General features: G+C 68.6%; 46 protein-coding genes (1 of these 46 only partly in view). 20 read left to right on the forward strand and 26 right to left on the reverse strand.

Annotated elements, in window-relative coordinates; genetic code table 11:
* On the forward strand, positions 1 to 592 hold the 3' portion of the coding sequence (locus ISP17_RS15570; protein ID WP_404634822.1) for a DUF3014 domain-containing protein. Its footprint begins 263 nt before the window's first position; 592 of the gene's 855 nt are visible here — the last part of the coding sequence; the start codon falls outside the window, past its left edge; the stop codon is at positions 590 to 592.
* Between the two features lie 26 nt (positions 593 to 618).
* Here the strand turns inward: ISP17_RS15570 and ISP17_RS15575 are convergent, their stop codons facing one another.
* The 4 genes from ISP17_RS15575 to ISP17_RS15590 all read right to left on the reverse strand — a co-directional run bounded on the left by ISP17_RS15575 (position 619) and on the right by ISP17_RS15590 (position 2956).
* Entirely contained in the window at positions 619 to 1413 is a 795-nt protein-coding gene (locus ISP17_RS15575; protein WP_404634824.1) for an SDR family NAD(P)-dependent oxidoreductase, read from the reverse strand.
* A 61-nt stretch (positions 1414 to 1474) separates the two neighbouring features.
* The gene (locus ISP17_RS15580; protein ID WP_404634826.1) at positions 1475 to 1993 is read right to left on the reverse strand and encodes a DUF427 domain-containing protein; all 519 of its coding nucleotides are present in this window, start codon (positions 1991 to 1993) and stop codon (positions 1475 to 1477) included.
* 19 nt (positions 1994 to 2012) lie between these two features.
* Positions 2013 to 2543: a lipocalin family protein gene (locus ISP17_RS15585; RefSeq protein ID WP_404634828.1), complete on the reverse strand. Its 531-nt coding sequence runs from the start codon at positions 2541 to 2543 to the stop codon at positions 2013 to 2015.
* Positions 2544 to 2572: 29 nt separating this feature from the next.
* Positions 2573 to 2956 carry a YidH family protein gene (locus ISP17_RS15590; protein ID WP_404634830.1) on the reverse strand — a complete coding sequence of 128 codons (384 nt, stop codon included), beginning with the start codon at positions 2954 to 2956 and terminating at the stop codon, positions 2573 to 2575.
* A gap of 150 nt (positions 2957 to 3106) precedes the next feature.
* Here ISP17_RS15590 and ISP17_RS15595 point away from each other — a divergent pair, with 150 nt between their 5' ends.
* Both ISP17_RS15595 and ISP17_RS15600 read left to right on the forward strand, forming a co-directional pair.
* A complete protein-coding gene (locus ISP17_RS15595; RefSeq protein WP_404634832.1) occupies positions 3107 to 3784 on the forward strand; it encodes a cupin domain-containing protein in 678 nt (225 codons plus the stop codon).
* Positions 3781 to 4359: a TetR/AcrR family transcriptional regulator gene (locus ISP17_RS15600; protein WP_404634834.1), complete on the forward strand. Its 579-nt coding sequence runs from the start codon at positions 3781 to 3783 to the stop codon at positions 4357 to 4359. The genes ISP17_RS15595 and ISP17_RS15600 overlap by 4 nt, the downstream gene beginning before the upstream one ends.
* Positions 4360 to 4535: 176 nt before the next feature.
* Here the strand turns inward: ISP17_RS15600 and ISP17_RS15605 are convergent, their stop codons facing one another.
* From ISP17_RS15605 to ISP17_RS15625, 5 genes are all read right to left on the reverse strand, one after another.
* Complete coding sequence (locus tag ISP17_RS15605; RefSeq protein WP_404634836.1) at positions 4536 to 5417, reverse strand: SPFH domain-containing protein; 882 nt, start codon at positions 5415 to 5417, stop codon at positions 4536 to 4538.
* An 11-nt stretch (positions 5418 to 5428) separates the two neighbouring features.
* Positions 5429 to 5617 carry a hypothetical protein gene (locus ISP17_RS15610; protein WP_404634838.1) on the reverse strand — a complete coding sequence of 63 codons (189 nt, stop codon included), beginning with the start codon at positions 5615 to 5617 and terminating at the stop codon, positions 5429 to 5431.
* A 786-nt stretch (positions 5618 to 6403) separates the two neighbouring features.
* On the reverse strand, positions 6404 to 7378 hold the full coding sequence (locus ISP17_RS15615; RefSeq protein ID WP_404634840.1) for an aldo/keto reductase: 975 nt from the start codon (positions 7376 to 7378) through the stop codon (positions 6404 to 6406).
* A gap of 34 nt (positions 7379 to 7412) precedes the next feature.
* Positions 7413 to 8108: a class I SAM-dependent methyltransferase gene (locus ISP17_RS15620; RefSeq protein ID WP_404634842.1), complete on the reverse strand. Its 696-nt coding sequence runs from the start codon at positions 8106 to 8108 to the stop codon at positions 7413 to 7415.
* A 971-nt stretch (positions 8109 to 9079) separates the two neighbouring features.
* The gene (locus ISP17_RS15625) at positions 9080 to 9214 is read right to left on the reverse strand and encodes a hypothetical protein (RefSeq protein ID WP_404634844.1); all 135 of its coding nucleotides are present in this window, start codon (positions 9212 to 9214) and stop codon (positions 9080 to 9082) included.
* A gap of 716 nt (positions 9215 to 9930) precedes the next feature.
* On the opposite strand from ISP17_RS15625, the gene ISP17_RS15630 reads away from it, so the two are divergent.
* Positions 9931 to 10281: a hypothetical protein gene (locus ISP17_RS15630; protein WP_404634846.1), complete on the forward strand. Its 351-nt coding sequence runs from the start codon at positions 9931 to 9933 to the stop codon at positions 10279 to 10281.
* Positions 10282 to 10346: 65 nt separating this feature from the next.
* Here ISP17_RS15630 and ISP17_RS15635 read toward each other — a convergent pair whose 3' ends face one another.
* The 6 genes from ISP17_RS15635 to ISP17_RS15660 all read right to left on the reverse strand — a co-directional run bounded on the left by ISP17_RS15635 (position 10347) and on the right by ISP17_RS15660 (position 16495).
* Positions 10347 to 11354, reverse strand: coding sequence for an NADP-dependent oxidoreductase (locus tag ISP17_RS15635; RefSeq protein ID WP_404634848.1), 1008 nt, complete (start codon positions 11352 to 11354; stop codon positions 10347 to 10349).
* A gap of 210 nt (positions 11355 to 11564) precedes the next feature.
* Positions 11565 to 12353, reverse strand: a complete 789-nt coding sequence (locus ISP17_RS15640; RefSeq protein WP_404634850.1) for an SDR family oxidoreductase — start codon at positions 12351 to 12353, stop codon at positions 11565 to 11567.
* A gap of 364 nt (positions 12354 to 12717) precedes the next feature.
* The gene (locus ISP17_RS15645; RefSeq protein ID WP_404634852.1) at positions 12718 to 13485 is read right to left on the reverse strand and encodes an SDR family oxidoreductase; all 768 of its coding nucleotides are present in this window, start codon (positions 13483 to 13485) and stop codon (positions 12718 to 12720) included.
* Positions 13486 to 13506: 21 nt separating this feature from the next.
* Complete coding sequence (locus ISP17_RS15650; RefSeq protein WP_404634854.1) at positions 13507 to 14199, reverse strand: histidine phosphatase family protein; 693 nt, start codon at positions 14197 to 14199, stop codon at positions 13507 to 13509.
* A 2-nt stretch (positions 14200 to 14201) separates the two neighbouring features.
* Positions 14202 to 15272 carry a phosphotransferase family protein gene (locus ISP17_RS15655; RefSeq protein ID WP_404634856.1) on the reverse strand — a complete coding sequence of 357 codons (1071 nt, stop codon included), beginning with the start codon at positions 15270 to 15272 and terminating at the stop codon, positions 14202 to 14204.
* The gene (locus ISP17_RS15660) at positions 15269 to 16495 is read right to left on the reverse strand and encodes an acyl-CoA dehydrogenase family protein (RefSeq protein WP_404634858.1); all 1227 of its coding nucleotides are present in this window, start codon (positions 16493 to 16495) and stop codon (positions 15269 to 15271) included. The genes ISP17_RS15655 and ISP17_RS15660 overlap by 4 nt, the downstream gene beginning before the upstream one ends.
* 124 nt (positions 16496 to 16619) lie before the next feature.
* On the opposite strand from ISP17_RS15660, the gene ISP17_RS15665 reads away from it, so the two are divergent.
* Positions 16620 to 17585, forward strand: a complete 966-nt coding sequence (locus ISP17_RS15665) for a LysR family transcriptional regulator (protein ID WP_404634860.1) — start codon at positions 16620 to 16622, stop codon at positions 17583 to 17585.
* Between the two features lie 7 nt (positions 17586 to 17592).
* On the opposite strand, the gene ISP17_RS15670 is transcribed toward ISP17_RS15665, so the two are convergent.
* A complete protein-coding gene (locus ISP17_RS15670) occupies positions 17593 to 17760 on the reverse strand; it encodes a hypothetical protein (protein WP_404634862.1) in 168 nt (55 codons plus the stop codon).
* A gap of 382 nt (positions 17761 to 18142) precedes the next feature.
* Here ISP17_RS15670 and ISP17_RS15675 point away from each other — a divergent pair, with 382 nt between their 5' ends.
* From ISP17_RS15675 to thpR, 3 genes are all read left to right on the forward strand, one after another.
* A complete protein-coding gene (locus ISP17_RS15675; RefSeq protein ID WP_404634864.1) occupies positions 18143 to 18379 on the forward strand; it encodes a hypothetical protein in 237 nt (78 codons plus the stop codon).
* Complete coding sequence (locus ISP17_RS15680) at positions 18372 to 18722, forward strand: YkgJ family cysteine cluster protein (protein WP_404634866.1); 351 nt, start codon at positions 18372 to 18374, stop codon at positions 18720 to 18722. The genes ISP17_RS15675 and ISP17_RS15680 overlap by 8 nt, the downstream gene beginning before the upstream one ends.
* Positions 18723 to 18819: 97 nt before the next feature.
* A complete protein-coding gene (gene thpR, locus ISP17_RS15685; protein ID WP_404634868.1) occupies positions 18820 to 19413 on the forward strand; it encodes an RNA 2',3'-cyclic phosphodiesterase in 594 nt (197 codons plus the stop codon).
* Position 19414: 1 nt separating this feature from the next.
* Here the strand turns inward: thpR and ISP17_RS15690 are convergent, their stop codons facing one another.
* Complete coding sequence (locus ISP17_RS15690; RefSeq protein ID WP_404634870.1) at positions 19415 to 20878, reverse strand: GGDEF domain-containing protein; 1464 nt, start codon at positions 20876 to 20878, stop codon at positions 19415 to 19417.
* Positions 20879 to 21050: 172 nt separating this feature from the next.
* On the opposite strand from ISP17_RS15690, the gene ISP17_RS15695 reads away from it, so the two are divergent.
* Complete coding sequence (locus ISP17_RS15695) at positions 21051 to 21824, forward strand: class I SAM-dependent methyltransferase (protein WP_404634872.1); 774 nt, start codon at positions 21051 to 21053, stop codon at positions 21822 to 21824.
* Positions 21825 to 21836: 12 nt separating this feature from the next.
* The gene (locus tag ISP17_RS15700) at positions 21837 to 22001 is read left to right on the forward strand and encodes an oxidoreductase-like domain-containing protein (RefSeq protein ID WP_404634874.1); all 165 of its coding nucleotides are present in this window, start codon (positions 21837 to 21839) and stop codon (positions 21999 to 22001) included.
* A 20-nt stretch (positions 22002 to 22021) separates the two neighbouring features.
* On the opposite strand, the gene ISP17_RS15705 is transcribed toward ISP17_RS15700, so the two are convergent.
* Genes ISP17_RS15705 through ISP17_RS15720 form a run of 4 tightly spaced genes read right to left on the reverse strand, consistent with a single transcriptional unit; the run spans position 22022 to position 26367 of the window.
* Positions 22022 to 22444, reverse strand: a complete 423-nt coding sequence (locus ISP17_RS15705; RefSeq protein WP_404634876.1) for a group I truncated hemoglobin — start codon at positions 22442 to 22444, stop codon at positions 22022 to 22024.
* Positions 22444 to 23304 (reverse strand): DUF3034 family protein, encoded by an 861-nt coding sequence (locus tag ISP17_RS15710; RefSeq protein ID WP_404634878.1) that lies wholly within the window; start codon positions 23302 to 23304, stop codon positions 22444 to 22446. Before ISP17_RS15710 ends, ISP17_RS15705 begins: the two co-directional genes overlap by 1 nt.
* The gene (locus ISP17_RS15715; protein ID WP_404634880.1) at positions 23301 to 25685 is read right to left on the reverse strand and encodes a putative bifunctional diguanylate cyclase/phosphodiesterase; all 2385 of its coding nucleotides are present in this window, start codon (positions 25683 to 25685) and stop codon (positions 23301 to 23303) included. The genes ISP17_RS15710 and ISP17_RS15715 overlap by 4 nt, the downstream gene beginning before the upstream one ends.
* Entirely contained in the window at positions 25675 to 26367 is a 693-nt protein-coding gene (locus tag ISP17_RS15720; protein WP_404634882.1) for a methylamine utilization protein, read from the reverse strand. Before ISP17_RS15720 ends, ISP17_RS15715 begins: the two co-directional genes overlap by 11 nt.
* A gap of 378 nt (positions 26368 to 26745) precedes the next feature.
* Between ISP17_RS15720 and ISP17_RS15725 the strand changes: the two genes are divergently transcribed.
* On the forward strand, positions 26746 to 27273 hold the full coding sequence (locus ISP17_RS15725) for a hypothetical protein (RefSeq protein ID WP_404634884.1): 528 nt from the start codon (positions 26746 to 26748) through the stop codon (positions 27271 to 27273).
* 61 nt (positions 27274 to 27334) lie between these two features.
* Here the strand turns inward: ISP17_RS15725 and ISP17_RS15730 are convergent, their stop codons facing one another.
* Entirely contained in the window at positions 27335 to 28393 is a 1059-nt protein-coding gene (locus ISP17_RS15730; RefSeq protein WP_404634886.1) for an HDOD domain-containing protein, read from the reverse strand.
* Between the two features lie 137 nt (positions 28394 to 28530).
* On the opposite strand from ISP17_RS15730, the gene ISP17_RS15735 reads away from it, so the two are divergent.
* Together ISP17_RS15735 and ISP17_RS15740 are read left to right on the forward strand one after the other, a co-directional pair.
* A complete protein-coding gene (locus ISP17_RS15735; RefSeq protein WP_404634888.1) occupies positions 28531 to 29544 on the forward strand; it encodes an LLM class flavin-dependent oxidoreductase in 1014 nt (337 codons plus the stop codon).
* Positions 29545 to 29605: 61 nt separating this feature from the next.
* On the forward strand, positions 29606 to 30460 hold the full coding sequence (locus tag ISP17_RS15740) for a PA4780 family RIO1-like protein kinase (protein WP_404634890.1): 855 nt from the start codon (positions 29606 to 29608) through the stop codon (positions 30458 to 30460).
* A gap of 415 nt (positions 30461 to 30875) precedes the next feature.
* Here ISP17_RS15740 and ISP17_RS15745 read toward each other — a convergent pair whose 3' ends face one another.
* Complete coding sequence (locus tag ISP17_RS15745; protein WP_404634924.1) at positions 30876 to 32822, reverse strand: CocE/NonD family hydrolase; 1947 nt, start codon at positions 32820 to 32822, stop codon at positions 30876 to 30878.
* 113 nt (positions 32823 to 32935) lie between these two features.
* Positions 32936 to 35422, reverse strand: coding sequence for a sensor domain-containing protein (locus ISP17_RS15750; RefSeq protein ID WP_404634892.1), 2487 nt, complete (start codon positions 35420 to 35422; stop codon positions 32936 to 32938).
* Between the two features lie 334 nt (positions 35423 to 35756).
* Here ISP17_RS15750 and ISP17_RS15755 point away from each other — a divergent pair, with 334 nt between their 5' ends.
* Complete coding sequence (locus ISP17_RS15755; RefSeq protein ID WP_404634894.1) at positions 35757 to 37109, forward strand: sensor histidine kinase; 1353 nt, start codon at positions 35757 to 35759, stop codon at positions 37107 to 37109.
* A gap of 185 nt (positions 37110 to 37294) precedes the next feature.
* Here ISP17_RS15755 and ISP17_RS15760 read toward each other — a convergent pair whose 3' ends face one another.
* A complete protein-coding gene (locus tag ISP17_RS15760) occupies positions 37295 to 37843 on the reverse strand; it encodes a YaeQ family protein (protein WP_404634896.1) in 549 nt (182 codons plus the stop codon).
* A 77-nt stretch (positions 37844 to 37920) separates the two neighbouring features.
* On the opposite strand from ISP17_RS15760, the gene ISP17_RS15765 reads away from it, so the two are divergent.
* The 6 genes from ISP17_RS15765 (at position 37921) to ISP17_RS15790 (ending at position 44500) form a co-directional block, all read left to right on the forward strand.
* Entirely contained in the window at positions 37921 to 38802 is an 882-nt protein-coding gene (locus tag ISP17_RS15765; RefSeq protein ID WP_404634898.1) for a pseudouridine synthase, read from the forward strand.
* 68 nt (positions 38803 to 38870) lie between these two features.
* The gene (locus ISP17_RS15770) at positions 38871 to 39857 is read left to right on the forward strand and encodes an alpha/beta hydrolase (RefSeq protein ID WP_404634900.1); all 987 of its coding nucleotides are present in this window, start codon (positions 38871 to 38873) and stop codon (positions 39855 to 39857) included.
* Positions 39858 to 39945: 88 nt separating this feature from the next.
* Positions 39946 to 41952 (forward strand): OPT family oligopeptide transporter, encoded by a 2007-nt coding sequence (locus ISP17_RS15775; protein WP_404634902.1) that lies wholly within the window; start codon positions 39946 to 39948, stop codon positions 41950 to 41952.
* A 144-nt stretch (positions 41953 to 42096) separates the two neighbouring features.
* Entirely contained in the window at positions 42097 to 42462 is a 366-nt protein-coding gene (locus ISP17_RS15780; protein WP_404634904.1) for a YajD family HNH nuclease, read from the forward strand.
* A gap of 278 nt (positions 42463 to 42740) precedes the next feature.
* Complete coding sequence (locus tag ISP17_RS15785) at positions 42741 to 43805, forward strand: class I SAM-dependent methyltransferase (RefSeq protein ID WP_404634906.1); 1065 nt, start codon at positions 42741 to 42743, stop codon at positions 43803 to 43805.
* Positions 43802 to 44500, forward strand: a complete 699-nt coding sequence (locus ISP17_RS15790; RefSeq protein ID WP_404634908.1) for a pseudouridine synthase — start codon at positions 43802 to 43804, stop codon at positions 44498 to 44500. The genes ISP17_RS15785 and ISP17_RS15790 overlap by 4 nt, the downstream gene beginning before the upstream one ends.
* Before the next feature lie 316 nt (positions 44501 to 44816).
* On the opposite strand, the gene ISP17_RS15795 is transcribed toward ISP17_RS15790, so the two are convergent.
* Positions 44817 to 45641: an IS3 family transposase gene (locus ISP17_RS15795; protein WP_404634926.1), complete on the reverse strand. Its 825-nt coding sequence runs from the start codon at positions 45639 to 45641 to the stop codon at positions 44817 to 44819.
* Positions 45642 to 45680 lie beyond the last annotated feature (39 nt).

A 45680-nucleotide genomic window follows, 5' to 3' on the forward strand; every position in this document is an offset into this window, starting at 1 on the left:
CGACAGCCTGATCGCGCTGGCCAAGGGCGGCGACATCGGGGCATGGCTGGTGCGCCAGTCGATCATCCCGCGCATCGTGGCCACCGTGGATGCGTTGCCGCATTCGGACATGGGCCGCTTCATCCTGCCGGTGAAGCCGGCCAAGGGCAGCCTGCAGATGGAGCAGGCCAACGGGCAGAGCGTGATCGGTGCGGCCAACGCGGCGCGCTATGCGCCGTACATGCAGGCGATGGCGGGCGTCGACTCGCAGGCGCTGGTCGACTGGTACGTGCACTACTACCCGCTGTTCCAGCAGGCCTACGTGGAGCTGGGCTATCCCAGGGCCTACTTCAACGACCGGCTGATCGCGGTGATCGACCACCTGCTCGCCGCCCCCGAGCCCACCCAGCCGCTGATCGTGGCGCCGTACAAGCAAGCCTATGCGTTCGCCGATCCGGCGCTGCAGGGGCTGTCGGTGGGGCAGAAGGCGATGGTGCGCATCGGCCCGGCCAACGAAGCCGCGGTGAAGGCCAAGCTGCGCGACGTGCGCGCCCGCCTCGTTGGCAGCGGTCTGCATGCCGCTCCGGCCGCCGCAACGTCGGCCGCCAGGTAAGCCATCCCCCGGGCGCAGGGATGCGCCTACCAGGGAATGTCCGTGCCATCCCACGCGATGAAGCGCCCGCTGTCCGCCGGCGTGGCCCGCGCGATGACGCCCAGCAACTGTGCAGCGGCGCGCTCGGGCGCGAACAGTTTCTCCGCCGGCACGTTGGCCTGGAACGGCGCCGACAGCGAGGTATCCACCGTGCCCGGATGCAGCAGCAGGCAGCAGGCCTTTGGGTTGCGCCGCGCCAGCTCGATGGCGAAGGTTTTCATCAGCTGGTTCTGCGCGGCCTTGGAGGCACGGTAGGCATACCAGCCGCCCAGGCGGTTGTCGCCGATCGAGCCCACCCGCGCCGACAGCGACGCGAACACGCACGCACCCGTAAGCAGCGGCAGCAGCGCCTGCGCCAGCAGGATCGGCGCAAACGCGTTGAGCGCGAACACCCGCTCCAGCGCGGCGCGCCGCACCTGCGTCACCGATTTTTCCGGGCGGATGCCGTCGCCATGCAGCACGCCGGCCGCGTTGATCACCAGGTCGAGGGTGGGATGTTGCCCGCGCAGGTGCGTCGCCAGATCGGCCAGCGCCTGGTCGTCGGTGAGGTCGGCATCGATACATTGCAGGCGCTCACCAGCTTCGGCGCGCAGCGCCGCGAGTGCATCGCTGCGCGTGGCCTGCCGCGCCACGGCGGTGATCCGCACCACTTGCGGATGCGCCAGCAGCTCGCGCACCAGCGCCAGGCCGATGCCGCGACTGGCGCCGGTCACCAATGCGCGGGCCGGCGCGCGCTGATCGTGCAGCAGGGGCGCGCGGGTCTCGGTCGGGGAGGGGATCATGAGCAGGCGTCGACGGCGTGGGCGGGATGTGAAGCATGCCCCGATGGATGGAGCCGTGCGGCTACCAGTGGCCGGTGCCGGGCGAGCCCTTCACCGGGCCGACGATCTCGTCGGTGAGCCAGCCGCCGTAGAAGCTTCCCGGTTGCGGTCGAACCCGCTCGCCGGCCACCGTGCAGCGCAGCCGTGCCGGATAGAACGACAGCCACCCTGCCATGGATGCAAACGCTGGCGCGGGATCGGGATAGCTCCAGCCCACCGCCTCGAGCCATTGGCCATCGTCGTCGCGCACGCTCCAGTAGACGGCGCGGCCCTTCCACTCGCAGTGCGAGCTGCCCGGAGCAGGGCGCAGTCGGTCGAGGTCGATGTCGTGCGGGGGCAGGTAGAACGTGGGCGGGCTGGCGGTTTCCAGCACGCGCACCGCGCGCGTGGTGTCGGCGATGCAGGCGTTGCCCGCATGCACCGTGACGTGTCGCGGGTCCTTCGCCAGCCGGGGCGGGCGCGGATAGTCCCACACCGACTCTTGGCCGGGGCCGGGTTCGATGGCGAAGGGCGGACGCGCGCGGCCGGTCCAGGTCCACATGGGGTCATTCCTGCGCAGGTCAGTCCAGCGGCGCGGCCATGATCAGGCGATCGACCGGATAGCCGCGTGCGGCGGCACGATCGCGGATGGCGCGAAACTGCGTGGCGGGCATCGACGGCTCGCGCGACAGCACCCACAGGTATTTTCGGCTCGGGCTGCCGACCACCGCCCAACGGTAATCCGGGTCCAGCTCGATCACCCAGTAGTCGGCCCAAACCATTGGCAGCCACGCCAGCCAGCCGGGGGCGAAGCGCACCTTGAGTGCGCCGGAGCCGGCATCGACCCGACGCGCCACACCGTCGGAGGCGTCCATGCCTTTCGCCGTGCGGCAGGCGTTGCGCACGGTGAGCGTGCCATCCGGAAGCGGCGTGTAGGTGGCGGTGATGGTGTCGATGCACTTGCGCTGGAAGAACAGCGGCAGATGCGCGATCTCATGCCACGTGCCGGCGTAGCGGGCGAGGTCCAGCGCGGGCACCGGCCGGTTCGGCAGCGGCTCGGCGGCGGTCAGGCCGGCGCTCATGAGCACGGCGAGGATCAGGGGGCGAATCATGGGCATGCTCCTTGGCGGATGGGTGATGCTCAGCCCAGCGCCACCACCTGCTGCGCCACGTAGACCACCAGGAACACCGCCATGGCGATCAGCATGCCCGACAGCGCCCGCTCCATTCCCGCGTTGCGGTAAAGCTCGGTGCCTTCGCGGTCGATCGCGGCGCGGTTGCGATGAAAGCTCAGGGTTGCCAGCAGCACCAGCAGCGCGCCAAACGCCAGCAGTGCCAAGCCCAGCCACTCCGAGGCGCGCACGTGCAGTTTCGGCATCGTGGCGCCCATCGCGTGGCTCGCATAGGCCAGGAAGATGTCGAACCGCTCCAGCAGGAAGCCGAACGCCATCACCGTGATCGCCGTGCGCACCCACGCCAGGTAGGTGCGTTCGTTGGCGGCGTGATCGCTGAAGCGAGGGATCATGGGCGCGGCTCCGTGTGCGAGCGGTCAATCTACCTGCAGCGCGCGTCGCTGCCCAGCGCGGGCCACCGTGCGGCCGCGACGTCGTGCCGCGCTTGACCGCTGGGCAGGGCGGCGTGATTCTGTCTACCTTCCAATAGGTAGGCAGCTGACATGCAACTCCGTTCCGACTGGTCCGAACGCGCCGTCGTCGATTCCTCCGCGATGGATTGGGTGGAATCGCCCTCCGCCGGCGTCCAGCGCAAGATGCTCGAACGCGACGGCGACGAGGTGGCCCGCGCCACCTCCATCGTGCGCTACGCGCCGGGTTCGCACTTCCCCCGCCACGTGCACGAGATGGGCGAGGAGCTGTTCGTGCTGGAGGGCGAGTTCTGCGACGAGAGCGGCCGCTTCGGACCCGGCTCCTACATCCGCAATCCGCCCGGCTCGGCGCACGCGCCGTGGTCGGACGGCGGCTGCGTGCTGTTCGTGAAGCTGCGCTATTTCGACCCGGTCGATCAGGCGCGCGTGGTGGTGCACACCCGCAAGGAGCCTTGGCTGCCTGGGCTGGTGCCGGGCCTCACGGTGATGCCGCTGCACGATTTCCGCACCGAGCACACCGCGCTGGTGCGCTGGGCTCCGGGTACGTATTTCAATCCGCACCGCCACTACGGCGGTGAGGAGATCCTGGTGGTGGACGGCGTATTCGAAGACGAGCACGGCCGCTACCCGGCCGGCAGCTGGCTCCGCAGTCCGCACATGAGCCAGCACCAGCCCTTCAGCCGCGAGGGCTGCACCATTCTGGTCAAGACCGGCCACCTGATCGCACACACCGAGGACGCCGCCGCATGAACCAGACACCGGCAGGGACCGCCGAACGGGTGATGGACGTGGCCGAGGCGCTGATCCAGCAACGCGGCTACGGCGGGTTTTCCTTCGACGACGTGGCGCAGGCGGTGGGCATCCGCAAGCCCAGCGTGCACCACCACTTCCGCACCAAGGCCGACCTCGTCGCCGCGCTGGCGCGGCGCTACACCGAGCGCTTCGAGTCCGCACTGGCGGCAATCGACGTGGCCCGGCGCGATCCGCTGGCCCGGCTGAAGGCGTACGTGCAGCTGTTCGCCACCACCTACGCGCAGGACGGCCGCCTGTGCGTGTGCGGCATGCTCGGTGCCGAGGCGGACGCCTTGCCGGCAGACGTCGCCGATGCCGTCGCCGGCTTCTTCCAGCTCAACCTCACCTGGCTCACCGCCGCCTTCCGTGATGCGCAGCGCAGCGGGCAGGTGGCCACCGGACAACGCGCGGCCAATCTTGCCGAGCTGATGCTGTCGGCGCTGGAAGGCGCAATGGTGGTGGGGCGCGGTGGTCGCTCCGGCGCCGGCCCCACGGCTGTGGGGAAGAACCTGCTGGCCAGCCTCGCCGCGTAGTGCAACTCGCCTAAAGCTTCACCTGTAGGAGCGCGCTTGCGCGCGATGCTCTACTCCGTGACGTGACTGAGAGCATCGCGCGCAAGCGCGCTCCTGCAGTGCAACGTCGGGACCCTTCGCGAGCCTCAAGAAAAAGCGGCGACGGATCGCTCCGTCGCCGCTCCCATATCACTTGCTCACTTCGCTTCCGGCAACTGGATCAGCGGCACCGAGCCGCCGCCGGTGTACATCGGCAGCTGGCCGTTCCACTTTTCCACTGCGGTCATGTGGATGATGTCCGGGTTGGCGCGCAGCGCGTCGCCCTTGACGCGGATCGCCTGCGCCTCGGCCTCGGCGATGGTCAGCTGCGCCTTGGCCTTGCCTTCGGCCATCGCCACTTCCTTGGCCGCCTCGGCCTGCGCCTGGGCGATCTCGTTCTTGCGCTGCTCGGCCATCTGCGTGGCCTGGATCTTGGCGTTGATCGACTGCACCACCGTCGCCGGCAGGCGCAGTTCGCCGATCCAGTAGATCTTCTCGATCACGATGCCGGTCGGCCCCACCTGCTGGCTCACGTCGTCCTGCACGGACTGGATCAGCGAGGCCTTGCCGCGACCATAGACCGACTCGATGCCCAGCGAGCTGGACTCCTTCACCAGCGAGTCGCGCACCATGTTGCGCAGGTAGATGTCGGTGATCTCGTTCACCCCCTTGCGGTACTTCTGGAAGATCGTGGTCACCTTGTCCGGATTGATGTGGTAGGTGATGCCCACGTCCGCGTTCACCGAGAGCCCCTCCACGGTCTGGAAGGTCAGCGACTCGTCGTTGGGCGAGCCCTCGGTGGGACTGCGGGTCCAGGTGTAGTTCTGGGTGAAGGTGGGGAAGGTGTACAGGTCGTAGCCCCAGCCCACCCAGTAGCGGCCCGGCTGCAGCTCCTGCAGCGAGCCCTTGCCGTCGCCGTACAGCTTGAACTTCACGCCGACGTTGCCGGCCGGCACCTTGCTGCACTGGGTCAGCGACAGCGCAGCCAGCGCGAGCACGAACAGGCCCACCAAAGTGCGGGCGGAAAAAATGGATTTCATGTTGGCTTTCCTTAGTTGAATGGACGTCCAAACAGTCGCCAGGCCCAGACGAGCAGGGCGACCAGAAAAATCAGGCCCGCCGCGACCGCCAGCGTGCTGGCGGCCGAGATCAGCCACGGGCCGAGCAGGCCCAGGTAAAGCGCCACGCAGGCGGCGAACAGCCACAGGCTGGCGCGGCGGTGACGCGGTTGCGGTTGCATTGGAGGTTCTCCCCTGGTGATGAGGCGCGCGCTGTCGCGGGTGCTGGCAACGCGCGCGATGAAGCCGCCGGCGGCGGCAAGGCGCTGCGGCATGAATCGGTGGCGGTCTCGCGGGAATGCGCTGCAGTCGCCCACCCGATGCCAAGGCATCGGCGCGCTGTGCAGGCGGTTCGAGGGGGCGGCCGTCGTCCGGATCAGGCCAGTGCTGGCCGGTGGACGCGACTCACGACGCGAAAGGCGTCAGTGCGTTGGCGGAACGTCGGTCAGCGTGGCAAACAGCCCACTGGCGAAGATGGCCCAACGCGGATTGGAGGTGGTCATGGTCGTGTGTGAATCGAAGGATTCGACCCGGCGAATTCTACGCCTGTCCGATGTGCAGTTAAAGCAAAATCGGTGGTGTTACGAAGTAACGTGAGGCGTTGTGCTGCAACGCTTTGCGGGGTGCTTTCGAAGCGTCGAGGCGATGCGCCATCGCGTGGTTTCACCCCGTGAATTCTGGCTCCAATGTTCACCGCCATCGACGTCACACCCAGCCTCTGCCCAGCGCACATCGCCCGGCGCTTGCGGCGGCATTGTCTGCTACCGTCTCGCGGCGCAAGGAGAGCCGGTCATGTTTCCCATGCAAACAAAGAATCTGCGTCGCCTCTACCGGCTGCGTGTCATCGCCTATGTCGTGATGACCGTGATCGGCTTCATCGTGCTGGGTGTCCACCTGCTCATGCATCGTTAGCGAAGGGCCATACGGTTCCGGCTTTCGCCCTGGCGCACGCCGCGACGCGCGATGTCTCAGTGCCCCGCTACGGCGTGTGGCACGTAGTGTTCTTCCAGCGCCGCGATCTCATCGGTATCCAGTTTCAGCGACAGTGACGCGATGGCGTCCTCCAGATGCGTGGCCTTCGAGGCGCCGATGATCGGCGCGGTGACGAAGGGCTTGGACAGCATCCACGCCAGCGCTACCTGTGCCTTCGGCGCGCCGCGCCGCTCGGCGATGGTCGCGACGGCGTCGACCACGCGGCGGTCGGCATCGGGCACCTTGTACAGCGTCTTGCCGAAGGCGTCGGTGCGGGTGCGCTCGGTGGCTTCGTCCCAGGCGCGGGTGAGGCGGCCTCGGGCGAGCGGACTCCACGGGATCACCGCGATACCCGAGTCCTGGCACAGCGGCATCATCTCGCGCTCTTCCTCGCGGTAGAGCAGGTTGTAGTGGTTCTGCATGCTGACGAAGCGGGTCCAGCCGTGACGCTCGGCCACGTGCTGCGCCTTGGCGAACTGCCACGCGTACATCGACGAGGCGCCGATGTAGCGCGCCTTGCCGGCCTTCACCACGTCGTGCAGCGCCTCCATGGTTTCCTCGATCGGCGTGGTCGGGTCCCAGCGGTGGATCTGGTACAGGTCGACGTAGTCGGTGCCCAGGCGGCGCAGGCTGTGGTCGATCTCGCTCATGATCGCCTTGCGCGACAGCCCCGCGCCGTTCGGCCCGGCATGCATACGCCCGTGCACCTTGGTCGCCAGCACGATGGCGTCGCGCTGGCCGTGCTCCTTCAGCACGCGGCCGACGAACTCCTCCGAGGTGCCGTCGGAATACACGTTGGCGGTATCGAGGAAGTTGATGCCTGCATCCAGCGCCTGGCGGATCAGCGGGCGGCTGGTTGCTTCGTCCAGCGTCCAGGCGTGGTTGCCGCGGGTCGATTCGCCGTAGGTCATGCAGCCCAGGCACAGCCGGGAGACGTCCAGCCCGGTGCGGCCGAATTTCACGTAGTCCATCGAGCGTCTCCTGCAGGGTGGGGATCGCCCCAGCTTACGGGCGCAGCGGCGACGGTTCCACGACGATGTCGATCAGCACGTCGCGTCGGTAGCTCAGCAGCCGGCCGCGGAACGGTGGCAGGTCATTCGCATCGAAGCGGCTGCGCTGTTCCTCCACGCCGTAACCCTGCAGCGCCATCGCCTTGCTGAAGCGCGCGCTGTTGCCGCGGCCCGGATCGGTGAGCAGGATTTCCGTGTGAGCACTGGCGTGCCGCTCCATGATTCCCGCCAGCAGTTCGGCGTGGCCGCGCTCGTAGAGGATGTCGCTGCCGATGATCAGATCGAAGCGACCCAGCGTGGCGTCGGGAATCTCCCACGGCAGGTCGCGGTAGGCGACGAACGGCAGCTGGTTCTGCGTGGCGTTGCGGCGCAGGAACAGCTCCGCCAGCGGATGGTGGTCGCTGGCGGTGATGTCCGCCTTGCGCCGCTGCAGCACCAGGCTCGACAAGCCCAGCCCGCAACCCAGCTCCAGCACCCGCTTGCCCGCCACCTCGTGCGTGCTCATGGTCTGCGCCAGCAATCGACCCGCCGGCCACACCTGCCCGAACAGCGCCCACAGCGCCGGCGCGATGCCGGCACGCTCGGCCAGTCCATCGGGATCGGCGAACTGCTGGCGATCGCTCAAGGCACGAATGTGGTAACCGTGCCCACCGAGCAGGACGGTGAGCTGACGCGTGGTGTAACCCGGCATGGGGCGCTCCAGGGTGACGCGGAGGCGCGATGGGCGACCGGATCGGGAAGGGAAGCGCAGCGGCGACGGGGCGGTGTCGGGCGGGACGCGGAGGTTTTTCGGTGGATTGTTGGCAGCTTAGCTGGTCGGAGCTGAAGGGCGGCGCCTGGGGCTCGGTGGCAAGGCCGTCGGCATCCGGCAGGCCATCCTTCAAGCTGATTCCCCGCATGACCGCCGCTGCAGAAGGGCCGGAGTGGCCGCATGTGTCACGTTCTGCCGTCATTCCCGCGAAAGCGGGAATCCATTCTGGCCTTGCTCGTTGCTTGCAGTTGGTCGCGCAGTTGGCTGTTTTTTGGAGAGCATTTCGTCCTCCTTCGGAGGGCGAGTCACTTCTCTTTGCTTGGCCAAAGAGAAGTAACCAAGAGAAAGGCCACCCCGCTTCCGCGCCTCCCGGGCCGTTGGCCCGGGGGGTACGCGTCCGGGCTGCGGGGTTTGTCGACAGTCCATCCGGCAACTGCTCCTGCGTTGCTCTACCTCCGGCATCCATGCCGTCGCCATGGACTGACGCCAAACTGGCTCGCATCCATGCGAGCCACCCTTCGGGCTTTTCCTCCGCCCGGCCGCCGCTGCAGAGGGGAATGGAGGAGCGGCGCTGTGCGCCGGCACTGGCTGCATGCCCTTTTGCCGTCATTTCTGCGAATGCGGGAATGCGCTTTGGTTTCTCGCTTGGCGCCTAGAGACCAGCAGCCAAGAGCGGTTTCGTCCTCCTGCGGAGGCCGAGTCACTTCTCTTTGCGTGGCCAAAGAGAAGTAACCAAGAGAAAAGCCACCCCGCTTCCGCGCCTCCCGGGCCGCTGGCCCGGGAGGTACGCGTCCGGGCTGCGGGGTTTGTCGACAGGGCATCCTGCCCTGACGCCAAACTGGCCGGCATCCATGCCGGCCACCCTTCGGGCTAATCCTCCGCCCGGCCGCCGCTGCAGAGGGGAGGGAAGGTCAAAAGCAGCGCGCGACGCGCGCCCGGGCTCGGCGATCGCCCACGCGATCGCCATCGCGTTTGCTTTTGCTCTTGGCCTTGGCCTTGTTGCTGTTGCCTTTGCCTTCGCCTTCGCCGTTGCCTTTGATCTCCACCTCCCTTGTGAGGCAGTGAGCCGTGGACGATCAGGCCCGCAGGGGCATCGGCAGGGATGCCGATGCCTTTTCGCCAGGGCAGGAGCCCTGTCGAAAAGCCCGGCCGCGACTCACGGACTTGCCGGGCAGCATGCCCGGCAAGTGCCGAGGAGGGTCGCCTTCTCTTTGGTTACTTTCTCTTGGCGACCCAAGAGAAAGTAACTCGGGCGCCGAAGGCGCACGAAGGCTCTTGCTTTGCGGGTGAAATGACGGACGTGTGCCGGTGGTCGCGGTGTTCTCTGCCACCGACAGCAGTCATCAAAAGAACTTCGCTCGCCATTTGACGGTCCATCCACAACATGTGGCATGGAGGGCCGACAATGCAAAGAGCGCGGTGGCCACCAGGGCAGCATCGAGTATCGGGTTACCGGATAGCAGCTTTCGTCGTTGCGATCGGCGGGCACATATGGCTCGGGTTGTTTTTGTTGCGGCCGGCATCCGATTGGCGACCTTCGATCGAGAGCAGTGACGATACGGCCTCGGCGCTGGAGCTACGTTTCATCCGGGGCCCGCACTCAAGCGTCCCGCATCGTTTGGTGAAGCCTGTCTCCCATACGCGGCGCAGCGCATTCGCTGGGACAAGTCCCCACAGTCGATTGGCACCATCGCAAGCTGTGAGGCTCATTCCTGGGCGAAGCCCTGATTCGAATGAAGTGCAAACGGCTAGCAGCCGCCTCGTGATCAGCACCCCAGACCTGCGCGGCATTGAAAGAAATACCGTGGACGATGGCGGCTTCGCGGCGCGCCTGCACGCGGCGCAGCGTGCCGATGTGGTCCATGGGGTGCCGGGTTCGGATGCGACCTACGCGCCGGGTATTCATCTGATCGATCCGACGGATCAGGGCATTGGTGCGGTGATGCGCACGACCCAACGGGCATTCGGCATCACCAGCCGTCACTGCATTGATGTCGATGTCTGGAAGCACCTCAGCCCGGGACAGCTGGCCGCGCGGCACATTTCGCCGGGCAACGTGGCGAGTGCAGAGGCGAAATACCACTGCGACGCGCCGCTGGGGCTGCACTTCTAGCTGCCTTGGCCGAGTCACGCCCGACGCGGGCGGAAAGCCTGCGTCGGACGTGGAGGCAGGTCGGCTCAGTCGCTGACGTGCAGCACCAGCTTGCCGCGATGGCTGCCATCGAACAGCCGATTCAACACCACCGGTGCGTTCTCCAGCCCTTCGGCCATCGTCTCTTCGGTCTTCAGCTTCCCTTCGCGAATCCACCCCGTGATCGCGTGCACCGCTTCCTTGGTCTTGGTGTAGTCGAGCACCAGGAAGCCCTGCATGCGCAGGCGTTTCATGATGAAGGGGCTGAAGTCGTCGCTGGGCTTCTCGCCGGAGTTGTAGCCGGCGATCAGGCCGCAGAGGGCGACGCGGCCGCCGATGTTCATGCGAGCGAGCACCGCCTTCATCACCTCGCCGCCGACGTTCTCGAAGTTGACGTGCACGCCGTCGGGGGTGGCTGCCTTGAGCTGCTGCTTGAAGTCGGCGGCTTTGTAATCGACGGCGGCGTCGAAGCCGAGTTCGTCGATGAGGTAACGGCATTTGTCGGCGCCGCCGGCGATGCCGACCACGCGGGCGCCGTGGATCTTGCCGATCTGGCCGGCGATAGAGCCGACCGAGCCGGCGGCGGCGGAGACCACCAGCGTTTCGCCCGGCTGCACCGGGGCGATGTCGGTCATGCCGTAGTAGGCGGTGACGCCGCTCATGCCGGCCGCGCCGAGCAGGGTGGGCAGCGGGATGCCGGGATCGGCGGGCAGGCGCACGTAGCCTTTGGCGCTCTCGTTGAGCACCAGGTAGTCCTGCCAGCCCGTGATGCCCTGCACGAGATCGCCTTCGGCGTAGTGCGAGGAGCGTGACTTCACCACGCGGCCCAGGCCGAGCGCGCGCATCACTTCGCCAATGGCGACGGGGGGCAGGTACTGCGGGATGTCGCGCATCCACACGCGGTTGGTGGGGTCCATGGAGATGTAGAGGGTCTGGATGAGGACTTCGCCGTCTTTCAGCTCGGGAACGGGCGTTTCGACGAGGTCGAAGTTGTCGCGCTGTACCAGGCCTTCGGGGCGGGTCTTGAGGCGGAGTTGGCGGTTGATGAGGGGCATGGTGGGCCTCGTGATCTTCTGAAGTTGAAAGTCACTGGATGACCGGCTTTCGCCGTTGAAGAGCGTCTCCGGCGTTCGCCGGGATGACGGATAGATGGGTATGGGTTGGAGCAGGGAGTTATGGCTTGCCCGATACGCGGCAGACAAGGGGCTCGTCACCCCAGAGCACGCTGGGGTCCAGCGTCTTCGCTCGGGCGTGAAAGCGATGCATCACACGGCGGAAGCGCCGCCATCCACGCGCAGCTCGGCGGCGGTGACGTAGCGGCTTTCGTCGGAGGCAAGGTAGAGCGCGGCATAGGCCACGTCGTCCGGTTCGCCGAGGCGGCGCATCGGATTGCCGCGGGTGAGTTTGCGGATGGTCTCCTCTTCACCCAGCTGCTGGAAGAACGGCTCGACGATGCCGGTGCGGATGAAGGCGGGATGGATCGAGTTGCAGCGGACGGCGAGCTGCTGGCGCGCGCAGTCGATCGCCACCGACTTGCTGAGCGAGGCGACTGCGGCCTTGGAGGCGTTGTAGACGGTGTAGTCGGGGTCGACCTTGAACGCCGCCATTGAGGAGATGTTGATGATCGAGCCGGGCTGGCTCTGTTTCAGCCAGGGTAGGGCGTACTTGCAGCCGAAGTAGACCGCCTCGACGTTCACGCCCATCACGCGCTGCCAGTCTTTGGTGGCGAGGCTCTCGACACCACCGAGCGCGCCGATGCCGGCGTTGTTCACCAGCACCGAGAGGCCGCCCATGGCCTGCGCGGCCTGTTCCAGCAGCTGCGGCCAAGGGGCCTCGTCGCGCACGTTCTGCGCGGCGGCCCAGGCCATGGTGTCGCCGTGCTCGGCATTGATGGCGGCGGCCTGCGCGTGCGCGCCGTCGCCGTCGATGTCGGTGAGGTACACCCTGGCGCCGTGACGGGCGAACAGCTTGGCCATGGCGGCGCCGAGGCCGCCGGCCGCGCCGGTGATGTAGGCGCGCTTGCCGGCGAGGCGGTGAGCTGGGAGGTCGGTCATCGGCGGGCTCCTGGCTTGGAGCCCTCTCTCCCGGCTTTGCCGGGGGAGAGGGTTGGGTGAGGGGGCGCTTGGGGTTTGGACGTTATCGGTGAGAAGCGAAAGGCTTTCCCCCTCACCCCAACCCTCTCCCCCGAACGGTGGAGCTGTTCAGGGGAGAGGGGGCAAGGCGTGGGAGCTGAGGTGAGGTAGCGATCATCGCGGGTGTTTCGCTTGAGCCCTCTCCCCTGGCTCTGCGGGGGGAGAGGGTTGGGTGAGGGGGCGCTTTGCTTTTGGACGTTATCGGTGAGCGGCGAAAGGCTTTCCCCCTCACCCCGGCCCTCTCCACCGGACGGTGAAGCTGTCCAGGGGAGAGGGAGCAAAGCGGCTAGACGGAGAGATAGCCGCCATCGACATTGAGCACGGCGCCGGTGGTGTAGGACGACGCTGCGCTGGCGAAGTACAGCGCGGCGCCGGCCATCTCCGAGGGTTGCGCCACGCGGCGCATCGGCACGTGCGCCAGCGCCTGCTTGAGGATGGCTGGGGTGTTGACCAGCACCGAGGCGAACCTGGTGTCGGTGAGGCCGGGCAGCAGCGCATTGCAGCGCACGCCGGCCTCGGCGCACTCCACCGCGAAGGCCTTGGTCATCGAGATCACCGCGGCCTTGGTGATCGAGTAGATGCCCTGCTGGAAGCCGGGCACCACGCCGTTGACCGAGGCGACGTTGACGATGGACCCGCCGCCGTTCTTCGCCATGCGCTTCGCCGCGTGGCTGGACATGTAGAAGTAGCCGCGGATGTTGACGTCGACGGTCTTCTGGAAGATCGCCGGGTCGGTGTCGGTGATCGGGCCGAAGTACGGGTTGGTGGCGGCGTTGTTGACCAATACATCGAGCCGACCGTGAGCCGCGTCGATGGCCGCGTACAGCGCCTCGATCTGCGCCATCTCGCCGATGTGGCAGGCGAGCGCCTCGGCGCTGCCGCCGTCGGCGACGATGCCGTCGACGACGGTCTGGCAGTCCTCCTGCTTGCGGCTGGAGACGATCACGTGCGCACCCTGCGCCGCGAACAGGCGGGCGATCTCGGCGCCGATGCCGCGGCTGGCGCCGGTGACGAGGGCGATCTTGCCGGTGAGGTCGAACAGCTCGGTGGTCATGCGGGTGTCCTCGATGTCGAATCAGCGATAGGTGAGCAGGGCGGTGTCGCCAGCCAGGTGCGGCCAGGCGTTGTAGGTGACCATCTGCGGGCCGGAGCCGTTCACGCGTACGCGGCTCAGGCCGGTGTTTGCCAGCGGCCAGCTAAGCGCGAAGCTGCGCTCCGGCGGCGTGCCGAACAGGTGGGCGGCAATCACCGCGATGGGCCCGCCGGAGGTCACCACCCAGGTGTCGCCCTCGCTGTCGCGGGCGCGGGCGGCGAGGGCGGTCAGCGCCTCGAGCACGCCGCGGCGGAACTGCGGCCAGGGGCGGAGGTACTCGTGGTCGTGCGCGCCGGCGGTCCAGCGGTCCACCGCCGCGACGAACATCTGCTGGAACGCGCGGTGCGGGTCGGCGGCCGCGCGAAGTTCGGCGGCCAGCGCTTCGTGGCCATCGAGGTCGGGGCGATGACGGGCGAGCAATTCGACGTGGTCCAGCTCGTCCAGCGCGGACACCACTTCCACCGGCGCGTCGAGGCCGGCAGCGCGCAGGCAGTGCTCGGCGGTCTGCGCATGGCGCCGCAACGCGCCGCGCACCACGTGTGCGGGAGGCGCCTCGTGCGCGGCCAGCCACGCGCCGAGGCTCAGCGATTGTTGCTCGCCCACGGGCGACAGCCGGTCGTAGTCGGCCGCGCCGAAGCTGGCCTGGCCGTGGCGGATCAGCAGCAGGTCGCCCATGCTCAGAGGCCCGAGGCGGCGATCAGCCGGCGGCAGCGCTGGGCCAGGTACTTCGCCGCGTCGCCGAAGCCGGCGAACTGCGGGTTGCTGGTCTGCCCCAGCGCGAAGCGGCGGTAGATCTGCTGCACGATCACCTGCAGGCGGAACAGCCCGAACACCTCGTGGAAGTCGAACCGGTCGACGCTCCAGCCGCTGCGCTCGCCGTAGTAGTCCACCACCTCGCGGCGGGTGAGCATGCCCGGCGCGTGCGTGGGCTGGCGGCGGAACGACTGGAAAACCGGGTCGTCGTCGGCCTGCACCCAGTAGGCCAGCGCGCCGCCGAGGTCCATCAGCGGATCGCCCAGGGTGGTCATCTCCCAGTCCAGCACGCCGGTGATGGTGAGCGGGTCGGCCGGGTCCAGCACCACGTTGTCCAGCCGGTAGTCGTTGTGGATCACGCAGATCGCGGTTTCGTGCGGCGGCTGCTTGTCCGCCAGCCACGTCATCACGTCTTCGCACGGATCGCTGCCTTCGGTGAGCGCCTGGCGGTAGCGCTCGCTCCAGCCGGCGACCTGCCGCGCGATGTATCCCTCGCCCTTGCCCAGCGCGGCGATTGCCGGGTCATGCGTGTCGACGCGGTGCAGCTCGACCAGGCGCTCGATGAAGCCGGTGCACAGCGCGCGCACGCTGGCGGCGTCGAGGCCGAGGTCGGCCGGCAGTTCGCGGCGCAGGATCACGCCGGCCAGTCGCTCCATCACGTAGAAGTCGCAGCCGAGCACGTCGGCGTCGTGGCAGGTGGCGAGGATGCGCGGCGCGTACGGGTAGTGCGGGCGCAGCGCGGTCATCACCTGCGCCTCGCGCAGCATGTCGTGGGCGGACTTCGCCTTGGCGCCGGGCGGCGGGCGGCGCAGCACCAGTTCGCGCTCGCCGTAGCGCAGCAGGTAGGTGAGGTTGGAAGCGCCACCGGGAAACTGCCCGAGCTCCGGCGTCCCGCTCAGGCCGTCGATGTGCTGCTTGAGGAAGGCGTCCACGCGAGCGAGGTCGAAGGCGTCTTCGGCGCGCACCGGGCGCGGCTGGTCGATGGCGGCGCTCATCGTGCGTCCACTCCCTGCTGGGCCTTGAGTTCGAGTTTGGCGACCACGGCGCGGTGCACTTCGTCCGGGCCGTCGGCCAGGCGCAACACGCGGGCATACGCGTACAGCGCGGCGAGCGGGAAATCGTCGGAAAGACCCGCGCCGCCGTGGATCTGGATCGCCGCGTCGGCCACCTGCTGCAGCACGTTGGGTACCGCCACCTTGATCTGCGAGATCAGGCTGAGCGCGGCTTTCGCCCCCTGTGTATCGAGCGTCCACGCCGCTTTCAGCGTGAGCAGGCGCGCCTGCTCGATCGCCATGCGTGCGTTGGCGATCAGGTCGCCGTTGCCGCCGAGTTTCGCCAGCGGCTGGCCGAACGCCACGCGCTCACCGGCGCGACGGCAGAGCAGGGCGAGCGCACGCTCGGCCGCGCCGATCGCGCGCATGCAGTGGTGGATGCGCCCGGGGCCAAGTCGACCCTGCGCGATCTCGAAGCCGCGGCCCAGGCCGAGGATCACGTTGGACGCGGGCACCCGCACGTGGTCGAAGCTCACCTCGCCGTGGCCGCTCGGCTCGTCGTACGCGTGGAACACCGGAAGCATGCGTTCGATGCGCACGCCCGGCGCGTCCAGCGGGCACAGCACCATCGAGTGGCGCGCGTGCGGTGGCGCGTGCGGATCGGTCAGGCCCATGAAGATCAGTACGCGGCAGTGCGGATGGCCGATGCCGGTGGACCACCACTTGCGCCCGTTCAACACCACGGCGTCGCCATCCAGCGTGGCGGTGGCGCGCATATTGGTGGCGTCGGAGGAGGCGACATCCGGCTCGGTCATGCAGAACGCCGAGCGGATCGTTCCATCGAGCAGGGGCGTCAGCCACTGCGCCTGCTGCGCGGGCGAGCCGTACTGCGCGAGCACTTCCATGTTGCCGCTGTCCGGGGCGTTGCAGTTGAACACTTCCGGCGCGATGAAGCTGTGGCCCATGCGTTCGGCCAAGGGCGCGTAGTCCACGTTGGACAGCCCGGGCCCATGTTCGCCGGGCGGCAGGAACAGGTTCCACAGCCCTGCGGCGCGCGCCTGCTCTTTAAGCGTTTCCATGATCGGTGGCTGGCGCCACTGGCGATGGTCGGCGCCGCCGGCGAGCTGGCTGGCGTAGAGCGGTTCGGCGGGGATCACCGCCTCGCGCATGAAGCGGTCGAGGCGGTCGAGCAGATCGCGGCTGCGGGCTGAGTGCGAGAAATCCACAAGGCGGGTCCTGACAATCCTCCGAGCGTACGCCTCCGGATGGAATCATTGAAATGCATGCGCCTTATGCGCGGTCATCGCTGGCGTTGATATGCTCGGCGCGCCATTTCGCAAGGACCGCCGCATGCCCGCCGCCTCCCGCCGCATCGACCTGAACCTGTTCCGCGTACTCGACGCGATCCACGTACACGGCGGCATCAGCGCTGCGGCACGCGCGCTGCACCTGACCCAGCCGGCGGTGACGCATGCGCTCAACCGCCTGCGCGCGCAGTTCGACGATCCGCTGTTCGTGCGTCAGGGCAACCGCGTGGTGCCCACCGAGCGCACGCGACGGATGATCGGCGAGGTGCAGCTGCACCTGAAGGGACTGCAGGCGACCACGCAGCGGCAGGCGCCGTTCTCGCCGCAGACGCTGGAGCTGAGCTTTGTCGTCGGCTTTCGCGACGTGCTGGAGTCGATTGCCTTTCCGCCGCTGATGCAGCGACTGGCCGAGCATGCACCGGGCGTGCGCATCGTGAGCCGGCGGGTGGCGGCCGGCGAGGTGGAGCGCGAACTGGTGGCCGGCACGCTGGACCTGGCCGTGGACCGGCGCCTGCGCGCGGGATCGCGCGTGGCGAGCGAGCACCTTCTGGACGAGCCGCTGGTGGTGGCGATGCGCCGCGGCCACGCGCTGGATGGTCGCGCGCTACGCCGTGCCGATTACTTTGCCGCGCAGCACGTGGCGGTGTCCTCGCTGGGCGAGCCGATCGCGCTGGACCTGCTGTTGCAGCAGGACGGCCGCGACCGCGAGTTGCGGCTGGTGTGCCAGCACTACTTCGCCGCCTGCCAGGTGGTGGCCGCGAGCGACCTGCTGCTGACGCTGCCGGCCTCGTACGCCGCCGGTCTCGCCGCGTTGCTGCCGCTGTCACTGCAACCGCTGCCGCTGAAGCTCAAGCCGGTGCCGATCCACGCCTACTGGCTGGCATCGCGGCACGACGATGCCAGCCATGCCTGGCTGCGCGATCAGGTGATGGCGGCCATCCGCGAAGCGCCCGCGTTTCGTTCGGCGGGTGCCGGGCGGCGCGTTCGCGCCGCGGCAGATCTTGCGTGAGCGGGTCTTACTTGAGCGGGGCGTTCTTGCCGCGCGGCTTGGCTGCCTTGGCCACGGCGGCCTCCTTGCCGGCTGCGGCGCGCGGTGCTGCCGGCTTCGCCGTGAGCTTGCTCTTGTCCATGCTGTAGACGTTGTGGATGTACTGCACGGACATTTCGGTCTTGGGCGAGGTCATGGCGGGCCTTTCAGGTAGCGATCCGAAACGGATCAGGAGCCGCGCCGGCCAATCGCCGGTCGTGGTGGATTGCAGGGCAGGCATGGCGCCGGCGTGCAGGAAACAGCAGGCTAACACCAACCCGACACAGCATGCGCCGCGCGAAGTTACGTGGCTGTAAGCGCGCGCGGGAACATTCGCGTAACCCCCGGTCCGCTATGCTGCCGCGGTTGTCTCTTCGCGGGGCCGCCATTGCTGCACAGCTCCCGCGCCCTCGCACGTGCGCTGCACGTGCGCCCGCCGCCGCTCCCTGCCCACCATGTTTCGCCGTCATGCCTTGCGGAGGCTTCCGTGGGCTGGGCGGAACGGGCGCATGCGGCATGCACGAAAAAGGATCCCGCCTATGTCCGCACGTCGCGTCGCTCCGCCGCCGGTCACCACGTTGCCGCTGATGACCCGCTACTGCGGTTATCTGATCCGCTGCAGCGTGGACAGCTTCACCGTCTCCCTCGCCGGAGACGAAGTGATGCACCAGCCCTATCCGCAGGCCCGCAAGACCCTGGCCGACGCCCACCTTGGCCCATGGATGCTGGAGCAGGCCAAGGCCTTCGTCGACGCACGACGGGCCGGGCATGTCTGAGCTTTCGCCCCAGCGCGAGCGCTATCACCAGCGCGTGGACCCGTCGGTGCAATGCGACACCTGCGAGGCGGTGTGCTGCCGCCTCACCGTGGTGCTGATGCCGGAGGATCGCGTGCCGCGCTGGCTGGTGCACGAGGACGCACGCGGCTTCCAGACCCTGGCCAAGGGCGAGGACGGCTGGTGCGCGGCGGTCGATCCGCTGGATTTCCGCTGCAGCATCTACGCCGACCGCCCGGCGATCTGCCGCAAGTTCGCCATGGGCAGTCCCAGCTGTCGCCACGAGCGCGCCGAATGGGCGACGCATCGCGCGGTGCCCACGCCGGTGCAGACCTGGGGCGGCTGATTCGCGCTGTGCATGGCACACTGCGGCCCCGTGTTTGTGAGATTTTCCACGTGACGAATGAGTTTCGCTGCACCCGCCGTCACCGCAGGTTCCAGCCATGAGTGATGCCGACCAGCCGCAGGCTGGCCTGCCAGGGCTGGAGGAGCCGGCCGGGCCGCTGCATCGCCTGTTCTTTGCGCTGGTTCCCCCCGAACCGGTGCGCGAGCAGATCGCCGCCACGGCAAGTGCACTTCGTGAGAGCGGCAGCATCGAAGCACGCTGGGTGAAGCCGGCGCGCTATCACCTCACCCTGGCCTTTCTTGGCGACCATCCCACCTTGCGGCCTTCGCTGCTGGAAGCGGCGCGTGCCGCAATCGGCAAGGTGCGTGTGGCGCCCTTCACCTGGCTGCCCGATCAGGTCGCCAGCTTCACGGGGCGACGGCCGCCGTGCGTGCTGCGCAGCACGCAGGCATCGCCCGCGCTGCAGACGCTGTGGGAGCAATTGCGGCGCGAGCTGTCGCTGGTGCGGCTGGGCGGGCAGATTGAGCGCAGCTTCACTCCGCATGTCACGCTCGCCTACGGTCAGCGCGATCTGCCCGCACCCATCGAGGTGGCGCCGATCGCATGGCCGGTGGATCGGGTACTGCTGCTGCACAGCGAAGTCGGTGCCAGCGACTACGAAACGCTTGGAAGCTGGCGTCTGCCCGGCTGACTCACTCCAGCCCGACCACCCGGTTGCGGCCCTGCTGCTTGGCGGCATAGAGCGCGCTGTCCGCGGTAGCCAGCAGGGCTTCCAGCGAGCGTTCGGCAACGAGACAACTGGCCGCTCCGATGCTGACCGTGATGATGCCGTAGGGGCTGTCGGCGTTGGCGATCGCGAGCTTCTCGACCGCGGCGCGCAGGCGCTCGGCCACCTGCAGCGCCACCTGCAGCGAGCGCCCGAACATCACCAGCGCGAACTCCTCGCCACCGTAGCGGCCCAGCACATCGCCGGGCCGGCCCGTTGCACCGAGCAGCGCCCGACTCACCATGCGCAGGCAGGCGTCGCCGGCGGCATGACCATAACGGTCGTTGAGCTTCTTGAAGTGATCGACGTCGATCATCAGCACGGCAACGCGTTGCGAGGCGCTTTCTTGCAGGATCCACGCGCGCTCCAGCATCTCGTCCAGCACACGCCGGTTGGCCAGCCCGGTGAGGCCGTCGGTGTGGGCCAGTTCTTCCAGTGCATGGCGTTGCCTGATCAGCCCCTCTTCGGTCTGCATATGCTTGAGTTGGACCAGCGTGGTGCGCACCCCGTAGCCGAGCACTGCCACGCCGATGCCTGCCACGCCCAGGTAGAAGCGCTCGCGCAGCACCACCACCGACACCACCAGCAGCGCCAGCGCCATCAGCAGCGGGCTGGCGGTTCGCACCACCCGGGAGAGGGCGGGCGAGGGACGCCGCAGCCGGCGGCGTCCGTCGGGATCGCGCCATGCCTGGAGGGCGAAAGCGAGAAAGGCGATGTCGATCAGGGGATCGCGCAGCGAGCCGAAGTCCGGATGGTCGCCCAGCGCCACGAAGTGGTTGTAGTAGAAGGTGGCCACCGCGTAGAGCCCGGTGAACACCACCATGGTGCGGTAGAAGTGGCGCTCGCCGCGGCGGTCGGCCGCGGTCAGGCGGATCGCCGCGGCCGCCAGCAGGAACAGGTTCTCGGCGTCAAACATGAGTGCCACCCGCAGCGCCTGGATCATGCTGCTGGCGCCGTGCAGGGTGATCAGGCTGAAGGTGTGCACATAGAACAGGTAGCCCAGCGCCAGCGCGAGCGCCGCATCGATCACCCGCAGCAGCACCGAGTCGCCTTCCACGTATGAGGCGGACACCGCCAGCACGATCGGCACGCCGAACAGGATGAACAGCAGGGTGCTGTCACCGGGGGCAGCGTTGGCGTTGGCCAGGAACAGGTCCTGGCGCAGGCTGGCCGCCATGCCCAGCGTCCATGACGCCATCGCCAGCGCGACCAGCAGCCAGCCGCGGCTGTGCCGCCAGCCGTCGCGTGCACTGCGGCGCAGCGCCGCCGCGCAGGCCAGTGCGGGTGCCGCCAGCAGGAAAACGTAGGACACCTGCATCGCGAAGGCGGGCAGGAAAAAGATGGCCGACGCATGCAACAGCACGAACACGCACGCGAGGAGCAGGGTCATCGGCGGCTTCCTTGTTGCGCTCCGGCCCTTCGGCGCGGGATGCCTCACTACTACTACGCGCCGCAGTCCGCGGCAACCGCGGGCGATGGACGGTGGGATGTGGCACAGGTCATGGCCACCATGAGGGATCTTGGGTGCACACTGTCCACTCCTTTCGCTGCGGAGATACGCCATGCGCCCGACCCTGCTTGCCGCCATGCTCGTGCTTGCCCTGCCTCTCGCCGCCTCGGCCGGTGGCGCATCGCGGCATGCCGCGAACACTCCCGACTACGTGCGCAGCGCGGTGGCCGACCCCGCGCGCAAGCTCGACGCGGCGAACGACGAGCGCCGCCAGATCGCCGCCCTGATGACCTTTGCAGAGGTGAGGCCGGGGCAGAAGGTGGTCGACCTGATTCCCGGCAGCGGCTATTTCAGCCGCGTGTTCAGTGCCATCGTCGGGCCCGGGGGCAAGGTCTTCGGCATCTGGCCGGACGCCTACGACAAGGAGTCCGGCTCGGACTCGGCCAACCTGCGCAAGCTCGCCAGCGATCCGCACTACGCGAACATCACCGTGCTGGTGCAGCCGGCGGCGCAGTTCTCCACACCCGAACCGGTGGACCTGGTGTTCACCTCGCAGAACTACCACGACTACCCGGACAAGTTCATGGGCAGTCTCGATCCGGTGGCGTTCGACAAGCAGGTGTTCGCCGCGCTCAAGCCCGGCGGCCTGTTCGTGGTGGTCGACCACGTGGCGCCGGCCGGCTCCGGCATGCGCGACACCGACACGCTGCACCGGATCGATCCGGCGATCGTGAAACAGCAGGTGGAGTCGGCCGGCTTCGTGTTCGACGGCGAGAGCAACGTGCTGCGCAATCCGAAGGATCCGCACGACATCAAGGTGTTCGACAAGTCGATCCGCGGCCATACCGACCAGTTCGTCTACCGGTTCCGCAAGCCCAAGGGTTGATGCGTGGGCGCCATGGACGACGATCCGAAGCCGCAGCCGCCGGTGGAGCCGGACGCCCTCGACTGCTGCGGCGAGGGCTGCGTGCCGTGCATCCACGATATCCACGAGCAGGCCATGGAGCGTTACCGCAAGGCGCTGGCCGCGTGGCTGGCGCGCCATCCCGAGGCGACCGGCTGAGCCGGCGCCTCTGGGCCCTCTCAGCGGTAGAGCATCTGCGCGCGGGTGGGTGCAAGGCGGGCGATCAGGCGGTTCTGCACGCGCACCGGCACGTGCTGGCGGTTCATCGCGGTGATTAGGTCTTCCACCACCGCGTTGAACATCGCCTCGTTGATGTTCATGCCGCGGTGCACCTCCTCCATCGAGTCGCCGGTGTAGCGGCAGGGGCCGTCGGCGGTCTGGCAGACGTAGTCGGCGAACACGCGCTTCCAGCGGGTGATGTCCACGTGCGCGAACGTGGGCGCTACCAGCGGATCGGCGGCGAAGGCATCGAGCAGGTTCTCGGTGATCGCCGCCACGCCGGGCTGGCCGCCAAGTTCGTCGTACAGCGTCGGCGCTTTCGCCGGCGCACGCGCGCAGCCGGCCACCAGCAGGGCGATGACGAGCACGAAGCGAAGGCGCATCACAGGCTCCCCTGCAGCGAGAGATACCAGCCGCGCTGGTCGCGCAGACCGGCGATCTCGCCCAGCGAGACGTACGCCGCGACCAGCGACACGTGCTTGCTGGGGAACCACGCCACGAACAGGTCCGAGGCGTTGTTTTCGCGGGCGAAGGACAGCTGATCGGGCTTTTGCCGGTACTCCGCGCCCACCGCCACGTGCGGGTCCAGCAGCAGCGCCAGCGAACCTTCGCCCACCAGCCGGCGCCCGCCGCGGTCGCCGCCGAAGCCGAGCAGGCCGAGCTGGTTGGCGTCGGTGGAGCGCAGCGTCACGTTCCACAGCAGGTTGTAGCCCGCCGCGCCGGCCAGCAGCACCTGAGTGGCCGAGAGATACACGTCGGTGCCGCGGTCGCGCCGCGCGCCGACCAGTTTCGGGATGGCGAAATCCAGGTTGTGCTTGTGCTGCACGCCCAGCGAGATCTGCGGCAACGGTCCGTACACCGCGTCGCCGGTCAGCCGCAGCTTGGCGCCGAACACGTCCTGGCGCAGCGCGGCGCCGGGCATGCCGATCGCCTCGCCCAGCGTGCCGAGGTCGAAGCGGTCGCGCGCCACCGACAGCTCCAGCCGGTTGTGCCAGGTGAAGGCCGCGCCGTGCGCGTCGAGCCGGTAGTCGGGCAGATCCAGGCGGGTGACGAAGGCGGTGGCGCCGACCTGTTCGCGGGTGGCGTAGCCGGACAGCACCGCCCACGGCACCAGGCCGCCGCCCGCGCTGCCTTCGACCATGCTGGCGCCGCCGGTGGCGAGCAGGCGGCCGTCGCCGGCGCGGGCCAGTGCGGGCAGCAACAGACAGGCGAGCAGGGCGAATGCGCCGCGCGCCGCCCTCATGCACCGCACTCCGCAGGCCCGGTGGCCGGGCGGCTGGCGAATTCCTCGGTGGCGGCGGCGAGCCAGCGGGTGGCGTCGGCAGCGGCCATCGGCCGGCTGATCAGGTAGCCCTGCGCGCTGTCGCAGCGGAAGCTGCGCAGCATCTCCATCGCCGCCTCGGTCTCCACGCCTTCGGCCACCACCTTGAGCCCCATGTTGTGGGCCAGCTCGATGGTGGAGCGCACGATCACCGCGTCGTCCTCGTCCTCGGCCATGCCCATCACGAATGACTTGTCGATCTTCAGCTCGTCCACCGGCAGGCGCTTGAGATGCGACAGCGAGGAGTAACCGGTGCCGAAGTCGTCGATCGCCAGCATCACGCCGCAGGCCTTGAGCCGGTTGAGCACTTCCAGCGAGTAGAGCGCGTCGCGCATCACCGCCGTCTCGGTCACTTCAAGCACCAGCTGGCTGGGATCGATGCGGTAGTGGGCGAGATGGCGTGCCAGCAGGTCAGGCAGCTCGCCGCTGCCCAGGTCCATCGCCGACAGGTTGAGCGCGATGCCGATGTCCATGCCGGCGGCTGACCACTCGGCGCACTGGCGGATCACCTCGTGCAACACCCAGTCGGTGAGCGTGCGGATGATGCCGGAGTGCTCGGCCAGCGCAATGAAATCGTCCGGCGGGATGATGCCGTGCTGCGGATGGCGCCAGCGCAGCAGCGCCTCCACGTTCACCACGCGGCGGCTGCACAGCTGCATCTTCGGCTGGTAGTACAGCAGCAGCTCGCCGTTGGGCACCGCGCGGCGCAGGTCGTTGACCAGCGAGAGCCGGTACAGGTGTTCGGCATCGCGGCCCGGGCGGTACAGCTGCAGCTGGCTGCGCGATTCCTTGGCGTCGTACATGGCGATGTCGGCGCGGCGCAGCAGCTCCTCGGCGGTGTCGCCGTGCTCGGGGAACAGCGCCATGCCCACGCTGACGTCCAGGAACAGCTCCATCGCCTCGGCCAGGATCGGCTCGCCCACGGTCGCCAGCAGTTGCTCGGCGCGCTGCACCAGCTCGTCCGCGGCGATGCCTTCCATCAACACCACGAACTCGTCGCCGCCGAAGCGGGCCAGCATGTCCTCGTCGCGCAGCCCGGCGCGCAGGCGCCGGCCGATCTCCACCAGCACGCGGTCGCCGATGGCGTGGCCCATGGTGTCGTTGATTTCCTTGAAGCGGTCCACGTCCAGCATCAGCACGGCGAGCGTGTGGCCGGCGTTGCCCGCGCGCACCAGCGCGTCCACCAGCGCCTGCTGCAGGCTGGCGCGGTTGGGCAGGGCGGTGAGGTTGTCGTGGAAGGCGGCGTGGGCGATCTGCTGCTCGCGCCGCGCGATGCCGCGCTGCATGCCGTTGAAGGCGTGGGCCAGCTCACCCAGCTCGTCGTTGTGCTGTACCTCCACCGTGCCGAGATAGTCGCCGTGGCCGATGCGTCGCGCGGCGTCCGCCAGCTGCGATACCGGCCGCGTCACGTTGCGCGACAGCCACAGCGCGCCGGCCAGCGAGGCGATCAGCGAAAGGCCCGCGATCAGCAGCAGCTCGTGCTCCAGCGAACGATAGGTGGCCAGCGCCTGGCTGCGCGAGAACTGCAGCAGCGCGCCCAGCATGCCGTCGCCGCCCTGCAGCGGCTGCCACTGGGTGAAGTATTCCTGGCCGCCGAGGGCGAGCATCCTCGGTTGCGCGGCACGGCCGGGGCCGGCCGCGGCGTCGAACAGCGCCTGCCGCTCGGTGTCGCCGGGTGCGGGGAGGGTGCTGGAGAGCCAGCGCTGTCCGCCGGCGTCGCGGGCCACGAAGGTGACCTCGACGCCGGCCAGATCCTTCAGGCTGTGCGCCAGCTTATCGTCCAGGGCGAAGCCCATGCCGACCCAGGCGATACGGGTGGGCGCACGCACCGGCACGATCACCAGCTGGTAGGGGCGGCCGTTGATCAGCGTCATGGTGGTGCCGGCCGCGGGGGCATCCGCGTGCGCTACCAGCGTCGCCCAGTCGCCCACCGGCATGGAGCGGCCGCCGGCGTCGAGGCCGGCCACCACGCGGCCGTCCAGATCGGTCAGCACCATCAGGTCGGCCGAGATGCGATGGCCCTGGTTGTAGAGCACGGAGTGGATGGTGGGCGTGTCGCCGGTGGCCACGGCCTGCTTGAAGCCGAAGTCGGCGGTGGTGATCTGCACGGCATCGAGCAACTGCGCGCCGCGCGTGCTGAGCAGATCGGCGAACACCCGCGCGCCCGAGGCCAGTCGCGTCTGCGCCTGGGTCAGCGCGCTCTGCCGGGTGGCGTAATAGAACGCGAAGAAGGTGGGCAGTTGCACCAGCACAAACAGCGCCAGCAGGAGCAGCGACAGGCGGGCGCGGAACTTAATGCGCATGGTCGTCCTGCATGCGTGCGCCCAGGCCCATTTCCAGGTCGGGCGGGGGCTGGTTGGTCTGCTCGGCCGGGTGCAGGGCGAGCGTGTAGCTGCGCTGGAGCGACGTGGCGGCGTCAAGCGTCACCGTCTCGCTGGTCGGCGCCATGCCCGAGGCCTGGCGCGGATGCCACAGCTGCAGCGTGTAGCGGCCGGCGGGAACGTTGGCGATGGCGAGTTGCCCGTCGTCGCCGGTCTTGGCGAACCACGGCGTGTCCACTACCACCACGTAGCCGAGCATCCAGTCGTGAATATTGCAGCCGAGCGTGACGATGCCGGCCTGGTCGAAGCGCTCGGTGGAGGCATGGTTGCCGGCGTACAGCTTCAGCTCGAAGCGCTTGGCCGGCGAGAACGAGTACACCTGGTGGCGCACATTGTCGCTGTTGGGAAAGGTGACGCGGGTGCCGGTCTGCACCACCAGCACCTGCGGCATGAAGCTGAGGTTGCGCTGGTCGATCACCGCGCTGGTGTCGCCGGCGGGCGGGGCGGGGCGATCCAGCGGCAGCAGCGAGACCACCGCGTCGCGCACGGGCTGGCCCTGGCGGTCGCGCACGGTGACGGTGACACCGGACGCGCCGGCGGCTCCGGCGAATGCCAGGCCGGCGAAAAGCGAGAGCGCGGAGCGCACGAGGGTGGATCGAACCATGGCTGCCTTCCAAACCGATCTGCGCCGTGCTGTCCGTCGAAAGGCGGGCCGATCATTGTGTATGGGCGGCACGCGCCGCGGTTCGCGCGTGCCGTCGCTGCGCCGTTGATCCTTATCGGCGCTCCGCTGGCGTACCTTAGCGCCTCACCCCTGCAGAAGGGTCCTGCTGCTATCCCGGCAGCGTAACGCCATGCGCTGTGCGGGACCGCATGCGGCACGCTTTTGTCACCTGGATATACGCGCCGGCACATCTGATGGTTGCAGGCGGCCGACGCAACGTGCGCGCATTCGCAAATGGACGTCCAAAGCCGAGCTCGGCATTGATCGTGGCGATGCCGCGGGTTAGATTCCGACGTTGTCTCAGGGGGAATCACTGTCATGAAACGCACACTGGCCATTGCCGGCACCCTTCTTCTGGCCGCCTGCGGTCACGACACGCGCACGCCGGTGGCGCTGGGCACGCTGGTGGTGCCGAACCAGGCGCCGTGGCTGATCCTCGCGCCCGGTCCGGAGCAGGTGGAGTTGCGCGGGCTGGACGACACGCTGAAGTTCCTGCCCGATCCGCCACTGGCCACCGCGCTGGAAGCGCAACTGCGTGCGGGCGTGCAGCAGGATTACTTTCCCAACCTCACCATCGCCTGCGACGAGATCAAGGCGGAGATGAAAGTGAATACCGACGACGCACCGGACACCGTGGTGCTGGAGCTGTCCCTGCGCTGCACGATCAACGCCAGCGGCTACCTGAGCACCCACCAGTACGCCGTGGCGCCGACCACCAAGGTGGCGGCCGGCTCGGCCGAAGCGGTCTATGCGAAAGCGCTGGGCGTGCTGCTGCGCGACGGCGCGGGGCTGGTCGCCGTCAAGCTGGACGCCGATGTGCGCGCCAGCCGGCCCGGCACGCGCTGAGTCGCTACGCGTCGAATCCGTCGGATGGATCGGGTCGAGCTGATGCCGCCACTGCGCGGCGTCAGCACGCGCGGGCGTCGGCGTCGCGGAACTGCCGGCGCAGGTCCTGCTGGCAGCGTTCGATCATGGCCGGGGTGAAGAACTCCGGCCAGGCGGTGCTCAGATCCGTATCCGGCGCGGCCAGCGCGTGTTCGCCCAGCACCTGGGCCATCGCCAGCGTGTCGGCGCACAGCAGGGCGCGGCCGAGTGAGCTCTCCGGCGGCATGCCGGCCACCGTGCGCTCTTCCAGCGCGTTCAACACGTTGGTCGGCAGGTTCCAGTGGCGTGCCGCGCGCAGCGACAGCTGGGCGGCCAGCTGCGCGCAGGCGGCGAGGAAGTGGCTGGTCAGCGGGCCCAGCTCCATCGGCGCCTCCTGATCGAGCACGCGCACCACGGCGCCGGTGCCGGTGTTGCACACGATGCCGGCCAGGTACGCCTCGAACGGGTCGGAGCTGCCCTTGCCGAGATAGGCGCAGGCGTGCGCGCAGCGCTCGGCGTGGTCCCACAGCCGCTGCCCCGCGACGTGGCCGAACATGCCGGCGCTGGCGTGCAGGATCGGCTTCATCACGTGCATCGTCACCACCCGGCGCAGGCCGTCCTGGCCCAGCAGCACCACCGCGTGCTGCAGGCTCTGGATCGGATGCAGGGTGCGGTAGTAGATGCTGCGGCTGACCCGCATCACTTCGCCCACCAGCACCGGGTCGCGCCCGATCAGCTTGGCCAGCTGGGCGCCGCCCACGGTGTCGCTCTTGAGCGAACGCAGCAGCTGCGGCAGCACGGTGGGCAGGCGCGGCAGGCTGCGCACGTCGAACGCGGTGCAGGTTGCCTGCAGGCGCTTGAGGATCGCGCGTTCTTCCTGGCTTGGCTCGTTGGCGTGGTAGTCGGGCAGGCCCAGTACATAGCGATGGAAGCGGTCGCCCAGCTGGGCCAGCGACATCGCCTCGTGCGCCGCGGCGGCCGCCTCGGCGCTGTGGACGCTGCCAGTCGGGGGCGCCGTCATCGCGCGCACGCGGGCGGGCACGCGCGCCGCCGGTGGCGGTGCATCCGCGTATCCCAGAATCCAGCGCCACAGGTTTTGCATGCACGCTCCCCTGGCCGGCATACCGGCCTTGCAGCGGGGTTAACGGCGTCGCAGCGGGAAAATGTAGCGGCCCGGCGGGGTGGCATTCGCGCCGGGGCGCCCCTACCTATGGGGACTCACGCCCCGACGAGTCGCGCATGATCCCGTTTTCCATCCTCGACCTTGCCCCGGTCACCGAAGGCAGGGACGCCGCCCAGTCGTTCCGCAACGCGCTGAGCCTGGCGCAGCTGGGCGAGCGGCTGGGCTATCGCCGCTACTGGCTGGCCGAGCACCACAACATGCCGGGCATCGCCAGCGCGGCCACGGCGGTGCTGATCGGGTACATCGCCGGTGGCACCTCCACCATCCGGGTCGGCTCCGGCGGCATCATGCTGCCCAACCACGCGCCGCTGCAGGTGGCCGAGCAGTTCGGCACGCTGGCCTCGCTCTATCCGGGCCGGATCGACCTGGGCCTGGGCCGTGCACCCGGCACCGACCAGCCCACCGCCCGGGCGCTGCGGCGCTACTTCGACAGCGCCGACGCCTTTCCCAACGACGTGATCGAGCTGCTGGGCTATTTCGAGCCCGCCAAGCCGGGGCAGGCGGTGCGCGCGGTACCGGGCGCGGGGCTCGACGTGCCGGTTTGGCTGCTCGGATCGAGCCTGTTCAGCGCCAAGCTGGCCGCCCAGCTCGGGCTGCCGTTCGCGTTTGCCTCGCACTTCGCGCCGGATGCGATGGACCAGGCGCTGGCGATCTACCGCCGCGACTTCCGCCCCTCGGCACGGCTGGCCGAGCCGCACGCCATCCTCGCGCTCAACGTGGTGGCCGCCGACAGCGACGCGCAGGCGCGGCGGCTGTTCACCACCCAGCAGCAGGCGTTCGTGAACCTGCGCCGCGGCCGGCCGGGGCTGATCCCGCCGCCGATCGACGATATCGAGGCGTTCTGGACGCCCGTCGAGCGGCTCGGCGTGGAGCAGGCGCTGGCCTGCGCGGTGGTGGGTGATCCGGCCACGGTGCGGCGCGGGCTGGCCGATTTCATCGCCCGGCACCGGCCGGACGAGCTGCTGCTCACCGCCAACATCTTCGACCATGCGGCGCGCCTGCACTCGTTCGAACTGGCCGCCGCCGCGCGCGACGCGCTGGCGCCGGCCCCGCTGGCGAACGCCGGATGAGCCGGCGGCGGCGCGCTTCGGGCATCATGGCGCACTTCCCCGCACGGCCAAGCCCTACCGCATGAAGATTCCCAACGGCCTGCAGCCCCTCATCGACGACGGCGTGATCGACCAGGTGCTGCGCCCGCTCAAGAGCGGCAAGGAGGCCTCGGTGTACGTGGTGCGCTCGGGCGACCACATCCGCTGCGCCAAGGTCTACAAGGACATGGCCCAGCGCAGCTTCCAGCAGCGCGTGCAGTACCAGGAAGGGCGCAAGGTGCGCGGCAGCCGCGAGGCGCGCGCCATGGGCAAGTCCACCAAGTTCGGCCGCAAGGAGGCCGAAGCGGCCTGGAAGAATGCCGAGGTCGACGCGCTCTACCTGCTCAACGACGCCGGCGTGCGCGTGCCGCGGCCGTACGGCTACTTCAACGGCGTGCTGCTGATGGAGCTGGTCACCGACGAGGACGGCCACTCCGCGCCGCGGCTGGGCGAGGTGGATCTCGATGCGGACACCGCACGCGCCTGGCACCGGTTCCTGATGCAGCAGGTGGCGCGCATGCTCTGCGTGGGGCTGATCCACGGCGACCTGTCCGAATACAACGTGCTGGTGGGGCCGGACGGCCCGGTGATCATCGACCTGCCGCAGGCGGTGAGTGCCGCGGGCAACAACAACGCGCGCTTCATGCTCCGCCGCGACGTGGGCAACCTCACCATCAGCCTGGCGCGCTTCGCGCCGGAGCTGCTGGACACCCACTACGCGGAAGAGATGTGGGCGCTGTTCGAGCAGAGCGAACTGCATCCGGACACCGAGCTCACCGGCCACTTCACCTTCGACGAGCGCACCGCCGACGTGGACAGCGTGATGCAGTCGATCATCGACGCCCGCGAGGAAGCGATCATCCGCCAGCAGGGGCGTGAGGCGGCGCGGGAGGATTGAGCTTTCGCTGTGCGCAGGTGGATTTGATGCTGTTGGGGTCGAAGAGCGTCGCGGCTGAAGCCGCTCCCACAGAGCGCCCGGGCTTCCACCGGATGTGTGGGAGGGACTCAGCCCCGACGGCGTAGGCCGCATAGGGCCTCGCGGAACCAGCGCTTCGCCATGAAAAAGGGCCGCATCGCGGCCCTTTTTCGGTTCAACCACCGGGGAAGGTGTGGCCCTTCGCCGCTTTCTTGGCCGTCTTCTCGGCCTTCTTTTCCTTGGGTGTCTTCAAGGCTTTCTTCTTGTCGCCTTTCTGCTGGTTCAGACCTTTCATGGCGCGCTCCTGCGGAGTGATCCCCGCGTCCTGCCATGGTGACAGCTTTCGCCCGCCGCGGACGCATTTCGGCGCGCGGCGGGCGAAGCCCTCAGGCCGTGGTCAGGAACCCTTGCCCGAGGCCACCACCGGCAGCTCGAGGTAGCTGGAGTGGAACACCTTCTGCGTGGCCTTCTGGAAGTCCTCCGGCTTGGCCAGCATGATGTTCGGCACGAAGGTCTGCGGGTTGCGGTCGTACAGCGGGAACCAGCTCGACTGCACCTGCACCATGATGCGGTGGCCCGGCAGGAAAACGTGATTGGTGGTGGGCAGGGCGAAGGTGTACGGCAGCGGCTTGTTCGGCTCGATCGGCCTGGACTCGGTGAAGCCCTGGCGGTAGCGGCCGCGCAGGATGTCCATCGCCACCGCCAGCTGGTAGCCGCCCATCTCCGGCTGGTTGCCGACCATGTCGGGATAGACGTCGATCAGCTTCACCACCCAGTCGCTGTCGGTGCCGGTGGTGGAGGCGGTGAGGTGTACCTGCGGCTGGCCGGCGATGGTCAGCGGAGAGGTGAGCACGTCGGAGGTGTAGGTGAGCACGTCGGTGCGGCCTGAGGCCTCGCGTTGGTCGTCCACCAGCCACTGCGACCAGGTCTGCCCGGCGTCGTAGCCCACCGGCTGGATCGGCCGGGCGCGGAACGGCACCGGGTGTGCCGGATCGGACACGTAGGCGTCGCTGTCGCCGTCGTCGGCGTTCTCGAAGCCGAGCTTCATGCCGGCATCCAGGTACAGCGGGGTGGGCTTCACCTTGCAGCTGCCGCCGCAGCCGGCCGGCCAGTTGCTCAGTCGCTCCCACCGGTTGGTGCCGGTCTGGAACGCGGTGACCGGGGCGACATCGGCCTTGGGCGCGCCGTCCTTCAGGTACTGCGCCAAGAACGGCCGCAGCACCTGCTCGCGGAAGTACCGGCCGGTGTCGCTGCCGAACTTCAATGCGCCCAGCGAACTGGCGTCCTCGATCTCCTGGCCGTGGTGCCACGGCCCCATCACCAGCTTGACCATGGTGCCCGTGGTGTCCTTGGGCTTGATCGCCTTGTACACGGCGATGGCGCCGTAGCTGTCTTCCTGGTCCCACAGGCTGTGCACCAGCATCACCGGCACCTTCAGCGGCTCTTTCGCGAGCAGCTTGTCGACCGCCTGGTCCTGCCAGAACGCGTCGTACTCGGTGTGGTCGAGCATCTTCTGCCAGAAGCCGAGCTGCTGCATGCCGTGCTGGCGCGCCAGCTCGCCGGCGGAGCCCGCGCGCAGGTAGAGGTCGTAATCGTCTTGCACGTTCGACCACCACTTGGCGGAGTTGTCGCGGGTGGCGGTCTGCTCGTAGATGTAGGGCAGGTTCTGCTGGCGGAAGGCGCCGTTGTGGAACCAGTCGTCGCCCATCCAGCCGTCGACCATGGGGTTCATCGGCACCGACACCTTCAGCGCCGGATGCGGATGGATCAGCGCCATCAGCGGCTCGAAGCCGTCGTAGGAAATGCCCAGCGTGCCGACCTTGCCGTTGCTCTCCGGCACATGCTTCACCAGCCAGTCGATGGTGTCGTAGGTGTCGGTGGCATCGTCCACCGGGGTGGGATTGAGCGGCCCGTGCACCGGCCGGTTCATCACGTAATCGCCCTCGGAGTGGTACTTGCCGCGCACGTCCTGCACCACGCGGATGTAGCCGTCCTCCACGATCACGTCGGCCGGGTTGTCGTAACCCTCCAGGTTGGCGGCGAAGTTGCCGCTCTGCGAGTGGGTGGTGAGCGCGTCGGCGTCGTAGGGCGTGCGGGTGAGCACGATGCCGGCATGCTTGGCGTGGTCGCCGTTGAGGTTCTTCGGTACCAGGATCACGGTGTGCAGCTTGACCCCGTCGCGCATCGGGATCATCACCACGCGGCGCTCGAAGTCGGCGTCGGCGTTTACCGGGGTAAAGCTGGCCGGCGTCTCGCTGGGGTAGTCGGGGTATTTCGGTGCGGCGTCCTGCCGGGCAAAGGCACCGGCCGAAAAGGCCAGCAGCGCGGTGGCGACGGCCGGCATCAGGCCGGCCTTGAGGGAGGCAGGAAGCAGCTTGAGCAACATCGTGGTGGATTCCCCTGGGGTGAAAGAGTCACGGTAGCAGGCCGCGTCGCGCGTCGGCCATTAGCCGATGGTCAGGACGTGACGACCCGCCGCAGCCGCGCTTCGAACGCCTCCAGCGGCAGCGCCTCGCTGAACAGGTAGCCCTGGTAGTGGCGGCAGCCGTGGTCGTGCAGGTAGGCGCGCTGCGCCTCGGTCTCCACGCCCTCGGCCACCACGGTGATGCGCAGGTTGTCGGCCAGCGAGATGATCATGCGGGCGATGGTGGCGGCGTGCTCGCTGCCGGTGATGTCGAGGATGAAGGAGCGGTCGATCTTGATCTCGTCCAGCGGCATGCGCTGCAGGTAGCTGAGCGAGGAGTAGCCGGTGCCGAAGTCGTCCAGCGAGAAGCGCACGCCGGTCTCGCGCAGGCGCGCCATCCGGGCGATGACCTCCTCCATGTTGTCGGCGAACAGGCTCTCGGTGACCTCGATCACCAGCCGTGCCGGATCGGCGCCGGTGCGCGCGAGGATGTCCAGCACGGACTGCACGAAGCCCGGGTCGTGGAACTGCCGCACGCTGGCGTTCACCGACAGGCTCAGGTGCGCCATGTGCGGATCGCCGGCCCAGGCGGCGAGCTGCCGGCAGGCACTTTCCAGCACCCATTCGCCCAACGGCAGGATCAGCCCGGTGGCTTCGGCGATCGGGATGAACTCGTCCGGCGGCACGTTGCCGCGCACCGGGTGCTGCCAGCGCAGCAGCACCTCGGCGCTGACGGTGCGGCCGCTGCTGTCCACCTGCGGCTGGAAATGCAGCTGCAGGCGGCGCACCTGCAGGTCGGCGCGCAGGTCGTGTTCCAGCGCGAGGCGCTCTTCCACCGCCACCTGCATACTGGGGTCGAACACGCGCAGGGTGTTCTTGCCGGCGGCCTTGGCCTGCGCCATCGCCAGGTCGGCTTGCTTGAGCGTGGTGTCGGCGCCGCGCTCGCTCTCGTCGAACAGGGCGATGCCGATGCTCACCGTGCAGCGGTAGTCGATGCTGCCCAGGCTGTAGGGCAGGGAGAGCACGTCGCGAATCTTGTGCGCCACGCCTTCGGCCCGCTGCAGCGCGCCGGCGCGGTCGTGGCCGAGGTTCTCCAGCAGCGCCACGAACTCGTCGCCGCCCAGTCGCGCCAGCACGTCGCGGCTGCGCACGCAGGCGTGCAGGCGGCGGGTCACCTGCTTGAGCAGCTGGTCGCCCACGTCGTGGCCGATGGTGTCGTTGAGCAGCTTGAAGTTGTCGATGTCGATGAACAGCATCGCGCCCTGCTCGCGGCCCGACGCCGGCCGGCTGACGATGCTGCCCAGGCGCTCCATCAGCAGGCGCCGATTCGGCAGCGCGGTGAGCGGGTCGTAGTAGGCGAGGCGGTGGATCTGCTGCTCGGCACGCTTGCGCTCGGTGAGGTCGGTGTTGGTGCCGGAGATGCGGGTGGGGCGGCCGCTGGCGTCGCGCAGGATGAAGCCGTGCGAGAGCACCGGCACGTAATGACCGTCGCGGTGCTGCAGGCGGAATTCGATCTCGTAGCTGGCGGTGTCGCCGGCGAGATGGCCTTCCAGCGCAGCAGTGACGCGGGGAACGTCGTCCGCGTGCATGCGCCGCTTCCACAGCTGCGAGTCCACCGGCAGTTCGTCCGGCTGGTAGCCGATCATCTGCCACCAGCGGGGCGAGTAGTACAGCTCGTCGAGCCCCAGGTCCCAGTCCCATGCCGCGTCGTTGGCGCCGCGCAGCACCAGGCTCAGGCGTTCCTCGGACTTGGCCAGCGCCCGCTCGGCCTGCTTCAGCTCGGTGACGTCGGTGAAGCTCACCACCACCTCGGTGGGTTCGCCCTGGCCGTCGAGGTTGGGGAACGCGTTGCACATCACCCACACCAGGGCCCGGTCGTCCGGATGACGCAGGCCAAGCACGAGATTCTTCACCACGCAGCGGGTGCTCAGCGCACGCGCCACCGGAAATTCTTCCAGCGGCATCGGCGAGCCGTCCTCGCGGAGGAACTCGAAGTGCTCGTCGGTGTAGAACGCGCCGAGCAGGACGTCGTGGGTCATGCCGAGCAGGCTCAGCGCCGTCTCGTTGGCGTAGATGATCTCGGTGTTGGCCCGATGCAGCACGATGCCCGCCTGCACGTGCTCGAACAGGAACCGGTACAGCCGCTCGCGCGAGGCCTGCGCGTCCACCGCCCCCTTGCGCGCCGAGCTGTCGCGAGTGATGCCGAGAAAGCCGGTCAGCACACTCTGTTCGAACACCGGGGTGATGGTGAGATCGTTCCAGAACGTCTCGCCGGTCCGGGTGTAGTTGAGGATTTCGCCGGAAAACGGCTTGCCGGCTCTGATCGCGGTGCGGATCGCCTGCACGGTGTCCGGATCGGTCAGCGGCCCCTGCATGGCGCGGCAGGTCTTGCCCAGCAGATCGGCGCTGGTGAAACCGGTGAGGTCAGTGAAGGATTGGTTGACGAAGGTGACATGGCCCTGGGCGTCGGCCAGCAGGATGCCTTCCGAGATCGTGGAAAGAATCGGGGTGATGCCGCCGAGATCCATCGCACTGCCCATGCTGTGCCGCCTCGCCCTGATCGCTCCGTGCCGGCCAGCGCGCGCTGGCGAAACCCCGCCCGCTGCTACCGGATCCCCTTCTCATATGCACGTTACACCGCCTGTGAAGACGCCGCCATGCGACCCGATGGTGCTGCTGTCCGAACGTTATCGTCGGCTTCCGCGGGCGCTTGAGACAGGCGTGCGCCGGGCGTTAATCCAGCGGGTTGCGCGAGCGGGTAGCATGCGAAGGGTCGGCGTTCCGTCTGGAGGCGTGCCACAGCCATCCTTTCGACCCTCAACCCGAGCGCCCGCTGCCCGTTCTGGCAGCCAATGAATCACGTGGCACCTACTCATGAGCGACACTCGCATCGCCCGCATCCAGCTGGCTGCGCTGGCGGACTATCTGGATCAACAGCGGTCGGACATCCTCCGGCGCTGGCGCGTTGCGACCGAACGCATTCCCGGCTTCACCGCGGCCCTCTCACTGAGCCGGCTGCAGTTCAACGACCACATCCCCGGTGTGATCGATGCCTACACCCGCACCTTGCGTGTCTGGCCCGAGGCACCCACGCCCCGCGCCGAACGGCGGGAACAGGAACAGGTGAGCGGGCATGGCCTGCAGCGTTGGCAGCAGGGCTACCAGCTGCGCGACCTTACGCGGGAGTGGGGTCAGTTGCAGATGTGCCTGATGGATATTGTGGAGAGCTACGCCGACGCGCATCCGGAGCTTGAGGCCGACGTGATGCGCACCGCGCGCGAGGAGCTCAGCAGGTTGTGCTGGAACGGCATCAACGAGAGCACCACGCAGTACTGGCACCTGCACCAGACCGAGGCGGCGGGATACATCAACGACCTCAAGCAGGCGCTGGCTACGGTGGGCGTGCTGGAGCGGGCGCGTGCCGAGGCCTGGCGCGAGGCGGCGCACGACCTGCGCGGCAGCGTCACGGTGGTGAAGGGCGCCAGCTCGGTGCTGGACAGCGAGGACCTGCCCGAGCCGGCGCGCTCGCGCTTCCTGAGCATGCTGCAGCGGGGCGTGTCGTCGCTGCACGAGATGCTCAATGACCTGATGGACCTTGCGCGGCTGGAGGCCGGCCACGAGCAGCGATCCATCACCTCGTTCGACGCGGCCGCCATGCTGCGCGACTTCTGCATCACCTCGATGCCGCTGGCCGACGCCAAGGGGCTGTACCTGCGCACTGAAGGGCCGGATCAGCTGATGGTGGAGGGCGACCGCACCAAGATCACCCGCATCCTGCAGAACCTCGTGCTCAACGCGCTCAAGTACACCGAGCGCGGGGGCATCATCGTGACCTGGCAGGCAGAAGACGCCTCGCCCGGCGAAAGCTGGTCGTTCTGCGTGCAGGACACCGGGCCGGGGCTCGACGCCGGGCCCGGTGCGCCGCTGGCGCAGCAGATGTATGACGCCACCCAGGTCATGCATCGTGTGGACGACAGTCACGCCGATGGCACCGTGGCCGAACGCAGCGATTACGCGCAGACCCAGCCGGCGCAATCGCAGACACTGCCGCCGCATCAGGCACGCGGTGAGGGTGTGGGCCTGGCGATCGTCAAGCGCTTGTGCGAGCTGCTGGATGCCGGTATCGAGCTGGAAACCAGCCCGGGCAACGGCTCTACCTTCCGCGTGGCGCTGCCGGTGCGCTATCCCGAAAGCGAGGCACGGCTGACAGATGCGGACGAGGCTTGAGCGTCGATCGGATGGAGCGCCGGGCCTGTCGACACGGCGATCCCGGGCGTGGTGCATCGCCGCTGCGTGACTTGCCGCTGGATCTTGCGGCGTGAATTCCGCCTGAGAGACGTCCCGATGCAAGCCGCGGCCGTCTCAGGAATCAGCGGCCCGTGCACCGGTGGCGCACGCCAGCTGGGGCAACATCAGCCGGCTGACGCCATGCGTGCAACCGGCTTCACCGCGACGCTGGTATCGCCGTTCATCAGCTGCAGCTCGCCATCCTGGATCAACGCCTGCAGCCGCATGCCGCGCTCGAGCAGACCGATCAGCTGCTGCACGGTGGCCTCGGGAATGTCGAGCACGGTGAGGTTGCGGAAGCGGGTGAGGCTGCTGGCGATCTTGTCCCACCACACGTCCGCCGCGCGGCCACCGTAGTTGATCACCACCACCTGCTGCGACTTGGCGCAGGCCTTGCGGATGCGCGCCTCGTCCGGCTGGCCCAGCTCGATGGTCAGCTCGATCTCGTCGGTGTAGCTCTTGCGCCACAGGTCCGGCTCCTCCTCGTTGCTCAGGCCCTTGCCGAACTCCAGCCGGTCGTCGGCATACAGCGCAAAGGCGAGCAGGCGCACCATCAGGCGCTCCTCGGTTTCCGACGGATGGCGGGCGAGGGTGAGCGCGTGGGTGGCGTAGTAGTGCCGGTCCATGTCGCTGACCTGCAGCTCGACCTTGTAGATGGTGGCGTTGAGGGCCATGGCGCGCATTCCGTGATGTCAGCCGCGTAGTTTAGCCGGGACCGGCCGCGGCCATCGCGTTACGCTGCGCGCTCGCCATGACGACCTCCATCCCCGCCAGCACTTTGCACCTGCCGCCCGGCGACTGGTCCACGGTGCTGGACTGCCTGTGCGACCACTTCGCCACCATTCCGCGCGCGCAGTGGCTGGACCGCATCGCCCGCGGTCGCGTGCTCGATGCCGACGGCGCGCCGATCACCGCGCACACGCCGTACCGCGCGGGCATGCCGGTGCGCTACTTCCGCGAGGTGGCCGACGAGCCGGCGATTCCGGGCGAGGTGCGCATCGTGTTTGCCGACGAGCATTTGCTGGTGGCCGACAAGCCGCCGTTCCTGCCGGTGACGCCGGCAGGCGCCTACGTCACCCAGACCCTGCTGGCACGACTGGTGGCAGCCACCGGCCATGCGGATCTGGTGCCGCTGCACCGCATCGATCGCCTCACCCGCGGACTGGTGATGCTCTCGATCCGCCCGGACACGCGCGACGCCTACCAGGCGCTGTTTCGCGAGCGGCGCATCGGCAAGGTCTACGAGGCGCTGGCGCCGCCGTTGCCGGATGTCACGTTCCCGCTGGTGCGGCGCTCGCGCATCGAGCGCGGCGAGCCGTTCTTCCGCATGCGCGAGGCGGCTGGCGAGCCGAACAGCGAGACGCGTATTGCCGTGATCGAGCGCGGCGATGCGCTGTGGCGCTATCGGCTGCAGCCGGTCACCGGCCGCAAGCACCAGCTGCGCGTGCAGATGGCGGGACTGGGTGCGGCGATTGCCAACGATCCGCTGTATCCCGAGCTGCAGCCGGAGGGGCCGGACGATCCTGCGCGGCCGCTCATGCTGCTGGCGCGGGAGCTGGTGTTTGATGATCCGTTGAGCGGGGAGCCGCGGCGGTTCTGCAGCCGGTTGTCGCTGGGTGAGGGCGGGCCCTGAGCGCAGCGATATCGAAGGCCATCAAGCCACGTCCTCGTCCTCCATCCACACCCGCAAGGCCCACCGGCATGCCATCTCCCCACCGACTGCTCGCCATGGCGCTCTGCCTGCTGCTCATCCCGTCGCACCCGAGCGCCGCCGAAGCAGTCGCCTCGGTGCATGACGCCTCCACCACCGACAACTTCCAACTCCCCAGCCCTGCCTTTGCCCCGCACACCTTCCACATCACCGTCTACCTGCCGCCGGGCTATGTGCAGGGCAGCGCACGCTACCCGGTGCTCTACGCCAACGACGGCCAGGACATGCCTTCGGTCGGCCTGCAGGCGACGCTCGCGAACCTCTACGCCAGGCACGCCATCGCGCCGGTGATCGTGGTGGCAGTGGACGCCTTGCCCGATCGCCTCGCGCTCTACGGCCTGTTCGATCGCGCCCGTCGCCGCAGCGTGGTGGGTGGCTCGCGCTTCGGCGCGATCGGCGTGCAGGCGCAGCCGTATGCGCAGTGGTTTGTCGACACGCTGGTGCCGACCATCGACGCGCGCTACCGCACTAACCCGGTGCCCGCCGACCGCGCCATGCTCGGCTGGTCGCTCGGCGCGTTGAGCGCGTTCGGCCTGGGCTGGAACGATCCGGACGTGTTCGGCACGGTGGGCGCGTTCTCGCCTTCCTTCTGGGTGGCAGGCGATCGCACGAGCGCGACCGCCGTGCAGCACACGCGGCTGGCGCTGCGGATGGTCGACCGCGGGCCGGTGCGTCCCGCGCTGCGGTGGTGGTTTTCCATCGGCACCGGCGAGGAAACCAGCGATCGCGACGGCGACGGCGTGATCGACGCGGTGGACGACCTGCGCGATCTCGTCGACGGCTGGCGCGACGTCGACGGCACGCCGCGCCGCGGCCTGCGCCAGCTCGGCTATCAGGTGGTGGAGGGCGATCCCGCGCACGCGCCGCGCACGGGCCAGGTGGCGCTGGACGTGGTGCCGGGCGCCCACCACGAACAGAAGGCCTGGGCGGCCGTGCTGCCGGATTTCCTGCGCTGGGCGTTCCCGCCGCGCGGCTGACGCGGCCCGCCATGCGGCGGTGCGCGCTGCCATGGTGCCCCGTTACCGGCTATCTTTCGGGCCTTGTCCATCCGGGGGAGAACCACACGTGAGCCAACCCAAAGCGTCGGGCCTCGAGCCGCGCACCGAACTGACCGTCCGTGGCCTGATCATCGGCGTGGTGATCACGGTCGTGTTCACCGCCGCCAATGTGTTCTTCGGCCTCAAGGCCGGCCTCACGTTCTCCACCTCGATCCCCGCTGCCGTGATCTCGATGGCGCTGCTGCGCGGGTTCAAGAATTCGACGATCCAGGAAAACAACATCGTGCAGACGATCGCCTCGGCGGCCGGCACGCTGTCGTCGATCATCTTCGTGCTGCCGGGCATGATCATCATCGGCTGGTGGACCGGGTTTCCGTTCTGGCTCTCGTTCGCCATCTGCGCGCTGGGCGGCATCCTGGGCGTGATGTATTCGATCCCGCTGCGCCGCGCGCTGGTCACCGGCTCGGACCTGCCGTACCCGGAAGGCGTGGCCTGCGCCGAGGTGCTCAAGGTGGGCGCCGGTGACGACACCACCGACAGCGCTACCGAGGACAGCCGCGCCGGCCTGCTCGCCGTGCTGTGGGGCGCGATCGTCTCGGCGGTGTTCGCGGTGGTGGTGGCGACGCAGATCTTCGCCTCCGACGTGGTGAAGTACTTCAAGGTCAATGACCGCGGCGGCGTCACCGGCTTCGACTTCGGGCTGTCGTTCGCGCTGTTCGCGATCGGCCACCTGGTCGGCATCTCGGTGGGCATCGCCATGCTGGTCGGTGCGCTGATCGGCTGGGGCTGGGGCGTGCCGCATTACGCCGCGCTGGCCGGCGGCACCGGCGCCATCGCCGAGCTCGCCCAGGCCACCTGGAGCCACAAGGTGCGCTACGTGGGCGCCGGCGCCATCGCGGTATCGGCGATCTGGACCCTGGCCAAGCTGGTCAAGCCGGTCGCCAGCGGCCTGGCCGGCGCCATGGCCGCCAATCGCGTGCGCAAGGCCGGCCAGGCCGACACCCTGCCGCGCACCGAGCGCGACATGCCGATCGGCCTCGTCGGCCTGATCACGCTGGCCTGCTTCGTGCCGATCGCCTGGCTGCTCGGCCACTTCGCCAACGTCAGCGGCCTGGGCAGCGCGGTCGGCATGCTGGCGGTGGGCGGCGTGGCGTTCGTGGTGCTGATGGGCTTCTTCGTCTCCACCGTGTGCGGCTACATGGCCGGCCTGATCGGTTCGTCCAACAGCCCGCTGTCGGGCGTGGGCATCCTGGTGGTGATCTGCTCCTCGCTGCTGCTCACGGCGTTCGTGCAGCCGCATCTGGCGCCGGACACCGGCAAGGCGCTGGTGGCGTTCTCGCTCTTCGTCACCGCGGTGGTGTTCACCGTGGCGGCCATCGCCAACAACAACCTGCAGGATCTCAAGACCGGCCAGCTGGTCGACGCCACGCCGTGGAAACAGCAGGCGGCGCTGATCGTGGGTGTGATCGCCGGCGCGGCGGTGATCCCGCCGGTACTGGACCTGGTGAACCAGGCCTACGGCTTCCTCGGCGCGCCGGGCGTGAACCCGGCCACCGCGTTGCCGGCACCGCAGGCCGGGCTGATCTCGGCGCTGGCGCAGGGCGTGATCCAGGGCAACATCGACTGGAGCCTGATCGAGGTGGGCGCGCTGATCGGCGCCGGCATCATCGTGATCGACGAAGTGCTGGCCCGCGTCAGCCGCTTCCGCCTGCCGCCGCTGGCGGTGGGCCTGGGCATCTACCTGCCCACGGTGAGCACGCTGATGGTGGTGGTCGGCTCCATCGTGGGCTGGGTCTATGACCGCCAGGCCGACAAGGGCCCGCGCGCCGAACCGGTGAAGCAGCTCGGCGTGCTGCTGGCCTCCGGCCTGATCGTGGGCGAGAGCATCATCGGCGTGGTGATCGCCGCCATCGTCGCCTTCGCCGACAAGCTCGGCCTCAACAAGGACGGCCCGCTCGCCCTGGTCAGTCCCAGCTTCGCCCATATCGCCGTGTGGCTCGGCGGCGGCGCCTTCGCCATCGTGGTGTTCGTGCTGTACCGCTGGGTCGGCCGGATGGGCCGGGCAGGGGCGTAAGCTGCCCGTGGGATCGGCGGCGCGCTGGCGTCCGCCGATCCCATCCCGATGCGTCACCCCGGCGCATCCCGAAAAGGGGACAAGGGCCGGGGTCCAGCGTCTTCTCTCCAGCCTCCGCCGAACGACAAGTCGAAACCCGTTGCCATGCCTCCCATCAACACCAGCAAACTTGATCGCGTCGTCGCCGACGCCCGCCGCGCCGCCGAACAGCGCGGCCACGGCTATCGCGACCGCGCGCTGAAGATGTACCCGTGGATCTGCGGCCGCTGCGCCCGCGAGTTCGACCGCAGCAACGTGCAGCAGCTCACCGTGCACCACCGCAACCACAACCACGACGACAACCCGGCCGACGGCAGCAACTGGGAGCTGCTGTGCGTGTACTGCCACGACAACGAGCACCAGCGTTACCTCGACTACGACACCGGCACTCTCGACACCGGCGACACCCAGGCCCCCGCCACCGGCAACCCCTTCGCCGACCTCAAGGCGATGCTGGAGCGCAAGAAGTAGCAGCACGCTCCTGAAGGAGCGACTTCAGTCGCGATGCTTTTTGTCAGCGGCCTGCGGCCCGCATAGCTGCGCCGCGCACATCATGTTGTGTGACCAGCTCGCGCTGTATCGCCAAACGCATCGCCCGCGAGCGGGCTCCTACCAGAGCATCGCCCACTGTAGGAGCGCGCTCGCGCGCGATGCTCTTCCTCCCTCGTGCTTCAGACCCCAATTCCCCAGCCCGCCCACACCACCCCCGCGTACAATCACGGCCCGCCCGTTGCCCCGAAGCCGTGCCGATGTCCCCTGTAGCCGCCGCCCCCGTCGACGACGTGCTCGATGCGCTGTTCCTGCCGCTGGAAGCGGGTGCCCTGCGCCTGCCGACCGACGCCCGCGTGCTGTTCGTGCGCGCCCGTGACGGCTTTCGCCTGCGCGAGATGGCGCACTCCGGCTGGCGCGGCGAGCAGAGCTTCAAGCCGTTTGCCGAGGCGTTGGAGCGCAGCCGCTTCCGCGTCGAGGCGCATGTGGAAGGCGAGCACTTCGACCTCGTGCTCGTGCTGCCGCCGCGCCAGCGCGACGAAGCACGCGCGCTGTTCGCCCGCGCCGTGCAGCTCGCCGCCCCCGGTGGCGTGGTGCTGGCCTGCGTGCCGAACGCCGAGGGTGCAAAGTCCGCGCAGGCCGACCTCGCGGCCTTGGCGAAACAGGGCGGGCAACTCTCCAAACACAAATGCCGTGTGTTCTGGACCGCGCCGCTGGACGGCACGCATGACACCGCGCTGCAAGCCGAGTGGCTCGCGCTGGACACACTGCGCCGCAACGCCGCCGGCTACTGGAGCCGCCCCGGCCTGTTCGCATGGGATCGCATCGACGCCGCCTCCGCGCTGCTCGCAACCCACCTGCCGCACGACCTCGCCGGCCACGTCGCCGACCTCGGCGTCGGCTACGGCTACCTCGCCAGCGAGGTGATTGCGCGCTGCCCGGGCGTCGCCGCGCTGGACGGCTTCGAGGCTGAACAGCGCGCGCTGGAACCGGCGCAGCGCAACTTGGCCGAGGCGCAGGCCAGGGCAGGGCGCAGCGTTGCCGTGGCGCTGCACTGGCACGACGTCACCGCCGGCCTGCCCGGCCGCTACGACGCCATCGTCAGCAACCCGCCGTTCCACCTGGGCCGCGCCGACCAGCCGGAACTCGGCCGCGCCTTCATCGCCGCCGCGGCCAGGGCGCTCACGCCACACGGCCAGCTGTGGCTGGTCGCCAACCGTCACCTGCCTTATGAAGCCACGCTCACCACGCTGTTCAGCGAGGTGCGCGCGGTGGCCGACGAAGGCGGCTTCAAGGTCATCACCGCCCGCGGAGTGCGCGCATGAAACTGGTCAAGCTCATCGCCAACCTGGGCTACGGCAGCCGCAAGGACGTGCAGTGGATGTTCCGCGAGGGCCGCATCACCGACGCCGACGGCGAGGTGCTGTACGCCGACGACAAGGTGGAGCACGCGCAGATCCGCCTCGACGGCGAGCCGCTCGATCCGCCCCCCGGCATGGTGCTGATGATGCACAAGCCGCTCGGTGTCACCTGCTCGCGCAAGGACGGCGGCCGCGTCGTCTACGACCTGCTGCCGCCGCGCTACCGCGTGCGCGATCCCGCGCTCTCCACCGTCGGCCGCCTCGATCGCGATACCAGCGGCCTGCTCTTGTTCACCGACGACGGCGCCCTGCTGCACCGGATCATCTCGCCCAAGTCCAACGTGCCCAAGGTCTACGAGGCCACCCTCGCCAACGACCTGCGCGGCGACGAAGCCGCCACCTTCGCCAGCGGCACCCTGCTGCTGGAATCCGAAACCACCCCGCTGCTCCCCGCGGAGCTAGAAGTGCTCGAACCCCGCAAGGCCCGCCTCACCCTGCACGAAGGCCGCTACCACCAGGTGCGTCGCATGTTCGCCGCCGTGGGCAACCACGTGGAGGCGCTGCATCGGGTGTCGGTGGGCGGGTTGGTCTTGGGCGATCTGCCGGCGGGGGAGTGGCGGATGCTGGGGGAAGGGGCGGTAGCGTCGATCTTCGGATGAGGTGTCACCGTGCCGGACTGCCCAAGGCCAGCCTTGCCCGGATCAAATCGAACTGCAGGATTGGATGGTTGGATCAGGCTGCGGCACGGGTGGTAAGTTGCTGTTCCAGCGAGAGGGGACGGCAATCTTCGGCGCACCGAATCGGTGATAGGCCGCAGGATTAGACCGCGGGCTGCAATCTACATAGCGTTAGGCCTACATGGAGGTTTTTCACGTGTTTTTGTCAAAAGCGCATCTTCCACTGATTGTCCTTATCACCATCGGGTATTTTACGACTTACGGCGTAAAGGGCGCGGTCAAAGCGTAAGCTCCCCCGTCAAGCAGACACTTCAAAAGTAGAACCGCTGGCGGCTTGTTGACGGTACTCGGCGGGCGTCAGGTCGCCGAGTGATTCGTGAGGGCGTTGCTCGTTGTAGTCGAGCATCCACCAGTAGGCGGCCTCGCGCACATCCTCCAGGCGGGCGAACAAGTGCTGGTCGAGGACCTCCTCACGGAAGGTCCGGTTGAAGCGTTCGATGTAGGCGTTCTGGTTGGGCTTGCCGGGCTGGATGTACTGGATGGCCACGCCGCTGGCCTTGGCCCACTGAGTAAATGCCTCGCCCAGGAACTCCGGCCCGTTGTCCGAGCGCAGCACTTGCGGCAATCCGTGGTCGCGTTTGATCTGGTCGAAGATGCGCACCAACCGCGCCGAAGTGATCGACGTGTCGACCTCGATGTGCAGCGCTTCGCGGTTGAAGTCGTCGACCACGTTGAACGTGCGGAAACGGCGTCCGCAGGCGAGTGCGTCGCTCATGAAATCGATCGACCACACCGTATCGGGCAGCCGCGGCACGTACAGCGCTACGCGTTCACGCTTGGGAAGGCGGCGCCGTGCGGCCCGCCGAAGGTTGAGCTTCATGGCCTTGTACACCCGATAGATCCGTTTGGGGTTCCAGTCCGGCCGCGCCTTGCGCAGCTGGGCACAGCACTTCCAGAAACCTCGACTGGGCCGATCCTCGACCAGGCGAGCCAAGGCAGCGATGAGTTCGGCATCGCGCACTGTCCAATCCAGCGGCGGGCGGTAGTACGCGGCACGCGACAGTCCGACGCACTCGCAGGACCGGCGTAGCGGCCGCGCGTGCACCTCGACCAGGTACCGCACCGCCTCGCGCTTGCTCGCCGGCCCTACAGTTTTTTTGCG

It is taken from the genome of Dyella ginsengisoli (assembly GCF_044904665.1).
Taxonomy (GTDB): Bacteria; Pseudomonadota; Gammaproteobacteria; order Xanthomonadales; family Rhodanobacteraceae; genus Dyella_A; species Dyella_A ginsengisoli.

What these genes read in the sequence shown, in the direction of transcription:
- ISP17_RS15745 (WP_404634924.1), bottom strand. Translation starts at nt 32,822, where the DNA reads ATGCCGGCCGTCGCCACCGCGCTGCTGGCCTTTTCGGCCGGTGCCTTT.
- ISP17_RS15655 (WP_404634856.1), bottom strand. Translation starts at nt 15,272, where the DNA reads ATGAGCGCCGCCATCGACCAGCCGCGCCCGGTGCGCGCCGAAGACGCC.
- ISP17_RS15670 (WP_404634862.1), bottom strand. Translation starts at nt 17,760, where the DNA reads ATGACCTCGCCCAAGACCGAAATGTCCGTGCAGTACATCCACAACGTC.
- ISP17_RS15750 (WP_404634892.1), bottom strand. Translation starts at nt 35,422, where the DNA reads ATGGGCAGTGCGATGGATCTCGGCGGCATCACCCCGATTCTTTCCACG.
- ISP17_RS15730 (WP_404634886.1), bottom strand. Translation starts at nt 28,393, where the DNA reads ATGCAAAACCTGTGGCGCTGGATTCTGGGATACGCGGATGCACCGCCA.
- ISP17_RS15595 (WP_404634832.1), top strand. Translation starts at nt 3,107, where the DNA reads ATGCAACTCCGTTCCGACTGGTCCGAACGCGCCGTCGTCGATTCCTCC.
- ISP17_RS15725 (WP_404634884.1), top strand. Translation starts at nt 26,746, where the DNA reads ATGAAACGCACACTGGCCATTGCCGGCACCCTTCTTCTGGCCGCCTGC.
- ISP17_RS15785 (WP_404634906.1), top strand. Translation starts at nt 42,741, where the DNA reads ATGTCCCCTGTAGCCGCCGCCCCCGTCGACGACGTGCTCGATGCGCTG.
- ISP17_RS15700 (WP_404634874.1), top strand. Translation starts at nt 21,837, where the DNA reads ATGGACGACGATCCGAAGCCGCAGCCGCCGGTGGAGCCGGACGCCCTC.
- ISP17_RS15720 (WP_404634882.1), bottom strand. Translation starts at nt 26,367, where the DNA reads ATGGTTCGATCCACCCTCGTGCGCTCCGCGCTCTCGCTTTTCGCCGGC.
- ISP17_RS15645 (WP_404634852.1), bottom strand. Translation starts at nt 13,485, where the DNA reads ATGACCACCGAGCTGTTCGACCTCACCGGCAAGATCGCCCTCGTCACC.
- ISP17_RS15615 (WP_404634840.1), bottom strand. Translation starts at nt 7,378, where the DNA reads ATGGACTACGTGAAATTCGGCCGCACCGGGCTGGACGTCTCCCGGCTG.
- ISP17_RS15665 (WP_404634860.1), top strand. Translation starts at nt 16,620, where the DNA reads ATGCCCGCCGCCTCCCGCCGCATCGACCTGAACCTGTTCCGCGTACTC.
- ISP17_RS15715 (WP_404634880.1), bottom strand. Translation starts at nt 25,685, where the DNA reads ATGCGCATTAAGTTCCGCGCCCGCCTGTCGCTGCTCCTGCTGGCGCTG.
- ISP17_RS15765 (WP_404634898.1), top strand. Translation starts at nt 37,921, where the DNA reads ATGACGACCTCCATCCCCGCCAGCACTTTGCACCTGCCGCCCGGCGAC.
- ISP17_RS15575 (WP_404634824.1), bottom strand. Translation starts at nt 1,413, where the DNA reads ATGATCCCCTCCCCGACCGAGACCCGCGCGCCCCTGCTGCACGATCAG.
- ISP17_RS15585 (WP_404634828.1), bottom strand. Translation starts at nt 2,543, where the DNA reads ATGATTCGCCCCCTGATCCTCGCCGTGCTCATGAGCGCCGGCCTGACC.
- ISP17_RS15710 (WP_404634878.1), bottom strand. Translation starts at nt 23,304, where the DNA reads ATGAGGGCGGCGCGCGGCGCATTCGCCCTGCTCGCCTGTCTGTTGCTG.
- ISP17_RS15695 (WP_404634872.1), top strand. Translation starts at nt 21,051, where the DNA reads ATGCGCCCGACCCTGCTTGCCGCCATGCTCGTGCTTGCCCTGCCTCTC.
- ISP17_RS15675 (WP_404634864.1), top strand. Translation starts at nt 18,143, where the DNA reads ATGTCCGCACGTCGCGTCGCTCCGCCGCCGGTCACCACGTTGCCGCTG.
- ISP17_RS15635 (WP_404634848.1), bottom strand. Translation starts at nt 11,354, where the DNA reads ATGCCCCTCATCAACCGCCAACTCCGCCTCAAGACCCGCCCCGAAGGC.
- ISP17_RS15580 (WP_404634826.1), bottom strand. Translation starts at nt 1,993, where the DNA reads ATGTGGACCTGGACCGGCCGCGCGCGTCCGCCCTTCGCCATCGAACCC.
- ISP17_RS15680 (WP_404634866.1), top strand. Translation starts at nt 18,372, where the DNA reads ATGTCTGAGCTTTCGCCCCAGCGCGAGCGCTATCACCAGCGCGTGGAC.
- ISP17_RS15790 (WP_404634908.1), top strand. Translation starts at nt 43,802, where the DNA reads ATGAAACTGGTCAAGCTCATCGCCAACCTGGGCTACGGCAGCCGCAAG.
- ISP17_RS15755 (WP_404634894.1), top strand. Translation starts at nt 35,757, where the DNA reads ATGAGCGACACTCGCATCGCCCGCATCCAGCTGGCTGCGCTGGCGGAC.
- ISP17_RS15600 (WP_404634834.1), top strand. Translation starts at nt 3,781, where the DNA reads ATGAACCAGACACCGGCAGGGACCGCCGAACGGGTGATGGACGTGGCC.
- ISP17_RS15640 (WP_404634850.1), bottom strand. Translation starts at nt 12,353, where the DNA reads ATGACCGACCTCCCAGCTCACCGCCTCGCCGGCAAGCGCGCCTACATC.
- ISP17_RS15650 (WP_404634854.1), bottom strand. Translation starts at nt 14,199, where the DNA reads ATGGGCGACCTGCTGCTGATCCGCCACGGCCAGGCCAGCTTCGGCGCG.
- ISP17_RS15735 (WP_404634888.1), top strand. Translation starts at nt 28,531, where the DNA reads ATGATCCCGTTTTCCATCCTCGACCTTGCCCCGGTCACCGAAGGCAGG.
- ISP17_RS15780 (WP_404634904.1), top strand. Translation starts at nt 42,097, where the DNA reads ATGCCTCCCATCAACACCAGCAAACTTGATCGCGTCGTCGCCGACGCC.
- ISP17_RS15690 (WP_404634870.1), bottom strand. Translation starts at nt 20,878, where the DNA reads ATGACCCTGCTCCTCGCGTGCGTGTTCGTGCTGTTGCATGCGTCGGCC.
- ISP17_RS15605 (WP_404634836.1), bottom strand. Translation starts at nt 5,417, where the DNA reads ATGAAATCCATTTTTTCCGCCCGCACTTTGGTGGGCCTGTTCGTGCTC.
- ISP17_RS15590 (WP_404634830.1), bottom strand. Translation starts at nt 2,956, where the DNA reads ATGATCCCTCGCTTCAGCGATCACGCCGCCAACGAACGCACCTACCTG.
- ISP17_RS15620 (WP_404634842.1), bottom strand. Translation starts at nt 8,108, where the DNA reads ATGCCGGGTTACACCACGCGTCAGCTCACCGTCCTGCTCGGTGGGCAC.
- ISP17_RS15705 (WP_404634876.1), bottom strand. Translation starts at nt 22,444, where the DNA reads ATGCGCCTTCGCTTCGTGCTCGTCATCGCCCTGCTGGTGGCCGGCTGC.
- ISP17_RS15740 (WP_404634890.1), top strand. Translation starts at nt 29,606, where the DNA reads ATGAAGATTCCCAACGGCCTGCAGCCCCTCATCGACGACGGCGTGATC.
- ISP17_RS15770 (WP_404634900.1), top strand. Translation starts at nt 38,871, where the DNA reads ATGCCATCTCCCCACCGACTGCTCGCCATGGCGCTCTGCCTGCTGCTC.
- thpR (WP_404634868.1), top strand. Translation starts at nt 18,820, where the DNA reads ATGAGTGATGCCGACCAGCCGCAGGCTGGCCTGCCAGGGCTGGAGGAG.
- ISP17_RS15610 (WP_404634838.1), bottom strand. Translation starts at nt 5,617, where the DNA reads ATGCAACCGCAACCGCGTCACCGCCGCGCCAGCCTGTGGCTGTTCGCC.
- ISP17_RS15760 (WP_404634896.1), bottom strand. Translation starts at nt 37,843, where the DNA reads ATGGCCCTCAACGCCACCATCTACAAGGTCGAGCTGCAGGTCAGCGAC.